General features: G+C 60.6%; 58 protein-coding genes. 28 read left to right on the top strand and 30 right to left on the bottom strand.

The window, feature by feature from the left end; all coding sequences use genetic code 11:
• Positions 1-158 precede the first annotated feature (158 nt).
• From VJ651_RS23050 to VJ651_RS23065, 4 genes are read right to left on the bottom strand one after another with little or no spacing between them, the layout of a single operon-like run.
• The gene (locus VJ651_RS23050; protein WP_324109672.1) at positions 159-608 is read right to left on the bottom strand and encodes a DUF411 domain-containing protein; all 450 of its coding nucleotides are present in this window, start codon (positions 606-608) and stop codon (positions 159-161) included.
• A 3-nt stretch (positions 609-611) separates the two neighbouring features.
• Positions 612-1115, bottom strand: a complete 504-nt coding sequence (locus tag VJ651_RS23055) for a cupredoxin family protein (protein WP_324109673.1) — start codon at positions 1113-1115, stop codon at positions 612-614.
• 10 nt (positions 1116-1125) lie between these two features.
• Positions 1126-2403: a copper oxidase gene (locus VJ651_RS23060; RefSeq protein ID WP_324109674.1), complete on the bottom strand. Its 1278-nt coding sequence runs from the start codon at positions 2401-2403 to the stop codon at positions 1126-1128.
• Between the two features lie 25 nt (positions 2404-2428).
• On the bottom strand, positions 2429-3859 hold the full coding sequence (locus VJ651_RS23065) for a TolC family protein (RefSeq protein ID WP_324109675.1): 1431 nt from the start codon (positions 3857-3859) through the stop codon (positions 2429-2431).
• A 358-nt stretch (positions 3860-4217) separates the two neighbouring features.
• Between VJ651_RS23065 and VJ651_RS23070 the strand changes: the two genes are divergently transcribed.
• On the top strand, positions 4218-4481 hold the full coding sequence (locus VJ651_RS23070; RefSeq protein WP_324109676.1) for a hypothetical protein: 264 nt from the start codon (positions 4218-4220) through the stop codon (positions 4479-4481).
• Positions 4482-4519: 38 nt separating this feature from the next.
• On the opposite strand, the gene VJ651_RS23075 is transcribed toward VJ651_RS23070, so the two are convergent.
• Positions 4520-5335 carry a nucleotidyltransferase domain-containing protein gene (locus tag VJ651_RS23075; protein ID WP_324109677.1) on the bottom strand — a complete coding sequence of 272 codons (816 nt, stop codon included), beginning with the start codon at positions 5333-5335 and terminating at the stop codon, positions 4520-4522.
• A gap of 183 nt (positions 5336-5518) precedes the next feature.
• On the opposite strand from VJ651_RS23075, the gene VJ651_RS23080 reads away from it, so the two are divergent.
• Positions 5519-6268, top strand: a complete 750-nt coding sequence (locus tag VJ651_RS23080; protein ID WP_324109678.1) for a metallophosphoesterase family protein — start codon at positions 5519-5521, stop codon at positions 6266-6268.
• Positions 6269-6280: 12 nt separating this feature from the next.
• Here VJ651_RS23080 and VJ651_RS23085 read toward each other — a convergent pair whose 3' ends face one another.
• Both VJ651_RS23085 and VJ651_RS23090 read right to left on the bottom strand, forming a co-directional pair.
• On the bottom strand, positions 6281-6772 hold the full coding sequence (locus tag VJ651_RS23085) for a hypothetical protein (RefSeq protein ID WP_324109679.1): 492 nt from the start codon (positions 6770-6772) through the stop codon (positions 6281-6283).
• Positions 6773-6942: 170 nt separating this feature from the next.
• Positions 6943-7827 carry a phosphoribulokinase gene (locus VJ651_RS23090; RefSeq protein ID WP_324109680.1) on the bottom strand — a complete coding sequence of 295 codons (885 nt, stop codon included), beginning with the start codon at positions 7825-7827 and terminating at the stop codon, positions 6943-6945.
• A gap of 1150 nt (positions 7828-8977) precedes the next feature.
• Here VJ651_RS23090 and VJ651_RS23095 point away from each other — a divergent pair.
• The 3 genes from VJ651_RS23095 (at position 8978) to VJ651_RS23105 (ending at position 11729) form a co-directional block, all read left to right on the top strand.
• Positions 8978-9637, top strand: coding sequence for a response regulator transcription factor (locus tag VJ651_RS23095; protein WP_324109681.1), 660 nt, complete (start codon positions 8978-8980; stop codon positions 9635-9637).
• Positions 9637-10980: an ATP-binding protein gene (locus VJ651_RS23100; RefSeq protein ID WP_324109682.1), complete on the top strand. Its 1344-nt coding sequence runs from the start codon at positions 9637-9639 to the stop codon at positions 10978-10980. The genes VJ651_RS23095 and VJ651_RS23100 overlap by 1 nt, the downstream gene beginning before the upstream one ends.
• 362 nt (positions 10981-11342) lie before the next feature.
• Positions 11343-11729, top strand: a complete 387-nt coding sequence (locus VJ651_RS23105) for a hypothetical protein (protein WP_324109683.1) — start codon at positions 11343-11345, stop codon at positions 11727-11729.
• A 122-nt stretch (positions 11730-11851) separates the two neighbouring features.
• Here the strand turns inward: VJ651_RS23105 and VJ651_RS23110 are convergent, their stop codons facing one another.
• On the bottom strand, positions 11852-11992 hold the full coding sequence (locus VJ651_RS23110) for a hypothetical protein (RefSeq protein WP_324109684.1): 141 nt from the start codon (positions 11990-11992) through the stop codon (positions 11852-11854).
• 51 nt (positions 11993-12043) lie between these two features.
• On the opposite strand from VJ651_RS23110, the gene VJ651_RS23115 reads away from it, so the two are divergent.
• A complete protein-coding gene (locus VJ651_RS23115; protein WP_324109685.1) occupies positions 12044-13258 on the top strand; it encodes a cation:proton antiporter in 1215 nt (404 codons plus the stop codon).
• Between the two features lie 2 nt (positions 13259-13260).
• Entirely contained in the window at positions 13261-14397 is a 1137-nt protein-coding gene (locus VJ651_RS23120; protein WP_324109686.1) for a YbdK family carboxylate-amine ligase, read from the top strand.
• A gap of 1 nt (position 14398) precedes the next feature.
• Here VJ651_RS23120 and VJ651_RS23125 read toward each other — a convergent pair whose 3' ends face one another.
• Positions 14399-15457, bottom strand: a complete 1059-nt coding sequence (locus VJ651_RS23125) for a YeeE/YedE family protein (RefSeq protein WP_324109687.1) — start codon at positions 15455-15457, stop codon at positions 14399-14401.
• Positions 15454-15603 carry a hypothetical protein gene (locus tag VJ651_RS23130; RefSeq protein ID WP_324109688.1) on the bottom strand — a complete coding sequence of 50 codons (150 nt, stop codon included), beginning with the start codon at positions 15601-15603 and terminating at the stop codon, positions 15454-15456. The genes VJ651_RS23125 and VJ651_RS23130 overlap by 4 nt, the downstream gene beginning before the upstream one ends.
• Before the next feature lie 83 nt (positions 15604-15686).
• Between VJ651_RS23130 and VJ651_RS23135 the strand changes: the two genes are divergently transcribed.
• The 4 genes from VJ651_RS23135 to VJ651_RS23150 all read left to right on the top strand — a co-directional run bounded on the left by VJ651_RS23135 (position 15687) and on the right by VJ651_RS23150 (position 19039).
• Positions 15687-16667, top strand: coding sequence for an MBL fold metallo-hydrolase (locus VJ651_RS23135; RefSeq protein ID WP_324109689.1), 981 nt, complete (start codon positions 15687-15689; stop codon positions 16665-16667).
• 35 nt (positions 16668-16702) lie between these two features.
• Positions 16703-17131 (top strand): DsrE family protein, encoded by a 429-nt coding sequence (locus VJ651_RS23140; protein WP_324109690.1) that lies wholly within the window; start codon positions 16703-16705, stop codon positions 17129-17131.
• 223 nt (positions 17132-17354) lie between these two features.
• Positions 17355-18281: an ABC transporter ATP-binding protein gene (locus VJ651_RS23145; protein ID WP_324109691.1), complete on the top strand. Its 927-nt coding sequence runs from the start codon at positions 17355-17357 to the stop codon at positions 18279-18281.
• The gene (locus tag VJ651_RS23150) at positions 18278-19039 is read left to right on the top strand and encodes an ABC transporter permease (protein WP_324109692.1); all 762 of its coding nucleotides are present in this window, start codon (positions 18278-18280) and stop codon (positions 19037-19039) included. Before VJ651_RS23145 ends, VJ651_RS23150 begins: the two co-directional genes overlap by 4 nt.
• A gap of 148 nt (positions 19040-19187) precedes the next feature.
• On the opposite strand, the gene VJ651_RS23155 is transcribed toward VJ651_RS23150, so the two are convergent.
• Positions 19188-19994: a helix-turn-helix transcriptional regulator gene (locus VJ651_RS23155; RefSeq protein WP_324109693.1), complete on the bottom strand. Its 807-nt coding sequence runs from the start codon at positions 19992-19994 to the stop codon at positions 19188-19190.
• An 83-nt stretch (positions 19995-20077) separates the two neighbouring features.
• Here VJ651_RS23155 and VJ651_RS23160 point away from each other — a divergent pair, with 83 nt between their 5' ends.
• A complete protein-coding gene (locus VJ651_RS23160; protein WP_324109694.1) occupies positions 20078-20791 on the top strand; it encodes a universal stress protein in 714 nt (237 codons plus the stop codon).
• A gap of 315 nt (positions 20792-21106) precedes the next feature.
• On the opposite strand, the gene VJ651_RS23165 is transcribed toward VJ651_RS23160, so the two are convergent.
• The 11 genes from VJ651_RS23165 to VJ651_RS23215 form a co-directional block, all read right to left on the bottom strand.
• A complete protein-coding gene (locus tag VJ651_RS23165; RefSeq protein WP_324109695.1) occupies positions 21107-21916 on the bottom strand; it encodes an HAD family hydrolase in 810 nt (269 codons plus the stop codon).
• Between the two features lie 74 nt (positions 21917-21990).
• Positions 21991-23055 (bottom strand): class II fructose-bisphosphate aldolase, encoded by a 1065-nt coding sequence (fba, locus tag VJ651_RS23170; RefSeq protein WP_324109696.1) that lies wholly within the window; start codon positions 23053-23055, stop codon positions 21991-21993.
• A gap of 33 nt (positions 23056-23088) precedes the next feature.
• Complete coding sequence (gap, locus tag VJ651_RS23175; RefSeq protein WP_324109697.1) at positions 23089-24099, bottom strand: type I glyceraldehyde-3-phosphate dehydrogenase; 1011 nt, start codon at positions 24097-24099, stop codon at positions 23089-23091.
• A gap of 29 nt (positions 24100-24128) precedes the next feature.
• Positions 24129-24845 carry a phosphoglycolate phosphatase gene (gene gph, locus VJ651_RS23180; RefSeq protein WP_324109698.1) on the bottom strand — a complete coding sequence of 239 codons (717 nt, stop codon included), beginning with the start codon at positions 24843-24845 and terminating at the stop codon, positions 24129-24131.
• Between the two features lie 3 nt (positions 24846-24848).
• Positions 24849-26849, bottom strand: coding sequence for a transketolase (gene tkt, locus VJ651_RS23185; RefSeq protein ID WP_324109699.1), 2001 nt, complete (start codon positions 26847-26849; stop codon positions 24849-24851).
• 89 nt (positions 26850-26938) lie between these two features.
• Complete coding sequence (locus VJ651_RS23190) at positions 26939-27808, bottom strand: phosphoribulokinase (RefSeq protein ID WP_324109700.1); 870 nt, start codon at positions 27806-27808, stop codon at positions 26939-26941.
• Between the two features lie 20 nt (positions 27809-27828).
• On the bottom strand, positions 27829-28908 hold the full coding sequence (locus tag VJ651_RS23195) for a class 1 fructose-bisphosphatase (RefSeq protein ID WP_324109701.1): 1080 nt from the start codon (positions 28906-28908) through the stop codon (positions 27829-27831).
• Between the two features lie 153 nt (positions 28909-29061).
• On the bottom strand, positions 29062-31377 hold the full coding sequence (locus VJ651_RS23200; protein WP_324109702.1) for a nitric oxide reductase activation protein NorD: 2316 nt from the start codon (positions 31375-31377) through the stop codon (positions 29062-29064).
• Positions 31378-31386: 9 nt separating this feature from the next.
• Positions 31387-32190: a CbbQ/NirQ/NorQ/GpvN family protein gene (locus VJ651_RS23205; RefSeq protein ID WP_324109703.1), complete on the bottom strand. Its 804-nt coding sequence runs from the start codon at positions 32188-32190 to the stop codon at positions 31387-31389.
• A gap of 114 nt (positions 32191-32304) precedes the next feature.
• A complete protein-coding gene (locus VJ651_RS23210) occupies positions 32305-32661 on the bottom strand; it encodes a ribulose bisphosphate carboxylase small subunit (protein ID WP_324109704.1) in 357 nt (118 codons plus the stop codon).
• Positions 32662-32713: 52 nt separating this feature from the next.
• Positions 32714-34135, bottom strand: coding sequence for a form I ribulose bisphosphate carboxylase large subunit (locus VJ651_RS23215; RefSeq protein ID WP_324109705.1), 1422 nt, complete (start codon positions 34133-34135; stop codon positions 32714-32716).
• Between the two features lie 147 nt (positions 34136-34282).
• Between VJ651_RS23215 and VJ651_RS23220 the strand changes: the two genes are divergently transcribed.
• From VJ651_RS23220 to VJ651_RS23280, 13 genes are all read left to right on the top strand, one after another.
• Positions 34283-35278, top strand: coding sequence for a LysR family transcriptional regulator (locus tag VJ651_RS23220; protein WP_324109706.1), 996 nt, complete (start codon positions 34283-34285; stop codon positions 35276-35278).
• A 121-nt stretch (positions 35279-35399) separates the two neighbouring features.
• Positions 35400-35768 carry a metalloregulator ArsR/SmtB family transcription factor gene (locus tag VJ651_RS23225; protein WP_324109707.1) on the top strand — a complete coding sequence of 123 codons (369 nt, stop codon included), beginning with the start codon at positions 35400-35402 and terminating at the stop codon, positions 35766-35768.
• A 113-nt stretch (positions 35769-35881) separates the two neighbouring features.
• The gene (gene soxC / locus VJ651_RS23230; RefSeq protein WP_324109708.1) at positions 35882-37243 is read left to right on the top strand and encodes a sulfite dehydrogenase; all 1362 of its coding nucleotides are present in this window, start codon (positions 35882-35884) and stop codon (positions 37241-37243) included.
• 124 nt (positions 37244-37367) lie between these two features.
• Positions 37368-38450 carry a c-type cytochrome gene (locus VJ651_RS23235; protein ID WP_324109765.1) on the top strand — a complete coding sequence of 361 codons (1083 nt, stop codon included), beginning with the start codon at positions 37368-37370 and terminating at the stop codon, positions 38448-38450.
• Between the two features lie 105 nt (positions 38451-38555).
• Complete coding sequence (gene soxY / locus VJ651_RS23240; protein ID WP_324109709.1) at positions 38556-39017, top strand: thiosulfate oxidation carrier protein SoxY; 462 nt, start codon at positions 38556-38558, stop codon at positions 39015-39017.
• A 50-nt stretch (positions 39018-39067) separates the two neighbouring features.
• Positions 39068-39379 carry a thiosulfate oxidation carrier complex protein SoxZ gene (soxZ, locus tag VJ651_RS23245; RefSeq protein ID WP_324109710.1) on the top strand — a complete coding sequence of 104 codons (312 nt, stop codon included), beginning with the start codon at positions 39068-39070 and terminating at the stop codon, positions 39377-39379.
• A gap of 75 nt (positions 39380-39454) precedes the next feature.
• Positions 39455-40261: a sulfur oxidation c-type cytochrome SoxA gene (soxA, locus tag VJ651_RS23250; RefSeq protein WP_324109711.1), complete on the top strand. Its 807-nt coding sequence runs from the start codon at positions 39455-39457 to the stop codon at positions 40259-40261.
• Positions 40262-40272: 11 nt separating this feature from the next.
• The gene (gene soxX / locus VJ651_RS23255) at positions 40273-40887 is read left to right on the top strand and encodes a sulfur oxidation c-type cytochrome SoxX (RefSeq protein WP_324109712.1); all 615 of its coding nucleotides are present in this window, start codon (positions 40273-40275) and stop codon (positions 40885-40887) included.
• Positions 40888-40965: 78 nt separating this feature from the next.
• Positions 40966-42678: a thiosulfohydrolase SoxB gene (gene soxB, locus VJ651_RS23260; RefSeq protein ID WP_324109766.1), complete on the top strand. Its 1713-nt coding sequence runs from the start codon at positions 40966-40968 to the stop codon at positions 42676-42678.
• A 16-nt stretch (positions 42679-42694) separates the two neighbouring features.
• Positions 42695-43297, top strand: coding sequence for a rhodanese-like domain-containing protein (locus VJ651_RS23265; protein ID WP_324109713.1), 603 nt, complete (start codon positions 42695-42697; stop codon positions 43295-43297).
• 3 nt (positions 43298-43300) lie between these two features.
• Complete coding sequence (locus tag VJ651_RS23270; protein WP_324109714.1) at positions 43301-43801, top strand: TlpA disulfide reductase family protein; 501 nt, start codon at positions 43301-43303, stop codon at positions 43799-43801.
• Between the two features lie 7 nt (positions 43802-43808).
• Positions 43809-44330, top strand: a complete 522-nt coding sequence (locus tag VJ651_RS23275; protein WP_324109715.1) for a thioredoxin — start codon at positions 43809-43811, stop codon at positions 44328-44330.
• The gene (locus tag VJ651_RS23280) at positions 44327-44824 is read left to right on the top strand and encodes a heme-binding protein (RefSeq protein WP_324109716.1); all 498 of its coding nucleotides are present in this window, start codon (positions 44327-44329) and stop codon (positions 44822-44824) included. The genes VJ651_RS23275 and VJ651_RS23280 overlap by 4 nt, the downstream gene beginning before the upstream one ends.
• A 73-nt stretch (positions 44825-44897) precedes the next feature.
• Here the strand turns inward: VJ651_RS23280 and arsB are convergent, their stop codons facing one another.
• Genes arsB through VJ651_RS23305 form a run of 5 tightly spaced genes read right to left on the bottom strand, consistent with a single transcriptional unit; the run spans position 44898 to position 49023 of the window.
• Entirely contained in the window at positions 44898-45983 is a 1086-nt protein-coding gene (gene arsB / locus VJ651_RS23285) for an ACR3 family arsenite efflux transporter (RefSeq protein WP_324109717.1), read from the bottom strand.
• An 11-nt stretch (positions 45984-45994) separates the two neighbouring features.
• Positions 45995-47773 (bottom strand): arsenical pump-driving ATPase, encoded by a 1779-nt coding sequence (gene arsA, locus VJ651_RS23290; protein WP_324109718.1) that lies wholly within the window; start codon positions 47771-47773, stop codon positions 45995-45997.
• A 13-nt stretch (positions 47774-47786) separates the two neighbouring features.
• Positions 47787-48149, bottom strand: a complete 363-nt coding sequence (gene arsD / locus VJ651_RS23295; protein ID WP_324109719.1) for an arsenite efflux transporter metallochaperone ArsD — start codon at positions 48147-48149, stop codon at positions 47787-47789.
• 12 nt (positions 48150-48161) lie between these two features.
• Complete coding sequence (locus VJ651_RS23300; protein ID WP_324109720.1) at positions 48162-48638, bottom strand: arsenate reductase ArsC; 477 nt, start codon at positions 48636-48638, stop codon at positions 48162-48164.
• Between the two features lie 31 nt (positions 48639-48669).
• A complete protein-coding gene (locus tag VJ651_RS23305; protein ID WP_324109721.1) occupies positions 48670-49023 on the bottom strand; it encodes a metalloregulator ArsR/SmtB family transcription factor in 354 nt (117 codons plus the stop codon).
• 262 nt (positions 49024-49285) lie between these two features.
• Between VJ651_RS23305 and VJ651_RS23310 the strand changes: the two genes are divergently transcribed.
• The gene (locus VJ651_RS23310) at positions 49286-49699 is read left to right on the top strand and encodes a VOC family protein (protein WP_324109722.1); all 414 of its coding nucleotides are present in this window, start codon (positions 49286-49288) and stop codon (positions 49697-49699) included.
• A 181-nt stretch (positions 49700-49880) separates the two neighbouring features.
• Here VJ651_RS23310 and VJ651_RS23315 read toward each other — a convergent pair whose 3' ends face one another.
• Complete coding sequence (locus VJ651_RS23315) at positions 49881-50081, bottom strand: hypothetical protein (protein ID WP_136419014.1); 201 nt, start codon at positions 50079-50081, stop codon at positions 49881-49883.
• Between the two features lie 244 nt (positions 50082-50325).
• Between VJ651_RS23315 and VJ651_RS23320 the strand changes: the two genes are divergently transcribed.
• Entirely contained in the window at positions 50326-52437 is a 2112-nt protein-coding gene (locus VJ651_RS23320; RefSeq protein WP_324109723.1) for a hypothetical protein, read from the top strand.
• Positions 52438-52476: 39 nt separating this feature from the next.
• Here the strand turns inward: VJ651_RS23320 and VJ651_RS23325 are convergent, their stop codons facing one another.
• Both VJ651_RS23325 and VJ651_RS23330 read right to left on the bottom strand, forming a co-directional pair.
• A complete protein-coding gene (locus VJ651_RS23325; RefSeq protein WP_324109724.1) occupies positions 52477-52755 on the bottom strand; it encodes a hypothetical protein in 279 nt (92 codons plus the stop codon).
• A 29-nt stretch (positions 52756-52784) separates the two neighbouring features.
• Positions 52785-53072 (bottom strand): hypothetical protein, encoded by a 288-nt coding sequence (locus VJ651_RS23330; protein WP_324109725.1) that lies wholly within the window; start codon positions 53070-53072, stop codon positions 52785-52787.
• 469 nt (positions 53073-53541) lie between these two features.
• On the opposite strand from VJ651_RS23330, the gene VJ651_RS23335 reads away from it, so the two are divergent.
• A complete protein-coding gene (locus tag VJ651_RS23335) occupies positions 53542-54663 on the top strand; it encodes a GNAT family N-acetyltransferase (RefSeq protein WP_324109726.1) in 1122 nt (373 codons plus the stop codon).
• Positions 54664-54695: the final 32 nt, after the last annotated feature.

The following is a 54695-nucleotide window of genomic DNA, read 5'->3' on the forward strand; positions in this document are numbered from 1 at the left end:
TGGTGGCCGTCGTGGCCGCCACGGTCATCATCGCGCCGTGGTCGTGTTCATGTCCATGATTATGCGAATCGGCGGCGAACGCGGGGGAGGCGAAGGCGAGTGCACATGCGGACAGCAAGGCAAGTTGAGATAGTTGTTTCATGAGAATTTCCTTTCTGTTATTTCCCGTTGTAGTGATGATAGGTTGAGTAGCTGCCGTCCGTCTTCACCAGAAGGACGTCATAGGGATCGCTGCGATTGCCTTCCATGCCCGGCGACCCGAGCGGCATGGAGGGGACGGCGAGTCCTTTCACTTTTCTGTGTTCCGCCAGCAGTCGCTTGATATCGCTTGCCGGCACATGGCCTTCGATCGCGTAGCCCTGCACGATGGCGGTATGGCAGGAGCCGAGCGTGTTGGGGATGCCGAATTTTGCCCGATAGTCGGACGGATTCGCAACTTCTTGAACTTTCACGGTGAATCCGTTTTGTTCGAGATGCTTGACCCATCCGGTGCAGCATCCGCAGGAAGGGTTCTTGTATACCTCGACCACGGGCAGGGCTGCCGCGGCATACAGATGGACGCCGAGGGTGCCTGCAAGGATGGCCTGTAAAAGAATGCGACGTTTCATGATTTACCTTTCGACGACAGAAATCTTTCCGGACATGCCGGCTTCGAAATGACCAGGAATCAGGCAAGCGAATTCGAATTCGCCGGGCCGGTTGAAGGTCCACACCAGGTCTTCGCTTTTGCCCGCCTTGACGTGCGCCATATGCGCTTCGTCATGCTCCATGTCGGGGAATTTTTTCATCAGCGCTGCATGCTCCTGAATTTCTTCCGGCGTACCGATGACCAGCTCGTGCAGCATCTTGCCCTTGTTCGTGACGACAAATCTGACTGTCTCGCCACGCCTGACCTTGATGCGGTTCGGCGTAAAACGCATGGCGTCGCTCATGGTCAGCTTGATGGTCCTTGTCGCTTTTGCGGGATCGCCTGCAATGCCGAAATCCTTTTGCTCTGCGCTCGCCGCGTCGAATGCCTTTTTCGCATGATGATTGTCGCCGTGCGCATGCGCCAGCGGGGCTGCGAGTGACAGGGCGAGGGTAGCGGCGAATGAGGCTGCTGCGACTAGTTTCATTTGTGTTCCTTTACTTGAGTTCATAGGCATTGGTTCCGGCCGGATGTTGGTACCAGCCCGGATCCTTGTAATCGCCCGGTTGCTGATTCTTGCGTATCTTGACTGTGGTGAACATGCCGCCCATCTCGATCGCGCCGAACGGGCCGGTGCCGGTCATCATCGGCAAGGTGTTGTCCGGCAGCGGCATTTCCATCGCGCCCATGTCGGCCATGCCGCGATCGCCCATCGTCATGTAGTCGGGAATGAGCCTGATGATCTTCTCGGCTGCCTTGCGCTGGTCGACGCCGATCATGGTCGGCACGTTGTGCCCCATCGCGTTCATGGTGTGGTGCGCCTTGTGGCAGTGAAACGCCCAGTCACCGGGTTCGGTCGCGTCGAATTCGATCGCGCGCATCTGGCCGACGCCGATATCGGTCGTGACCTCGGGCCAGCGCGCCGCTTTCGGTATCCAGCCGCCGTCGGTTCCGGTCACCTCGAACTCATGGCCGTGCAAATGCATGGGATGGTTTGTCATGGTGAGATTGCCGATGCGGATGCGCACCCGATCGCCCTGGCGACATACGAGCGGATCGATGCCGGGAAAGGCGCGGCTGTTCCATGTCCACAGATTGAAATCGAGCATGGTATTGACCTTCGGCGTGGAGCTGCCGGGGTCGATGTCGTAGGCATTGAGCAGGAAAGCGAAGTCGCGGTCCACGCGATGCTGGGCCGGATTCTTCGGATGCGTGATCCACAGGCCCATCATGCCCATTGCCATTTGCGTCATCTCATCCGCATGCGGGTGATACATGAAGGTGCCGGCGCGGCGCGCTTCAAATTCGTAGACATAGGTCTTTCCGACCGGGATCTGCGGCTGCGTCAGTCCGCCTACGCCGTCCATGCCGTTCGGCAGGCGCTGGCCGTGCCAATGGATGGTGGTGTGCTCCGGCAGTTTGTTGGTGACGAAGATGCGCACCTTGTCGCCTTCGACCACTTCGATCGTCGGGCCGGGGCTGGAGCCGTTGTAGCCCCATAAGGTGGCTTTCATGCCGGGCGCGATTTCGCGGATCACCGGTTCTGCGATCAGGTGGAATTCCTTCCAGCCGTCTTTCATGCGCCAGGGCGCGCTCCAGCCGTTCAGTGTCACGACGGGATGGAAAGGGCGGCCATTGGGCGGCGCGGCAGGCGGGAGCGTCTGCGCATTCCGCACGACCGCTGCTTCCGGAATGGACGCCGCGCCGGCCCTGCTGACCAGCCCGGTGCCCAGCATGGTGGCGGCGCCTGCCAGAAATCCTCTGCGGGATACCATCGATGTTTCCTTTCACATGATCTTTTTATTCAGTCGGGCCTGTCGACCCGCGCAACTCGCGGCTCGCTCCGCTGCTGCCATGTATCGCCTGCTGCAAGTCGGTGTCGGCCAGCCAGAAATCGCGCTGCGCTTCGATCGCTGCATTGACGCTGCCGATCTGCGCACGGGCATCGGCAAGCAGGTCGAATACGCTGACCAGCATGCCGTTGTAGCGCAACTGCATTTCCTCGGAAATCTTTTTGCGCAGGGGCACGACTTCATCCCGATAGTGCCTGGCGAGATCGTAGCTGGTGCGGTAGGCGGAATACGCTTCGCGCGCCTCGGAACGCGCGCGGACAGCGATGTCGGCGGTGCGATGCACGGCTTGCATGTACACGGCTTCCGCCCCGGCTGTTTTCGCGCCGCTCCAGTCGAACAGCGGCAATTCCAGTTCGATCTGGTAGCCATTGCTGCGCGGCGCGCCGGTCTGACTCTTGGTCCGGTATCCGGCGTCAAAGACATTGATGAAGCCGGTGGTCCTGGTCAAGCCAAGCGCGCTGGCGGTGGCCTCCGCGTCACGTCTTGCCATTTGCACATCGAGCCGCTGCTGCAAGGCTTGCGCCTCGATGTTGCCGACTTCGGCGGGCGCGGACGGCAAGTCGGGCAGGCGGCCCGGCAATTTGTACGCGGTGTGCTTGGCCGACAGTCCCATGGCGCGTGTCAATCGTTCACGCGCGGCGACGGCGTTTTGCCGGGCGCGGGCGAGCTGCGCGGTCGCGTCGGCATGAAAGGCCTGCTCCCGTGCCTGATCGAGCTTGCTCCAGTTGCCGGCCTTCGCCATTCCCTGCGCGAGTTCGGCGCCGGCTTCCGCCGCATCCTTGACTTGCTCCATGTACTGCGCGGTTTGTTGCGCGGCGACCGCATTGAAATAGGCGCGGCGTGTATCTGCCGCCAGTTTCACCGCGTGCTCGGCGGCTTGCAGTTTGGCTTGCTCGAAGCGTCGGCTCTCGATGTCGCGCCGCAGCGGCAGGGTGAGCAGACCGGCAAGATCGAACATGATGCTGCGCTCGATTTCGATATCGTCGCCGCCCCGCAGGCGGCCGAAGGAAACGGACGGATTGCGCAGGCGTCCGGCCTGCACGAAGTCCGCTTCCACCACGCCCAGTTCGGACAGGGACGCCTGCAAGCCGCGGTTGTTGGTCAGCGCGATCCGGACTGCCGTATCGGCGCTCAAGGGTTGCACGAGCAGCACGTCGATACTTGCATCCAGCGCAGCGGCATCGCTTGCAGCCGGAATACGTTCAACGGCCTGGCCGGTCCGCTCGCGGGTCATCGCGGACACGGCATCCATTCCGCCATGCGGGGAAAAGCTGGCGCAACCGGTCAGCAGCATCGCGGAAACGGCAAGTGCAACGGATTTCGGTGTCGGAAGGCGCGGCGCACTGCGTGCGATTCCGAATCGATAAAAAAAAGACATGACTTCCTCGTATTCCTAATACGCACGTGTGGCTGCGGTGCAGGACATGCGTGCCAAGACCTGAGCCGAAAGGGCGCAAACACCCGAAGCTAGCGGATGTGCGCCATTGCGGCGAGACGAATCAGGCGAAGAAGTATTTTGGAGGTCGTTTCATGCGCTCCGGGAAATAGCCGGAGTAGGGAGGTGATGAAGGTGCCACGAGGGCAATGCTGCTCGCATGCACCGGCGCCCAGTTCAACGCGGCAGGCAGTATGAAAGCACCCGCGCAGCAGGCAGTGCAGTCGCTGCATGTCGACGCCGAAAGCCGATGGTCGAGAGGGCTGGAATCGGTGCCCGAGGATGCCTGTGTGGCGTGTTCGTGCTGAAGCTGCTGTTGGTGGTCGCCTTGCTGCTGGTGATCGCCGAATACGGACGGATGCGAATGTGCGTGATGCACCGCGAGCGCAGCAAAGCCATGATGATGCGTCGTGCCGCACGATTGTCTGACGGTCGCGGCGAATCCCTGCACAAGGAGGGCGAGCACAAGCAGCCACAACAGAAAAATACGGATCGCGCGGTTCATGGGGCGAGTTTATCACGGGTGCGGCACACGGTTCCGGCGGGTCGGGAAAGCTTTATCTGAATCAATCGCAAGGATCCTTGGAACCAATTAACAGCTTGTCAATGCTTGTTCTTGATGGCATCTGTCCATGTCACCGTCTCTTGTTCCGTCATGTGGCCGTGCGGGACAAGGCGTGCGTCGCGATAGCCCCATCGTGCGATATCGGGCAGGAATTGTTCGCGTGACAGCAAGGTGCCAAAGCAGATACGGGATTCGTTGGCTGCCGTGTGCGTGTCAATGCGCAGGCGGGCAAGCAGTTCGTCCACCACCCATGCAGGAATCAGTTCCCGCTCATCCGGATAAATGAAGCCGAAGAGGATCACGTGGCATAGCAGAATGCGCCAGTGCGTATCGAAGCGGCCGAGCATGCGCTGCCAATCCAGGTGTTCGGCACGCGTCCTCAGCAGATGGGCAATATCCGCGCCGTCAAAGCGTTCGCGTTCCATGATGAAGGACTTGGACCAGATCATTTCTTCCGCCGGCGACAGCCGGACCGGCACGCCCAGCATGTCGACCTGTGGCGCAAACTCGAACCAGGCGTCGTCCACTTCGGCGACGCCGTTGCCGGAGCTGAAAATCAGATCGATGAAGTCACCGTTGAAGAACAATTTTCCCAGCCAGTGCGGGTACGTCAGTTCGGTGCGGTAACCGGACTTCTGCAAGGCGGCGCTGATCAGGTCGAAGTCCCGCCGCCGGATAAAGAGATCGAGATCCTTGGTATCGCGAATGATGCCCGTGTAGTGGTGAAATGCATAAGCACCGCCGACAAGATACGGCACGCCCGCACTGTTCAATGTCTTCAGAACATGCTGGTAAAACATCGCCGTGCCATGTTCGATTTCATTTGTTGTCGATATGGATGTGGATATTTGCATTCTGAAAATCCGGACAATGGCAACAATGCACTCCGGCTGCATCGCCTGAGCAAGACAATGATCCGCCATAGCCGTCTGCAAAACATGTGCCACACGACGACAGTCTCGATCGGTACAACTTTTGCACGCAAAGCACTGTCAGTAAATCGGATACCCGGTCAATGAAAGCGAGGATGCATGGTGATGTTACAGGAAACAATACGCTTGGCAGCAGTCGGCGATCTTCATTGCACCCAAACATCGACAAGTGAATTGCGGTCGTTTTTTTTGCAGGCTGCCGACAATGCGGACATTCTCTTGCTGTGCGGCGATCTGACGGATTACGGCTTGCCTGAAGAAGCGCACGTACTGGCGGAAGCGCTGTCACCGGCAAGGATTCCGGTCGTGGCGGTGCTTGGCAACCATGATTTCGAGTCCGGCAAGGAGAATGAGGTGCGCCGGATTCTGACAGGAGCGGGCGTGCACATGCTGGACGGCGAGGCATGCGAAATCCATGGCATCGGCATTGCGGGCGTGAAAGGCTTTGCCGGCGGCTACGGCCGGCGATCACTTGGACCGTGGGGCGAGAGTGCGATCAAGCATTTCGTCAACGAAGCGATCCAGGAAACCTTGAAGTTCGAGTCGGCACTTGCCAAGTTGCGAACCAGCCAGCGCATCGGTTTGTTGCACTATTCGCCTATTCAGGCAACAGTGGAAGGAGAGCCGCCGGAAATCTTTGCTTTCCTCGGAACGAGCCGCCTGGAAGAACCCTTGATCCGCTATCCGGTGAACGCGGTTTTTCACGGCCATGCCCATCGTGGACAACCCGAAGGAAAAACAGCGAATAACATTCCGGTCTACAACGTTGCGAAGCCGCTGCTGGAGCGGACCTTTCCGGGCCGCCCCCCATTTCGCATTGTCGAAATTCCAAAATCGGAAACTGTCGCCATGTAATATTGACAGAGGCTACGACCAGGGCGCAGGTCGTTCGAGCTTGCCGTAGATTTCCGCTGCCGCCATCCCGAAGACCAGGTGTGCCGCGAGCGTCGGCCAGCCGCGCATCTCGGCGAACCAGGGAAAGGCACGCTCAAGTCCATAGAAATTAAACAGATAAATGACCAGCCCGTATACCGCTCCCACGAGCAATGCCATGCCGGGGCTGGAATCGAAATGAAACGGGGCAATGATTGCGCCGAGAATCAGGCCCAGCACGATGCCTAGCAGATAATGAATCGCCAGCGCGGTGGCCACGATGCCGGTGCTGAATTCCATCGATCGCAAGGCATCAGGGCCCATGACGATGGCAGCAATCATGTGCGAGGTCGTCCAGGGACCGCCTCCCATGGCCGTTGCCGACCATAACAATTCGAGGACCATCAGAATCGCGCCTGCCGCGAAGCCGGCAACGCCGGCCGCGAGCCAATCCGGCGCACGTTGCTCCCAACGATGGGAGTGCATGTGAAGTTCCATGACAACCTCCGATAAGGTGCAAGGCATCGTTACGCGCAGTTGCGCAACGCGCAATCGAAGCTGCATGCGTGGATATGGACAACAGGAGCCGGCAACGGTTCGGACCGGCATCAACGATTGGATCAAGAAGGATGCGCCCGGAGTTGCCAGCCCGAGAGTTACCAGCGATCGAGCGCGCGTTTCTTCCGCTCTATCATGCGCCAGATGAAGGGCGTGAAAATGAGCTGCATCGCGAGCTCCATCTTCCCGCCGGGAACAACGATGGTGTTGGCGCGCGACATGAAGGAATCGGCAATCATCGCCAGCAGGTACTGGAAGTCGATGCCTTTCGGATTGGCGAAACGTATGACGACAAAGCTTTCATCCGCCGAGGGAATCTCGCGTGCAATGAAGGGATTGGATGTGTCCACGCATGGCACACGCTGGAAATTCACATGCGTGCGCGAGAACTGTGGACAAATGTAATTCACGTAATCCGGCATGCGGCGCAGGATGGTATCGGTCACCGCTTCGGTCGAATAGCCGCGCATCGACTTGTCGCGCCACAGCTTTTGGATCCATTCCAGGTTGATGACCGGTACCACGCCGATCAGCAGGTCGGGATACTGCGCGATGTTGATGTTCTTGTGTACGACGCCACCGTGCAAGCCTTCATAGAACAGCAGGTCGGTGTCGGTCGGAATGTCTTCCCAGGCGGTAAATGTTCCGGGCGGCTGACGATAGGGAGCGGCTTCTTCTTCATCGTGCAGGTATTTGCGCCGCCGCCCGCAAGCCTCCTTGCTGTAATTGCGAAACAGCGATTCGAGTTCCTCGAACAAATTGTTGTCGGGGCCAAAATGGCTGAAATGCTGATCGCCTTGCCGCGCAGCGTCTGCCATTTTTTCTTTCATCTCTTCGCGGTTGTAGCGGTGAAAACTGTCGCCCTCGATGATGACGGAACGCACGCCTTCACGCCGGAATATGTTCTCGAAAGTGCGGGTGACGGAAGTCGTCCCGGCCCCGGATGAGCCGGTAATCGCAATGATCGGATGGCGTTCAGACATGGCAGGCGTCCTGACAGTAAAGGTCGGGCGGAGTGTTATCAATCCGCTATTCGCTTCACTATAAGGGCCTGATTGACATAAGATCAAATGAGTAAATATATGGATAGCATAAGTTAATGCTTATGTATTTCCGCGACGACCCGAAATGCTCTCCGCAAGGAAATGGGAACCGTGCGAGATCTTCTGTTCAGGAGTGCAGGGGAGACAAACAAGCCGCGGATGCGGCAGCGGATGGCGAGAACAGAGTGGAAGACATGCGAATACTTCTTACGCAAGCAAGCGGACCTGTGATTCAATCCTGTTTGCCGCGCAGACAGGATAATCGGTCATTGGAAGGAGGAGGGAGCGAACAATGCGTGGCCGTACGGACCACGCATTCAACTGACAAGGACCACGCGTTTATCTGCGGCCGAATCTGCCGTATCTGTCCAGTCGTTCCTGCTCGGCGCGTTGCAGCTTGAATGGGCTGCGGGCTTGCGGGCGAAGCGCATTGTGTGCGCCACTACCAGCTTTTCCGGCGGCTTGAGAAACCGACCGATTCGCGAAATGCGTTAGTGTTTTTTCAGGCATCGCCAAGCTCCCTTGAAAATCAGAAATCCGATGAATTTGCTACCCGCCAGGACCCGATAAATGAGTGGCGGCAGGAAATCTTGGCACAGTAAACTTAGGCCACGCTTAAAGTGCTCGACGATGTGAAATTCATGCCGCAAAAGGTGCTGGAACAACACAGATTTGCCTCATAGCATCAATGATCCGTTTTTATTCATCTAAATCAAAAGACTCTTTTCAAAAACGGGAAAAGAGTGCAGAATCCACCCGCAGTGTAAAAAAATCCATCTCGGAGAAGGTGGGAAGAGACAATCAAGTGAGCCCGCGCCCGAAAGGCGCGGGCTTTCTTATTTGTGCTGCCGGCATCGCCGCAGAGCCGGCACTCGAGCACTTGCCTGCTGCGTGCGTCGAGCGCCCGAGGCGCTGCATCCATGTCCGTGAGTCTCGCTTCAGGTTCCGTCAACTCCGTCAACAAGTACTGCCGCGTCGGCGGCCGTTTTCTCCAGCGCTTGCGAGGTCCCGCCTGGCGCGCCTACAATCCCTGAGCTTCGCTCGATCGTGAAGTGACCTTTTTTGCATTGCCCGCGCGCGTGAGCCAAAGATGAAAGTACTGCTGGTGGAAGACGATTTGATGATTGGCGAGAACGTCCAGATTGCACTGGACGGCGAGGGCATTGCGGTCGACTGGGTGAAGGACGGCGCGGCGGCAGAGGCCGCGCTTGCTACCTACGGCTACGATGCGCTGCTGCTCGATCTCGGCCTGCCGCAGAAAGACGGCATCGACGTCCTGCGCGGCTTGCGGGCCAGGGGAAGCAACATGCCGGTCCTCGTGGTCACCGCGAGGGATACGGTGGAGCAGCGCGTGCAGGGACTGAACACCGGCGCTGACGATTACCTGGTCAAGCCCTTCGACCTGGAAGAACTAATCGCGCGCCTGCATGCCTTGATCCGGCGTGCCAGGGGCGGCGGCGATCCGGTCTACCGGAAAGGCGAGGTCGAGATCAATCCGTCGACGCGGCAGGTCATGGTCGCCGACAAGCAACTGGTGCTCTCCTCGCGCGAGTGGGCGATACTCGATACGCTGGTGGCGCGGCCCGGCGCGATCTTCTCGCGCGCCCAACTGGAAGAGCGCCTGTACGGCTGGTCCGGCGAGGTGGAGAGCAACGCGGTGGAGGTCTACATCCACGGCTTGCGCAAGAAACTCGGCCAGCAGTTCATCATCAATGTCCGCGGCCTCGGATACATGGTAGAGAAAGTCTGATGCAGTCGCTTCGCATACGTTTGATCCTGCTGCTGGGCGCCGCGATCCTGATCGCGGCCGGGGTGCAGTTCGCCGCATCTTTCCGGGAAGCGATGCAGAAGGCAAACAGCCTGTTCGACTATCACATGGAACAGATGGCGCTTGCCTTGCAGGACAGCGCGGTGCAGCAGTCCGATTGGTACAAGGCGCCTACCGACGACAACGATTTCGATTTCGTGATCCAGATCTGGACCGACGACGGCGTGCGCGTCTACCAGTCGCGCGCCTATCGCAGTCTGCCCGAGCGGGGCACGCTCGGTTATTCGACGGTCACGCTGGATAACGGCGACTGGCGCATCTACACGGTGCATCGCGAGACGCGGGTGATCCAGGTCGCGCAGAAAATGGATTCGCGCCGCGACCGCTCCATCGCGCTGGCCTGGAATTCCGTATGGCCGGTGCTGCCCGTTTCGCTGCTCCTGTTTGCGGCTGCGTGGTGGGTCGTCACCTCGGCGCTGGCGCCGCTCAATCGCATCGGGCTCGATCTGGCGCACCGCCATGCGGGCTCGCTTGCGCCCGTATCCGACAAGGGGGTGCCGAAGGAAGTGTCGCTGCTGATCGCGGAACTCAATTCCCTGCTGTCGCGCATGGCGCGTGCGATCGATGCGCAGCAGCGCTTCGTGGCGGATGCGGCGCATGAACTCCGTTCGCCCCTGACCGCCTTGAAGCTTCAGGTGCAGACCCTGGCGCGGGCCAAGGACGAAACCGCGCGCAACCAGGCCATTACCCGTCTTCTTGGCGGTGTCGATCGCGCATCGCGCCTGGTCGAGCAGTTGCTGGTGCTGGCGCGGCAGGATCCCTCATCGGAAGCGGAGGAGCTGACGCCGGTTTCGCTGACCGGGTGCATTGCGAATGCGGCCAGCGACGTGGCGCCGCTTGCGCAGTCGCGGCATGTCGAAGTGCGCTACGCCGAACTGCCCGACGTGGAGCTCCTCGGCGATGCGGACAGCTTGCGCATACTCGTGCGCAACCTGCTCGACAATGCGGTGCGTTACACGCCGGAACAGGGCCAGGTGCGCATCGATCTGATAGTGGATGCCACAAGCGCCAGGCTCAGGATCCAGGACTCCGGCGCCGGCATTCTGGAGGAAAACCGGGCGCGCGTGTTCGATCGCTTTTATCGTGTCCCCGGCACCGCGCCCAACGGTAGCGGACTCGGCCTGGCCATTGTCAAGACCATTGCCGACCGGCATGGCGCCAGCGTCGAGCTGGGCACCTCGGAACTCGGCGGGCTTGCGGTTACGGTCGCCTTTCCCCTCATGGACGAGGCGCCGCCGGCAAGCGCGCCCGCCGCTGCGGCATAAACCGGTATCCGAACCTCATTCCGGCGCTTTTTTCGCCGTGTTTAAGTTTCCCCTAAGTTTTGTAATGCATCATTACAAACATTGATTCACAACTTGATCCCCTTGGGCCCGCGCGTTTTCTGACGGGCTGTCTTTTTCCCTGTTCCCGAGTCATGCAGGCATGATTTCCGGGAATCGAGGGCAGGCGTTGATCGTGACGCCTTCGACAAATGAGCAACAGCAGTGGAAAGGTAATTACCGGCCTTTTCTTCGTCCCCCCTTAACCGGGGGGACATTTTTCGTGCGGACCTGATGAAGTGACCTGGCGTTTCGACGCCTTCATGTCGCATGGGTCTGGCACGTGTGAGTGGTGCAGGGAGACTATGAATCGGGAACAGATCCCGGACGAGGTAAGGCGCTTTATTCTCGCGAGTGTTCCATCCGTTCCCTTCCTGGAGGCGATGCTGCTGCTGCGAAGAAATGCGGCTCAGGACTGGGACAGCAAATTGCTGGCGACACGCTTGTATCTCAGCGAAAGATCCGCAAGCGAATTGCTGGGCGCGCTGCATGCCGCTGGCGTTCTTGCGATGGCCGAGGACAACGCGGTGTTCCGTTACCATCCGGTGCCGGACAGCTTGCGGCAAATGATCGACCTCCTCGCCGATAGCTATGCGTACCATCTCGTGGAGATCAGCAGCCTGATCCATTCGAAGACCGGGAAGCGGACGCATCAGTTCGAGGACGTGTTCAAGCGCCGCAAGGATTCATGACAGGGCCGGGCTCATCTGACGCCGGGGAACGTGGATTTGCGGCCGGATTCCATGCCGGAGTTTGTCATAGGCAACCACGGCCACGAAGGTGTGCCGGATCGGGAAGGCCGGACGGGCCTATATCAAATCGTGTGCGCGGAGCGGGAGCGGCAATTGGCGGATTGCGCGATCATTGCTCCGGGAATCTGCATTGAAAACAAGGGCAGTTCATTGACCTGGACGACGTTCACCGGCCGGTTCACGGCCGGTGCGTCGATTTGCATTCGAATCGGGCTGCTTTGCACGCCAGTTCGTGACTCGGGAGAAAAAGGGATATGCCGGAGTTTATTCCAATGTCGTACCAGCTCGCGTGGCCATTCGCCATTGCGATCGCATGGGTCGCCGGAGAGTTCGGATATCGACTGACCGGCTTGCCGCGCATCAGCGTTTACGGGCTGGTCGGTTTTCTGTTCGGCAATCTGCTGGCAGGCGTGTTGCCGCAATCCGAAGTTGATACCTTCATGCTGCTGGCGAACATCGCTTTCGGACTGATGCTGTTCGAAATGGGTTATCGCATCAACCTGCACTGGCTGCGCGCCAATCCCTGGATTGGCGTGATGGGCGTGGTCGAGGCGGTCGCCACCTTTGTGGTTGTGTATTTCGTCGCGCAATGGTTCGGCATGGCGCCGCTGGCGGCATTGCTGCTCGGATCGCTGGCGATGTCGACGTCACCAGCGGGCGTCCTGCGCGTGCTGAACGAGGAGCGGAGTTCCGGCCAGGTCAGCGAACGCATCCTGCATCTGTCCGCGCTCAATTGCGTACTGGCTGTGTTTACCTTCAAGGTGATCGTTGGTATCGGTGTGTTCCAGACTTCCGGCAGTCTGCTGGACGCGGTGTGGAGCAGTCTGGTTGTGCTCGCGGTATCCGCCGGTCTCGGCGCCCTGGTGGGCGTGTCGGTGCCCGCGCTGTTGCGGCGCCTTGGCAATCTGTCGCGCGATGCGACGCTGGCGTTTGCCATCGCCGTGATTCTGCTGGTCGCGGTGACGCATGCCTTCAAGTTCTCGCCGGTGCTGGCAGCCCTGACTTTCGGCCTGGTTGCACGTCACCGTCGCGTGACGCTCAACCAGACGCAGCGCAATTTCGGCGTGATGGGGGATCTTCTGAGCGTCGTGCTGTTCTTCTTCGTTGCCGCCACGCTGGATTGGCGTCAGGTGATTGATGGGATGTCGCTCGGGCTGATCCTGCTTGTCGCCCGGTTCGCGGCGAAGATGATCGGTGTCGGGGTCTTTGCGCGGGTGAGCGGCGTCTCGTGGCGCAAGGGCCTGTTGACCGGGCTGGCGCTGGCGCCGCTGTCGGTATTTGTCATTTTGATGCTGGAGCAGACGCGGCGCGCGGGAGTGGATCTCGTTGACAGCCTGATGCCGCTGGCGGCGATGGCGCTGCTGCTGGAAGTGATCGGGCCGATCATTACGCAGCGTGCGCTGATATGGGCGCAGGAAACACCGGAAACCCCGGACAAGCCGCACAAGCCGGACACGATCAAGGAGTAAGCATGCCGCTCGAACCATTCAAGCAATCGGACCCGCTGACGGTCGGCGTCGAGCTGGAACTGCAGCTCGTCAGCCTGAGCGATTTCGATCTGACCGACGCCAGCCCGGACATGCTGGCCTTGCTGGGCCGCAAGCCGTTCCCTGGCAACGTCACGCCCGAGATCACGGAGAGCATGATCGAGATCAATTCCGACGTGCACACTCGGCACGGCGAACTGCTGGAACAATTGCGGCGCATTCGCGATACGCTGGTACACGCGGGCGACATGCTCAATGTCGGCGTGTGCGGCGGCGGCACGCATCCTTTCCAGAAATGGTCGGAGCGCAAGATTTTTTCCAAGCCGCGCTTCAAGCAGGTGTCCGCGCTGTACGGCTACCTGGCGAAGCAATTCACGGTGTTCGGGCAGCATGTACATGTCGGCTGCGAGTCGGGCGACGATGCGCTCATGTTGCTGCATTCGCTCAATCGCTATGTGCCGCATTTCATTGCCTTGTCGGCGTCGTCGCCGTATTTCCAGGGCAGCGACACGCTGTTCAATTCCGCGCGGCTGAATTCAGTGTTTGCCTTTCCGCTGAGCGGACGTGCGCCTTTCCTGTTGCGCTGGGAGGATTTCGAGCGCGATTATTTCGCGCGCATGGAGCACACCGGGATCGTCAAGAGCATGAAGGACTTTTACTGGGACATCCGCCCCAAGCCCGAATACGGCACCATCGAATTGCGGGTATGCGATACGCCGTTGAACGTGGAGCGGGCTGCGGCGCTTGCGGGCTATCTGCAGGCCCTGTGCAGCTATTTGCTGGAAGGGCATGAACCGGCACCCGCCGAGGACGATTACCTGGTCTACAACTACAACCGCTTCCAGGCGTGCCGCTTCGGACTGGACGGCACCATCGTGCATCCCAAGAGCCATGAATCGCTGTCAGTGCGCGAGGACATTCTGACGACCTTGCGAAGGATCGAATCGCATGCGGTGGAATTGGGCGGCGAGATGGCGCTGGAGCATCTCTACCATGCCGCCCACGCGGGTAGCGACGCCAGTTTTTTGCGCGACCAGTATGTCAGCAGCGGCAGCGTCGAGGGCATGGTGGATGCCGCGATTCAGCGCTTCAGGAGCGACGAAGCAAATCGGAGGATGTGAATCAGGTCGCGAGCGGCGGCCGGTCGATGACATAGTCGGTGAGGGCGGCAGCAATCCAGATGCCGCATAAGGTGACCCACGCCGTCAGGGCGAATACGGCGGCGCCAGACACGCCGGCGCCCACCGCGCAACCGCCGGCAAGGGTACCGCCGAAGCCCATGCAGGTTGCGCCGATGATGTAGCGGCGCATGCTCAGGCCGTCCTTGAAACCCTCCAGCTTGACTTCGCGCCCGATGTAGGCCGACAGGAATGAGCCGATGAAGACACCGGGGACGAGCCCGATATCGAAATTCCACGGGTGCCCCGGCGGCGACAGGACCAGCATGAGGACGTCGGCGGCCGGGCCGGTGAAGCTCAGGCTTTTCACCGCCGTGACTTCGAAGGCCTCGGAGGCAATCTGGTAGGTGAACAGCCAGGCGGCAGCCACCATGGCGCCGACGCCAAAGCCGGTGACCGCGGAGCTCAGGCTGATCCGGCTTCGAACCGCGAAAAACAGTCCGCCGACCAGCCAGATGAGGCCGAACACCAGGCCGCTGGCGTTCCCGACATGGAAAATGTCGAGCACGTTGCGCGCGGTCCCGCCATCGATGGTCCACCAGTTGCTCATGGCAATGCGCAGCGGAGAAAGAATACCGCCCAGCGAGGCCTGCGCGACCACGGCGAACACCAGTCCGGAGAGGAGGGAGCGCAGATTGCCGGTGCCGGCGAGGATCAGGAGGCGGCTTGAACAGCCGCGCGCCAGGATCATGCCGGCGCCGAACAGCAGACCGCCGATAAAGGCGCCCGACAGCGTACCGCGCGCGGCCAGTTGGCGTGCGTTGCTGACGTCGAGGATGCCGCTCAGGATGAAGGATTGCGTCAGGACGATGGCGCCGGAAAAGGCCAGCAGCCAGATGGCCAGTTTGGCACCCAGTTCGCCATGGCAGGTTTCGATCACGGCAGAACGCAGGCAGAAGCGCGATCGCTGTGCGCAAATGCCGAACAACAGTCCGATTGCCAGTCCACCAAGTGCGAGGACTTCGCCTTCGCCAATCGCTTCCATCGGGCCAGCCAGAGTCATTTTCCCATCCCAATCACGCCCATTTCGGACAGCACCCGCGTCCCCAACGCGGCAACGCCGGAACTCGGCTTGTCGAAAATGCAGATCTTTTGCGCTTCTGCATCGCTTGTTTGAAGGTATTTAAGCATATATTCGTCGATCGGCATATACTCATGTGGTGTTATAGTTGTTTGATCGCCGCTCTGTCGTGAAGCGGCAAACGATTGGATGCGCAGGAGTGAAAAACGCGATGTGTCGAAAGTTTGGAGTAGGGCTGGCGCAGCTGCTCGGCATTGCCGGAGCGGCGGCTTCCGGCGTCGCGAAGGCGGCCGGCGAGGAGATTCGGCTGGAGCCGATCAAGGTGTCGCCGCATGTGTATTACTTCCATGGCGGTTCCGGCATGGCCAGCGCGGAAAACAAGGGTTTCATGTCCAACGCCGGCTTCGTCGTCACCGATGAAGGCGTGGTGGTCTTCGATGCCCTCGCCACGCCCGCGCTCGGCGAAGCAATGGTAAAGGCCATCCGCACGATCACGCCCAAGCCCATCCGTTACGTGATCATCAGCCATTACCACGCCGACCATTTCTACGGCCTGCAGGCGCTGAAGGCGGAAGGCGCGGAAATCTGGGCGCACGAGCACGGCAAGATCTACCTGCATTCCGACCTCGCGAAGGTGCGACTGGCCCAGCGGCGGGAAGCCCTCAGTCCCTGGGTCGATGAACGGACCCGGCTGGTGCCAGCCGATCGCTGGCTCAATTTCAAGCAGGCCAGGATCATCCCCTTCGAACTCGGCGGCATCCATTTCCGCGTCATCGACACCAGCGGCGCGCACTCGGACGAAGACATCATGCTGTCGGTCGATGAAGACCGGATGCTGTTCGCCGGCGACCTGTTCTTCACAGGACGCATTCCCTTCGTCGGCAATGCTGACAGCAAGGTCTGGCTGGCGGCGCTCGACCGCATGCTGGAAATCAAGCCGGCGGTGGTCGTGCCCGGTCATGGCGAATCGTCCACCCGCACGCTCGAAGACATGCAGTTCACCCGCGAATACCTGCTTTACCTGCGCAAGCATATCGGCGAAGCGGTGGCGGACATGGTTCCCTTCGAGGAAGCCTATGAAAAGATCGACTGGTCGCGGTTCAAGGACTACCCGGCCTTCGATGCGGCGAACCGCCTGAATGCCTACGGGACCTACATCCTGATGGAAAAGGAAAGCTTGCAGCAAAAATAGCAGCGGAACACTCAATTCAAAAACAGGAGACAACGATGAAGACATTACGTAATGCGGTGGCCGTGCTTTTCCTGGCCTTCCTCGGGCTTGCAGCGGCGGTCGCCGCCGATCGCGAGGAAAAAGTGGTCTATCACATGAATGACGGCACCAATCCCATGGCCGCGCTCAACAATATCCGCAATCACCTGAATGCCAGCCCCAATGCAAAAATCGTCGTCGTCGCCCACGGGCCGGGAATCGATTTCCTGCTCGATGGCGCGAAGGACAAGAACGGCAATCCCTACGATGCGGTGGTGCAGGAGCTGAGTAATCGCAACGTCCAGTTCCGCGTCTGCAACAACACGCTGCAGACGCGCAAGATCGACAAGAGCCGCGTGATTCCGGAGGCGACCATCGTGCCGTCCGGTGTAGCTGAAGTCGCGCGACTGCAGACGCAGGAAGGGTATGCGTACATGAAGCCCTAGCATCGATCTGCAGGCGGCACAGCCGGTTGCCGGCGCGTCGCCTGCATATGTCTTTTTCCGCTCGCCCTGGCCGTGTTCACGGCCAGGGTATCCCGGACATCAGGTCAGATCATCCGCACAATCGGCCTGGCATCATTCCGAAAGCCAAATTGACGACCTGACAGCACGGCCTGCCGATTCACCATACAATCTAGGCCACCTTTATTTGCCATCGTGAGTCAAGATGCAGGCCATCGTTTCAGTTAATCGCCTTACCAAAACCTATGCGTCGGGCCACCTTGCGCTCAAGGCAGTTGACCTCGAGATCCGCCCCGGCGAAATTTTTGCGCTGCTGGGCCCAAACGGCGCCGGCAAGACCACGCTGATCAATATCATCTGCGGCATCGTCCAGCCGACGCAGGGAGTGGTGCTGGCCGGCGGCCACGATGTCGTCCTCGACTACCGTGCTGCGCGGTCGAAGATTGGGCTTGTTCCTCAGGAATTGTCCACCGATGCGTTTGAAAGTGTCTGGGCGACGGTGAATTTCAGCCGCGGAATTTTTGGGAAACCGCGCAATCCGGCTTATGTCGAGAAGGTACTGCGCGACCTTTCGCTTTGGGATAAAAAGGATGCCAAGATCAGAACGCTGTCGGGCGGCATGAAACGCCGGGTGATGATCGCCAAGGCTCTGTCGCACGAACCAGAGATCTTGTTTCTCGACGAGCCTACCGCCGGTGTCGACGTCGAATTGCGGCGTGACATGTGGCAGATGGTGCGTGGTCTGCGCGAAAGCGGCGTGACGATCATCCTGACCACGCACTATATCGAGGAAGCCGAGGAAATGGCGGACCGGATTGGCGTCATCCGAAGCGGGGAAATCATCCTGGTGGAAGACAAAGTCGCCTTGATGGAAAAGCTCGGGAAGAAGCAATTGAGATTGCACCTGCAGCATCCGCTCGCACGAATCCCGGAAGAAGTGGCAGGGCGTCAGCTTGAACTGAGCGAAGACGGCATGACGCTGACCTACACCTTTGACGCCCAGAGCCAGGAAACCGGCATTGCCGACCTGCTGCGACGTCTCGGCGAGCATGGGATAGATTTCAAGGACCTGCAGTCCAGCGAAAGCTCTTTGGAAGAAATTTTCGTGAACCTGGTGAGGGCGCAGCCATGAACATCTATGCCATTCGCGCGATTTACCTATTCGAATTGGCGCGCACCTGGCGCACGCTGATGCAAAGTATCGCGTCGCCGGTCATATCGACCTCGCTCTATTTCGTGGTATTCGGTGCCGCGATCGGATCGCACATGGTCAAGATTGACGGTACCAGTTACGGGGCATTCATCGTCCCAGGACTGATCATGCTGTCGCTGATGACGGAAAGCATCTCCAACGCGTCGTTCGGAATCTACATGCCGAAATTTACCGGCACCATCTACGAAATTCTTTCGGCTCCCATCTCCTACGTTGAAATTGTGATCGGCTATGTCGGCGCGGCCGCAACCAAGTCGGTCATCCTCGGCTTGCTGATCATGGCGACGGCCCGTCTGTTCGTCCCGTTTACCATCGTGCATCCGGCCTGGATGATCGCGTTCCTGATACTGACTGCGGTGACGTTCAGCTTGTTCGGATTTTTAATCGGGATATGGGCGGACGGCTTCGAAAAACTCCAGATTATTCCGATGATGATCGTCACTCCGCTAGCCTTCCTGGGCGGCAGCTTTTATTCGATCAGCATGTTGCCGCCGGTTTGGCAAAAAATTGCGTTATTCAACCCGGTGGTCTACTTGATCAGCGGATTTCGCTGGAGCTTCTACGGTGTGGCTGATGTTCGGGTCGACATCAGCATAGGCATGACCTTGATGTTCCTGGGGCTCTGTCTGGCGGCGGTTTGGTGGATGTTCAAGACTGGCTACAAGCTCAAGAGCTGAGCAGGGTTCGGCGAATTGCCAATTCATGGAGAGGCTGGCACTTGGCCGGTGTGGTGGCATGATTCAGTGATGACTATTGCGCCTTGCGTTGACTGCTTTCGGCCAGAAGCGGACACAACGGATTACCCAGTCGTGAGCGCAACGAACGCTATGCCTGCCGGCGGCTCAGATACTCCCCCGGCGTGACCCCCATTTGGTTTCGGAAGGCCGCAATGAATGACGACATGCTGTCATACCCACATGCAATGGCTACATCTGTTACCCGATCTCCTTGTTCCAACAGCGGTAACGCGCCGAGAAGGCGCAATCGTTGTCGCCAGAGGCGAAACGTAAGCCCCGTCTGCTGAAGAAACAGACGACTGATCGTGCGCTCGGATAGGCCAAGCAATTGCGCACACTCGGTTAGATTCAACCGGCTTTCGAGGTTCGCCTGCATTTCTTCGCAAATTGCGCGCAGGCGTTGATCTTCCGGCCACGGCAGCATGAGTGCCACGTTTGGGGCGCATACCAGCTGATCCAGCAGGACCTTCACCAATCGGCCAGTCGGTCCGTTCTCATCGTATTCAACCGGAGCCTTGCTGAACTCACTGATGAGCTCGCGCAGAAGAGGCGTTACCTCGAGAACCCGGCAATCCGACGGCGGTAGCGGGAGTGCGACGGGATCGACATAGAGGCTGCGCAGGGTCGTATTACCAGAACAGCGTACGCCGTGGAGCGTTCCGGCCGGAATCCAGACGGCAAAAGCCGGAGGCGCCACGTAGTGGGCATCGGGCGCCGAGACTTCGATGACGCCCTCGATTGCGTAAGAAAGCTGTCCCCACACATGGCTGTGACTCTTGCTGATTGGGCGGTTTGGTAATGTGGATGCATGCCCGAACACAGGGCGCGGCAGCGCTTTGAATGCCTGCAATTCCCCTTCAATTGCAAGGGTCATGTCCGGCTGGCGATACTTCATATCCAATTAGCGTTAAACGACATAACCATAGTGCCGTATTGTAGTGCCAATCGCTCGAAAGAGCACGCTCACTTGGAGGAGCTATGGCAGCGGTACGAAAGTTCGAATTGACGCACGGTAACGTAGAGCAAGAGCCGGCGGCGATGCATCATCGATCCCCGGCAGTGAACGACGGTTGCCTGAGCCCTTTGCAGACGGGATCACAGCTCGCAGTGCCTGACGGTGGATTCACTCCTGTCGCATCGGAATGGATTGCGACGAATGGGCGAGGCATCATCGGCAGCATCCTGGCGCGTTCTTCGGTTGCAAGACGCATACAGGAGGCGAACCATCCCCTCATGCTTGCCAGGTCGAAGCCGAAGAACTGTTACTTGCGCATTCTCGTTCCCGTCGACTTTTCTCGCGCCTCAGTCAGTGCCGCGAAAGCTGTTCTCCGTGCCGGCGCAGGGACACAATTGGTCTTCCTTACTTCATTCAGCATGTTTGGCGACACCGCACTGCACGCACGCCCACGTCATACGACGGCTGCGCCGCTGTTGAGCGATGCCTGTCGCGCGGCACACACCCGACTCGCGCGCTTTGTAGAACAGTTGGGCGTCCAGACCAGTCTCGTCTCCGTCGTCGCGCGACATGGAGAGCTTGACGCCGTCACCCGTTCATACGCCGATCTTATGCGAGCCGACCTTGTTGTGATCGGACGCCGTTCGGTGCCACAATCAGAAGCAGTGCTTCTTGGTAGACCGGAATGGCGCCTGAGCCAGGAGATTGAAGGCGATATTCAAGTTGTTCCAAAATAGTCGGCCTCTAATGTCGCACCAATGTCCGCTCACGGAAAAGCTGATCGTCTTCTTCGGATCGTAGGACTAAACCGCTCGCGCGGTAGGGGCGCTCCGGGCCAGCGCCGGCGGATGACCGATTCCAGGTCACTCCAGACCTAGAAAGCCCTCTCCGCCAGTTTCTCCCTGGACCCTGGAGACCGACTGGCCCATGCAGCAACTGTGGCGGCTTGCGTTCAAGCTGGCCGCGCCTCGACTCCTAGGCATGACTGGGCAAGGCAAGGCGGTCTCGATGGGTGTGCCAAGCAGGGGGGACAACGTTCCGCTGCACCTACCTCAGCAAGCCAACGCCGCGGCAACATATCCATGCCACATATCAAGCTGCGCAGTATCAACCGCGCCGCGCAGTGGGCGGCAGCCGCCGAAGTGCGTGCAATGCGAATCGGGCTCGCCCAGATCGGACAGGATGGCAAACGCGTCGCTGAAGTCTTCGCGCGCGGTGTAGACCGTTGGGGTGACGATGGTGCGCAGCCCGGCACCGCTGCTTGCCCGCAAGCCGTTCGCGGAATCCTCGAAGGCGAAGCAGGCGGCGGGCGGGAGGTCGAGCTTTTGCAGGACGTAGCGGTAGATGTCGGGCGACGGTTTCTTGTTCGGCACCGCGTCGCCGGCGCCGATGACCTCGAACCACTTGTGCGCTCCTTCGCCCAGCGTGGCGTGCAGCAGCGCGACCACGTTGGCGTAGGTGGTGGTGGTTGCAATCGCGAGGCGGAAGCCGGCGTTGCGCGCTTCGCGGATCAGGCGCTCGACGCCGGGACGGAGCGCGATTTCGCCTTCGTGCAACAGTTCCAGGTAGAACTCCGTCTTCAGCGCGTGCAGTTCGCGCGTGAGCGCCTCCGGGTTTGGTGGCGCCTGCTGCGGGACGCAGGTGTGTATGTAATGGAGGATGCGTTCCTTGCCGCCTGCCACTTTCAGCAGGCGACCGTAGGTGGCCACGTCCCAGGTCCAGTCGAGACCGGCCTGGCGGAACGCGCTATTGAATGCGACACGGTGAAGGTCGCGCTCGGTGTCGGCCAGCGTGCCGTCGACATCGAAGATCAGGGCCTGCAGCAGGCCCTCGTCAAAGTACGGATCGGCGAGGCTTTTCATTCGACACTCCAATGAGCATGATGCACCACAGTCAGGGCGGCAATGCCTGCTTGCCGCACCGAACGCCACCTGCATTACTTCACGATTGCCTTCAGCTCGCCCTGTTCATAGCGGGTCGCCATGGTATCGAGCGGCACAGCGCGGATCTTGGATGCCTGTCCCGCGCTGCCGAATGCTTCGAAACGCGTCTTGCAGATTCCGCGCGCCGCCTTGGTTGCTTCGGCAAGGAACTTGCGCGGATCGAATTCTTCCGGCTTCTCCGCCATCAGCTTGCGCATCGCGCCCGTCATCGCGAGGCGGATATCGGTGTCGATGTTGACCTTGCGCACGCCGTATTTGATGCCTTGCTGGATTTCTTCCACCGGCACGCCGTAGGTTTCCTTGATGTTGCCGCCGTACTTGCGGATGATCTCCAGCCATTCCTGCGGCACCGAGCTGGAGCCGTGCATGACCAGGTGCGTGTTCGGAATGCGGGCATTGATTTCGCGGATGCGGGCGATGGCGAGGATGTCGCCGGTCGGCTTGCGGCTGAACTTGTAGGCGCCGTGCGAGGTGCCGATGGCGATGGCGAGTGCATCGACGCCGGACTGCGCGACGAAGTCGGCGGCCTGCGCAGGGTCGGTCAGCATCTGTTCGTGCGACAGCATGCCTTCCGCGCCGGAGCCGTCTTCCTCGCCGGCCATGCCGGATTCGAGCGAGCCGAGGCAACCGAGTTCGCCTTCGACGGACACGCCGACCGCATGCGCCATGTCCACCACGTGGCGCGTAACCTCGACGTTGTACTGGAAGGAGGAGGGCGTTTTCATGTCTTCCATCAGCGAGCCGTCCATCATCACCGACGAGAATCCGGAGCGGATCGAGCGCTGGCATACGGCGGGGCTGGCGCCATGGTCCTGGTGCATCACGACCGGGATGTGCGGATATGTCTCGACTGCGGCTTCCACCAGCTTGCGCAGGAAGGCCTCGCCGGCGTACTTGCGCGCGCCGGCCGAGCCTTGCAGGATCACCGGGCTGTCGCAGGCATCGGCGGCCTGCATGATGGCCTGGATCTGCTCCATGTTGTTGACGTTGAAGGCCGGCAGGCCGTAGCCGTGTTCGGCCGCGTGGTCGAGCAATTGTCGAAGTGATACCAGTGCCATTGTTGTCTCCTTGTGTCTGCGTGAGGTTGGGGATCAGCGTGCTTGCATCAGCGCGACGGTGGTGTCGAGCATGCGGTTGGAGAATCCCCATTCGTTGTCATACCAGCTGCTGGCCTTGACCAGGTTGCCGATGACCTTGGTCAGGCTGGCGTCGAAATTCGATGAGGCGGGATGATGGTTGAAATCGACGGATACCAGCGGCTGGTCGCTGTATTCGAGGATGCCCTTGAGGTCGCCGGCGGCAGCGTCGCGCATGATGGCATTCACTTCCTCGACGCTCGTCTCGCGCGCTGCGGTAAAGGTCAGGTCGACCAGCGAAACGTTGATGGTCGGCACGCGCACCGCAAAGCCGTCGAGCTTGCCGTTCAATTCCGGCAGCACCAGGCCGACCGCTGCGGCGGCGCCGGTCTTGGTCGGAATTTGCGACATGGTTGCCGAACGCGCGCGGCGCAAGTCGCTGTGATAGACATCGGTCAGCACCTGGTCGTTGGTATAGGAGTGGATCGTGGTCATCAGGCCTTGCACCACGCCGAGAGAGCGGTGCAGCGGCAGCACCATCGGCGCAAGGCAGTTGGTGGTGCAGGAGGCGTTCGAGATGACGGTGTCCGATGCCTTGAGCACCTGGTGGTTGACGCCGTACACGATGGTCGCATCGACATCCTTGCCGCCGGGAGCGGAAATGATTACCTTCTTCGCGCCGGCAGCGAGGTGCATGCCTGCCTTCTCCTTGGACGTGAAGAATCCGGTGCACTCCAGCACCACATCCACGTCGAGGCGTTTCCACGGCAGCTCGGCAGGATGGCGCGTGGCCGCAACCAGAATCGGGTCGCCGTTGACGGTCATAGTGTCGCCGTCAACCTCAGCCTTGCCGTTGAAGCGGCCGTGGGCGGTGTCGTAGCGCGTCAGATGCGCATTGGTGTTGGCGTCGCCGAGGTCGTTGATGGCAACGATCTCGATATCGTGCTTCTTCCCGCCTTCGTAGTGGGCGCGCAGGATGTTGCGCCCGATGCGGCCGTAGCCATTGATTGCAACGCGTATCGTCATGTTGGTCTCCAGAGAATGTGAAATGCGTGTTATGCGCTTTTCTGCTCGCGCCTGGCGCCGTGGCGGCCGGTGATCATGGTCGGAATGTCGGCCAGCGATTCGATGAATCCGTCGCAGGCGAGCGCCGATAGCGCCTGGCCTTCGCGATAGCCATAGGGCACGCAGAAGACCGGGATGCCGGCGGCTTTCGCCGCTTCCACGTCGATCGGGGAATCACCGATATACAAGGCCTGCGTGACCGGTACGCCGAGGCTGTCGCAGGTGTGCAGGATGGGCAGGGGATTGGGCTTGCGCGCCTCCAGCGTGTCGCCGCCGACGACCAGGTCGAACAGGGACGCCATATGGAACTGGCGCAGCAGACGGATCGCGAAGCGGTGGTACTTGTTGGTCACGACCGCGAGCTTCAGGTCCATGTCGCGCAGACGCTCCAGTGCGTCCACCACGCCGGGATAGGGACGGGCGCAGGTGCCGACGATCTCCTCATAGAACTGCTGGAACAGCTGCAGGGCATCCAGCCGCTCGCCGGGCGACAAGGGCACGTCGTGTACATCGAACACGCGGTCGATCAGGGCCGGGCTGCCGCGCCCGATCAGGTTGGTCACCAGCGCCTCGGGCAGGACGGGCAGGTTGCGGCTCTTGAGCATCATGTTGACCGCGGCCGTGATGTCGGGAGCGGTATGCAGCAGCGTGCCGTCGAGGTCGAACAGCACTGCATTGACGGGGCGGGTCCAGGAGGTGATTGTCATTGCTTATTTCCCCAGCATGTCCTTGACCGCTTCGCACAGGGCTGCGGCGGTCAGTCCGAAATGTTTGTAGAGTTGCGGCGCCGGTGCGGATTCACCGAAACTGTTGATGCCGAGCACGCGGCCCTTGTCGCCGACATACTTGTGCCAAAGATCGGTGACGCCCGCTTCCATCGCAATCTTGGGCACATCCGGCGGCAGCACGCTGCGGCGATAGGTGTCGCCCTGCATGTCGAATTCCGTGGTGGAGGGCATGGAGACCACGCGCACGAAGATGCCTTCCTCGGCCAGATCGCGCTGCGCGTCCATGGCAAACATGACTTCCGAGCCGGTCGCAATCAGGATAGCGGCCGGTTTGCCGCCGGCTGCTTCCGACAGGATGTAGCCGCCGCGGCGAATCGCGATCACTTGTTCCGGCGTGCGTATCTGGAAGGGCAGGTTCTGGCGCGACAGGATCAGCGCGGTCGGGCCGTTCCTGCGCTCGATCGCGGCACTCCAGGCGGCCATGGTTTCGCTGCTGTCGCACGGGCGCCAGACGCTCATGTTGGGAATGATGCGCAGGCTCGTCACATGCTCGACGGGCTGATGCGTAGGGCCGTCTTCGCCGAGGCCGATGGAGTCGTGGGTGAACACGAAGATCGAGCGGATCCGCATCAGTGCGGCCATGCGCAAGGCATTGCGGCTGTAATCCGAGAAGGTGAGGAAAGTGCCTCCGTAGGGAATGTAGCCGCCGTGCAGCGCGATGCCGTTCATGATGGCGCTCATGCCGAATTCGCGCACGCCGTAGTTGATGTGGTTGCCGCGCTTGTCGGCGCGCACCGCGACCGATCCGCTCCAGTTGGTCAGGTTGGAGCTGGTCAGGTCGGCGGAACCGCCCAGCAGTTCCGGCAGTCTGGGCGCGAGGGCTTCGATGGCGTTCTGCGATGCCTTGCGGGTGGCCACGGTCTCGCCCTTGCGGCAGGTCTCATGCTGCGCTTCCAGCGCATGCACCGGCCATCCTTCCGGCAGATGGCCGGCCATGCGGCGCATGAGTTCGATGGCTTCCTGCGGATATTGCGCGGCATAGGCGACGTAACGTTCGTTCCACGCGCGCTCGATCATGGCGCCGCGCTCGCGGTTGTCCCATTCGGCGCGGATGCGGTCGGGAATCTCGAAGGGCGCGTAGGGCCAGTCGAGGGCCGCGCGTGTCGCCGCGATTTCCTTTTCGCCCAGTGCCGCGCCGTGCACGTCGTTCGTGCCGGCCTTGTTGGGGCTGCCCTTGCCGATCACGGTCCTGCAGCAGATCAGCGTCGGCTTGCCGGACTCGTTGCGTGCCTGCTGGATTGCCTTGTCGATCGCCTCATGGTCGTGTCCGTCGACGTTCGGAATCACCTGCCATCCATAGGCTGCGAAGCGTCGCGGCGTGTCGTCGGCAAACCAGTGCTCGACATGGCCGTCGATGGAAATGCCATTGTCGTCATAGAAGCAGATCAGCTTGCCGAGCTTGAGCGTGCCGGCCAGCGAGCAGGCTTCGTGCGAAATGCCTTCCATCAGACAGCCGTCGCCGAGGAAGACGTAGGTGAAGTGATCGACGACGACATGTCCGGGGCGATTGAACTCATCCGCCAGCAGCCGCTCGGCCAGTGCCATGCCAACGGCGTTCGTGATCCCTTGGCCGAGCGGACCGGTGGTGGTTTCGACGCCGGGCGTGATGCCGTATTCCGGGTGTCCGGGCGTCTTCGAATGCAGCTGGCGGAATCGTTTCAATTCCTCCATCGGCAGATCGTAGCCGCTCAGGTGGAGCAGGGCATACAGCAGCATCGAACCGTGGCCGTTGGAGACGACGAAGCGGTCGCGGTCGATCCAGCGCCGGTTCGACGGATTGTGGCGCAGATGGCGTCGCCACAGCACCTCGGCGATGTCGGCCATGCCCATGGGCATGCCGGGGTGGCCGGAATTGGCGGCCTGCACGGCGTCGATGGCAAGAAAGCGCAGGGCATTGGACAGTTGCTGGCTGGTGATGGTCATGTGTTTTCCTGTTAAGTCGGATATTGCAGGCGAAAGCGAGCCCCACGGGCACGACGTCGTGCCCGCTCAGCGTTGGCGCTTTCCCGGCCTTACTTTTTCTTCATCTCCGTCAGCCGCAGAATCATCGGCGTGAAGATCAACTGCATCGCCAGACTCATCTTTCCGCCGGGGACGACGATGATGTTGGGCCGTGACATCCATGAGTCGTGCAGCATGGACAGCAGGTAGGGGAAGTCGATGCCCTTCGGATTGGCGAAGCGGATCACGACCATGCTCTCATCCGCGGTCGGGATGTCGCGCGTGATGAACGGATTGGAGGTGTCCACCATCGGCACGCGCTGGAAATTGACGTGCGTGCGCGAGAATTGCGGGCAGATGTATTTCACGTAATCCGGCATGCGGCGCAGGATGGTGTCGACCACCGCTTCCTGCGAGTAGCCGCGCTGGCTCTTGTCGCGAATCAGCTTTTGCGTCCATTCGAGGTTGATGGTCGGGACCACGCCGACCAGCAGATCCGCGTGGCGGCCCACATCGATGTTGCCGTCGACCGCTGCGCCATGCAGCCCTTCGTAGAACAGCAGGTCGGTGCCGGTCGGGATTTCTTCCCACGGCGTGAAGGTGCCGGGTTCCTGATGGTAGGGTGCGGCTTCCTCTTCGTTGTGCAGGTACTTGCGCACCATGCCGCTGCCGGTTTCGCCATAGCGGCGGAACAGGTTTTCGAGTTCTTCGAACAGGTTGGCCTGCGGGCCGAAGTGGCTGAAGTGCTGGTTGCCGGCGGCGAGCTCTTCCGCCATGCGGACTTTCATCGTCTGTCGATCGAAACGATGGAAGGAGTCGCCCTCGACGAGGGCGGCGGTCAGGCCTTCGCGACGGAAGATGTGTTCGAAGGTCTTGGTGACCGTCGATGTGCCGGCGCCGGAGGAACCGGTGATGGCGATGATGGGATGTTTCTTTGACATGGCGAAATCCAGTGATTGGCTTAGACGGGCTGCATGAACAGGCTGCGTGTATTGAACAGCGGCGATTCGAACGGTTTGTCCGTACCCGCCGCGTGATCGGCGTGATATTGATCGAGACGCCGGACTTCATTGCACGAACCCAGGATCACTGGAATGCGCTGATGCAGATTGGATGGTTGGACTTCGAGTATGCGTTCGTAGCCGGTGGAGGCGAGCCCGCCTGCCTGTTCGACGATCATGCTCATCGGATTGGCTTCGTACAGCAGGCGCAGGCGGCCGGCCTTGACCGGATCCTTGCTGTCGCGCGGGTACATGAACAGGCCGCCGCGCATCAGGATGCGATGGATTTCGGCCACCATCGATGCGATCCAGCGCATGTTGAAGTCGGCTTCGCGCGGGCCGGTCCGCCCTGCCACGCATTCCTCCACGTAGCGGCGCACCGGCGGTTCCCAGAAGCGCGCATTGGAAGTGTTGATCGCGAACTCGCAGGTGTCCGACGGAATGCGCAGGTTCGGATGTGTGAGGATGAAGGCGCCGATCTCGCGGTCGAGCGTGAAGCCGTTCACGCCGTCGCCCATGGTCAGCACGATCATCGACACCGGGCCATAGATTGCGTAGCCGGCCGCGACCTGCTGCGTGCCTGGCTGGAGAAAGTCGTCGGCGGCGACGGTCGCCTTGCCCTCGGGAGCGCGCAGGATGGAGAAGATCGAGCCGACGGACACGTTGACGTCGATATTGGAGGAACCGTCGAGCGGATCGAACAACAGCAGGAAGCGCCCGCGCTTGGACGGATTGGTCACCGGATAGACATCCTCCATTTCCTCCGACGCCATGCCCGCGAGCTGGCCGCCGAGCGCGCAGCTTTCGATGAAGATTTCATTCGAAACGATATCGAGTTCCTTCTGCGTCTCGCCCTGAACATTGAGCTGGGCGGTGCTGCCCAGCCTGCCGTTCAGTGCGCCGCGCGAGATGGCTGATGCGATGTACTTGCATGCAGTCTGTACATCGTTGAGCAATGCCGTCAGGTCGGTATCGGCGGTCTCGAGCCGGTTCTGCTGCTCGATGATGAACTTGCTGAAGGTGGTGCGTCCGTTGGGCATGGTGTCTCCAATTATTATGCTATCTATCTCAATATAACTAATTAGGTAATTAATATACAGTCAGATGTTTTTAAGGTGAATATAAATTCCGCTTATCGAACGCCAGCCTTGTCGGTGCCGGAGTCACATTCCTTGCCATAGCAAAAAGGCAGCTCATTTTGTTAACGCCGCATAGAGCGCCGGCAACTTTTCGGGCAGGCGCGCGATGTTATCCAGAACCATCGCATGGCTTCTGCCGAAAATCCGCTCGACATAATCGTCCGCCTGCGGATCGAGACTCAGGCAGAAGGTCGTGACGCCCGCGCGCCGCGCTTCCTCGACGGCCTTCTTCGCGTCCTGGCGCAAGTACTGCGGATCGCGTTCGTCCACATCCGCCGGCGCGCCATCGGTCAGCACCAGGATCAGCTTCTGCCCTTGTGGCTGCTTGTGCATCAGGTGCGTCGCATGCCGCAAGGCTGCTCCCATGCGCGTGGACAGCTCGGCGCGCATGCCGCACAGGCGGCCTTTCGCCTGCGCGTCATAGGCATGCTTGAAATCCTTGAAACGACGGTAGTGCACCGCGTGCCTGCCGTCCGACTGGAAACCATGGATCGCAAACGGATCGCCGATGCGTTCGAGCGTGTCCGCAGTCAGGACGGCCGCCTCCAGCGCGAGGTCGATGATGCGTTGCTCCGAGCCGGCAAGCTTCTCGTTCGCCGATTCCGACAGGTCCAGCAGGATCAGCACCGCGATATCGCGCACCGAACGCTTGTGACGCAGCATGAAGCGGCTGTCGGGCATCTGGCCGCGTCGCAGGTCGGTCCATGCATCGAGTACCGCGTTCAGGTCAATCTCGTCGCCGTCCTCCTGCTTGCGCAGGCGCTGCACGCCTTGCGGCTGCAGGGCTTCGATCAGGCGATGCAGTCGCCCGGTCAAGGGTTTGTGACGTGCAAGAATGGCATCGATGCGCGCGGCATCGCCCTGAGCGGGAAGCGACTCGATGATCTGCGCCCAGGCGGGGCGCTGCATCTGGATGCGGTAGTCCCACTCGGGATAGGGCAGCGGAGCCGCCTGCGCCTGCGCGCCTTCGACGGCGTTATACGAAACGCCGCCATCTTCATAGGGAAAGAGTTCGCTCTTCAGTACCCAGACTTCTTGCGCGTCGTCGCCGGCCGTTTCGGTGTCGATCTCGTTGACGAACTCCATCAGGTTCACATGCCGGCGCTGCTGGTGCGAGAAGCGGTAGCGCTCCTCCAGCGCCGCCCGCGTGTCATAGCCACGGTATTCCCAGGTGTGACGGTTGTCATCGCGATAAGGCGCGGACCGAACGGCATCGGCCGCACGGGCGGTGATGGGGAGGGCGGAGAGTCGTTCGGCCAGCGCGAGTCCGATGTCGTGCGAGACGAGATTGCTGCGCAAGTCCCGGTGCGCTCGTGCAAAGTGTGACCGCGCATCTGCGACGATCGCATCGTCATCGACATACGCCGGATCGAGCAGTGCACGCGCCACACGGTCAAGGTAGTCGCCGAGGGCGGCGCATTGCGCCGGGCTTGCCATGTGCAGTCGCGACCATAGCTGGCGCAGCTTGGGAAAGTGCTGCATGGCGAGTGCTTCGATGCGCGCATCTTCCACCACATTGACGGCCGCAATCTGCAATGGGCTCAGACCTTCCGAAGAAAGCCGGTCGGTGGTGTAGACGACATGCGCCGCAGCATGCACCGACGCAGCACGATAGATGTCGAGTCCGCCGACATTGCCGACGTCATCGTAGGCGTCGGGCAAGTGAATCAGGTATTCATCGATGGAAGGCCGATAGCCGTTGCGCGACTCGAAATCGCCGGCGGTCGGGCGTATGATGAAGTCTCGGCCGAACAGGGCGCGCAGGTACATGCCGATGCGCCGGTGCACATCGACAAACAGTGTGCCGCGCCGCTCCTGCTGCACGATGGCGAGCGATTCCGCGCTGTCGAGGCCGAAGTAGCGCACCTGATCGTCGAAATGCGTGCGGTGCGCATGAATGCCCCATTGTGCCCAGCGCCGCAGTCCGCCGAGCGTGAGTTGGCCGAGCAGGGTATCCAGCTTGTCGAGCATCGGGCGCAGCGCGCGCGGGGCGTTGGCCGCGATGTGATGGATCAGCGACAGATAGCCATGGAACACTTCAGCGTCGCCGAGCCGGGAGGCGGCAAGGGGTGCCGTTTCCAGCAGTCTTTCGATCACGGCTCCGCTGGTTTTTGACGCCAGCCGCAGCGCTTCCTGCACCAGTTCATCGAGCACATCCTCGCCCAGTTCGCGCGCAATCGACGGTGCCGCATTGACGAAGGCGAGAGCAAGGCCGTCTCCACGACCGAGCCGGCACAGCGCGGCAATGCCGGCGTGATACGACAGCAGGCCGTGCGGCGTGAACGCCTTCGCTGCCTGCGCGGCAGACGCATCGATCGCGTCCTGGACCTTGCCCGGTAGCTCGCTGATGTCGGTTTGCGCGGCCAGCATGGTTCGTTGTCAGAAATAGGTGGTGACAGCGGCGTCGAGTGCGTCGCGCATGTCGGGATCGTCAGTCAGGGGGCGCACCAGTGCCATGCGGCAGGCATCGAGCGGCTTGATGCCCTTGGCGATCAGCGAACCGGCGTACACCAGCATGCGGGTGGAAATGCCTTCGTCCAGTCCGTGGCCTTTCAGATTGCGGCCGCGCTCGGCGATGCCGACCAGGCGGTTCGCGATGTCCTCGTCCACGCCGGTTTCATGCACGATCACTTCCAGTTCGACCTGCTTCGTGGGATAGCCGAAATCGAGCGCGCAGAAGCGTTGCTTTGTCGATTGCTTGAGATCCTTCATCAGGCTCTGATAACCCGGGTTGTAGGAAATCACGATCTGGAAATCGGCATGGGCGCGCAACAGTTCGCCCTTCTTGTCGAGCGGCAGCACGCGCCGGCTGTCGGTCAGCGGATGAATGACGACCGTCGTGTCCTGGCGCGCTTCCACCACTTCGTCGAGATAGCAGATCGCGCCATGACGCGCAGCCAATGCCAGCGGGCCATCCTGCCAGTACGTACCTTCGGCACCGAGCAGGAAGCGCCCGACCAGATCGGATGCCGTCATGTCTTCATTGCAGGCGACGGTGATCAGCGGCCGATCCAGGCGCCATGCCATATATTCGACAAAGCGGGTCTTGCCGCAGCCGGTCGGCCCCTTGAGCATCATCGGCATGCGGGCCGAATAGGCGGCCTCGTACAAGGCGATCTCGTCGCCGGTGGCGCGGTAATACGGCTCTTCCTGAAAACGGTATTGTGCGATCGGATCAGTCATGATGCGGTGTCAAAAAAGCTGCGACGGAACGGCATGCCCCGCCGCCCAAAAGAGGCCTGCTGCGACAGAAAAAAGGGACGCAGCGGCCTCGCCCGAAAATGTTGACGTTATCGGTCAGACAGTCTTGCCGCGGTAAACCACCATCGACGCGCCCTGGCTCTGCTTGAAGTTGTCGTAGCCGATCAGGCGCACGTGATGATTCGGATTGGCGCGGTGGCAGGCTTCGGCCTCGGCCAGGATGGCACTGACATCGGTTTCGCCGAACATCGGCAGCTTCCACATGTACCAGTAATGGTCGAAGGCGTTTTCCGGCTCGCTGTGCTCGATGGCCGGATTCCAGCCCTTGCTCACCAGGTAGGCGACCTGCTTGCGGATGCGGTCGTCATCCATCTCCGGCAGGTAGGAAAAGGTTTCGAACTTGCGGCTGGCCGGGTCGGACAGGCGCGATTTGTAGTCTTGCATTTCACTCATTTGATGTCTCCGATGCTGTTTCTCTGCGAGCGATGGCTGCGCTTGCTTGTGCCTACTTGTGCACCACGTCCAGCTTATCCACCGTGTCGAACTCGAACTTGATTTCCTTCCATGTTTCCATCGCCGCTCTCAGTTCGGGAGAATGCTTGGCGGCAGCGATCAGGATGTCCTTGCCTTCCTTCTCGACGTCGCGGCCCTGGTTGCGCGCTTCCACGCAGGCTTCCAGTGCCACGCGATTGGCCGCCGCGCCGGCCGCATTGCCCCATGGATGGCCGAGCGTTCCGCCGCCGAACTGCAGCACCGAGTCGTCGCCGAAGATGGAAACCAGGGCCGGCATGTGCCAGACATGGATGCCGCCGGACGCCACCGGGAAGATGCCCGGCATCGAACCCCAGTCCTGGTCGAAGAAGATGCCGCGGCTGCGGTCTTCTTCCACGAAGCGTTCGCGCATCAGGTCGATCCAGCCCAGCGTCGCCTGGCGGTCGCCTTCGAGCTTGCCGACCACGGTGCCGGAGTGCAGGTGGTCGCCGCCCGACAGACGCAGGATCTTGGTCAGCACGCGGAAGTGGATGCCGTGGTGCGGATTGCGGTCGAGCACGGCGTGCATCGCGCGATGAATGTGCAGCAGCATGCCGTTGTCGCGGCACCAGTTGGCCAGACCCGTGTTGGCGCAGAAGCCGCCGGTGATGTAGTCGTGCATGATGATCGGTGCGCCGAGCGATTTGGCGTACTCGGCGCGCTTGTACATCTCTTCCGGCGTCGGCGCGGTCACGTTCAGGTAGTGGCCCTTGCGTTCGCCGGTTTCCTTCTCGGCCTTGTGGATCGCTTCCATCACGAAGTCGAAACGGTCTCGCCAGCGCATGAAGGGTTGGCTGTTGACGTTCTCGTCATCCTTGGTGAAGTCGAGGCCGCCGCGCAGGCATTCATAGACGGCGCGTCCGTAGTTCTTGGCGGACAGGCCGAGCTTGGGCTTGATGGTGCAGCCGAGCAGCGGACGGCCGTACTTGTTCATCTTGTCGCGTTCCACCTGGATGCCGTTCGGCGGGCCGCCGCAGGTTTTCACATAAGCGATGGGGAAGCGCACGTCTTCCAGGCGCAGCGCACGGATTGCCTTGAAACCGAACACGTTGCCAACCAGCGAGGTAAAGACGTTGACCACCGAACCTTCTTCGAACAGGTCCATCGGGTAAGCAATGAATGCGTAGAAGCAAGTGTCGTCGCCGGGCACATCCTCGATGCGATAGGCGCGCCCCTTGTAGTAGTCGAGGTCGGTCAACAGGTCGGTCCACACCGTGGTCCAGGTGCCGGTCGAGGATTCGGCCGCGACGGCGGCTGCGGCTTCCTCGCGGTCCACGCCGGGCTGCGGGGTGATCTTGAAGCAGGCAAGGATGTCGGTGTCCTTGACGGTGTAGAAAGGCTCCCAATAGGTGCTGCGATATTCCTTCACACCCGCGCTGTACTTCTTGACAGTCATCTGCCACTCCTTGATTGATGGGTTATCGTGAACTGCTGCGATGACTGAAGTGTATGCAGGTGGATGAATAAAGAACATTCAATAATAATTAGGGTATAAATAAGGTTTTATTTAAGTAACGCCACGCGAAACTTTTCCGGAGTGATGATGAGAAATCTGACGATGCGCCAGCTGCAGATTTTCAGTGTTGCGGCAAGGCACCTGAGTTTTGTGCGGGCGTCCGAGGAGCTTTTCCTGACGCAGCCGGCGGTATCGATGCAGATACGCCAGCTGGAAGAATCGGTCGGCATGCCTTTATTCGACAAGATCGGCAAAAAGATGTACCTGACCGAAGCGGGCAGGCAGCTGGAGCGCACCGCGCATGAAGTGCTGGGTGCGATCAAGAACGCGCAGGACAGTCTCGCTGCGCTGACCGGATTGCGCGCCGGCCTGGTGACGGTGGCGCTGGTCAGCACGGCGAAATACTTTGTGCCGAAGCTGATCGCGCTGTTCAGGCAAAGCCATCCCGAGATCGAATTGCGCATCACCGTCAGCAATCGCGAAAACCTGATCCAGCTCCTGCACAACAACGAGATCGATCTCGCGATCATGGGGCGGCCGCCGCAAGAGATGGACGTATTGTCGTTTCCCCTGGCGCGGCATCCGCACGTGATCATTGCATCGCCCGATCATCCCTTGGCCGCGCGGCGCCGGATCAAGGCGGCGGATCTGAGCGAGGAGACATTCCTGATTCGGGAAGAGGGATCGGGTACCCGGCTGGCGATGGAGAGCTTTTTCAGCGAGCAGCAGATACAGCCGAGGCGCGGCATGGTCATGGGCAGCAATGAAACCATCAAGCAGGCGGTGATCGCCGGCCTCGGCCTTGGCTTCATTTCGCTGCATACGCTGGCGCTGGAACTGAAGGCGGGCGAGCTGGCCGTGCTCGACGTGAAGGGTATGCCGATGATGCGTACCTGGTTCGCAGCGCATCTGCGCAACAAGCACCTGTCGCCGGCCACGGCTGCGTTCAAGGAATTCATCATCGCGCAGGCGGGACCTTATCTCGATTCCGCCTTTGCCGAGACCTCGGTCCAGGTGCGCAACAAGCTGACGCGCGTGGAGCGGCAGATGCAAGGCGGAGAAGCGGTGAAGGCGGGGGAGTAGATCGGCGCGGTCCAGGATCGTTTCAGGCTCCGTTGGTGCATCGCACAATAAAAAGGATTTGCAAAGATTCGTAGAATTTGTTTATATGCGCACTTACACATATAAAGAAATTTCTGCGAACATGGACAAGAAACTTGAAAAAGGACAGATGCAGGAGTTGTTTGAGGAGGTCTCGAATTACTTCTTTCTGCTCTCCGAGCCGACGCGGCTCAAGATTCTCCATGCGCTGTGCGGGGGCGAGCGCCCGGTCGGCGAGATCGTCTCGGAAATCGAGTCGACCCAGGCCAACGTATCGCGCCAGCTGAACATGCTGTATCGCTCGAAGATCCTGGCGCGCCGCAAGGACGGCACCCAGGTCTATTACCGCATCGACGATCAGAACACGGTTGACGTGTGCCGCACGGTCTGCGGGAAGATGTCGGCCAAGCTGGCGAACAACAAGACCCTGGACAAGGACGCCGTCGACAGCTTCATGGCCGGCGGCGACTAAGCACCCGATCCGGAATTACTTTCCGGATTTATTTTTGCCTTAAATATTAAGATGTAGTTATATAGTTTTATACAAGATTAAAAGAGCCAACAATTCTACGAGGATGACGCTGCATGTCTCATGAAATCAAAAAAACGGGCCGGATACTTCGAGCGCCCGAAAATTTCGTCGACAGCCGGCTTGCGGAGGAGATCAGCAAGGACGGCATGAACAAGGAACGGCGCGGCTTCTTGCGCCGCAGCTTTCTGGCCGCCAGCGCCGCGATGGCGAGCGGCACGGCTCTGGCCCAGGCCGCGGCGAGCAGTTTCGAAGGGGACAGCAATATCCTGACCTTGCCCGAGCATGCGAAGACTCTCGGCAAGCCGGTCGCGACCAATGCCTACGGCATGCCTTCGAAGTTTGAAACCAATCTCCTGCGTCGCGAATCGCCGGGCCTGACCCGCGTGTCGGCAGCCTCGGTGGCATTCACTCCGCTGCAGGGCCTGTTCGGCATCATCACGCCGAGCGGACTGCATTTCGAGCGTCATCATCAAGGCTGGTATGACGTCGACCCGAGCAAGCATCGCTTCATGATCAACGGCATGGTGAAGAACCCCAAGGTCTACACCATGGACGACCTGATGCGCATGCCTTCCGTGTCGCGCATGCACTTCATCGAATGCGGCGCCAATACCGCGATGGAGTGGGGCAACGTCGCGGTGCCGACGGTGCAGTATTCGCACGGCATGCTGAGCTGCAGCGAGTTCACCGGCGTGCCGCTGTCCTATCTGCTGGAAGACTGCGGTTACGACAAGAAGAACGCCAGGGTAGTGCTGGCCGAAGGTTCGGACGGCTCGGCCATGACACGCACCATCTCGATCGACCGCGCGCTGGATGACGTGCTGGTCGTGTGGGGAATGAACGGCGAAATGCTGCGCCCTGAAAACGGCTATCCCTTGCGCCTCGTCGTGCCCGGCGTGCAGGGCGTGTCCTGGGTGAAGTGGTTGCGCCGCATCGAAGTCGGCGACAAGCCTTATGCCACCAAGGACGAAGCGATCCATTACATCGACGCGATGCCCGACGGGACCTTCCGCCAGTACACCTCGATCCAGGAAACGAAATCCGTCATCACCACGCCCTCCGCGGGGCAGACGCTGCTCGACAAGGGTTTCTACAACATCACCGGCCTCGCATGGTCGGGCCGCGGCAAGATCAAGCGCGTCGATGTGTCGGTCGACGGCGGCCGCAACTGGCGCACCGCGCGCCTGGAGACGCCTGTGCTGTCGAAGTGCCTCACGCGTTTCAACATCGACTGGGTATGGGACGGCTCGCCGGCCGTGCTGCAGTCGCGTGCAATCGACGAAACCGGCTATGTGCAGCCGAAGATCAACGAGCTGCGCGCGGTTCGCGGAACGAAATCCATCTATCACAACAATGCGATCCAGTCGTGGAAAGTCGCCGAATCCGGAGAGGTGTCGAATGTCCAGGTTTATTAAGGCTATGCTGAATAAGTTTCGCGATGGCGCGGGCCTGAGTTCGGGATGGGCCGCAAGGCGCAAACCGCAGACATGGCGGGACCATGGCGAGGATTTGCAACGCCGCGGACCGCCCGAAATCAGGATGCGGGGCACGCGAAGACTTGTTCAGCATAGCCTGACATTCATCGCCGCCGTGGCGCTGGCGGTAACGAGCGGCCTGGCGTTCGCCGAGAAGTTCCCCAATATCGGCCGCAGCGCGACCGAGAAGGAAATCGCGGCATGGGATATCGACGTGCGTCCCGACTTCAAGGGCCTGCCGAAAGGATCGGGCACGGTCGCGAAAGGCCAGCAGATATGGGAAGGCAAGTGCGCCAGCTGCCACGGCACCTTCGGCGAATCCAATGAAGTCTTCACGCCCATCATCGGCGGCACCACGCCAGACGACATCAAGACCGGGCGCGTCGCCTCGCTGACCAACGGCCGCCAGCCGCAGAAGACCACGATCATGAAGGTCGCAACCGTCTCGACCCTGTGGGACTACATCAACCGTGCCATGCCCTGGACCGCACCGAAATCGCTGTCGACGGAAGAGGTCTATTCGGTGCTCGCCTACATTCTCAACATGGCGGAAATCGTTCCCGATGATTTCACGCTGTCGAACGAGAACATCGCCGACGTGCAGAAGCGCATGCCGAACCGCAACGGCATGACGACCAATCACGGCATGTGGGACATCCATGGCAAGCCGGACGTCAAGAGCGTCGCCTGCATGAAGAATTGCCCGGTCGACGAGAAGATTCATTCGACTTTGCCCGACGTATCGCGCAATGCGCATGGCAACGTGGCGCAGCAGAACCGCGCCTTCGGTCCGGTTCGCGGCGTCGACACGACCAAGCCGGCGCCGACCGGACCGTTGTCGGCTGCAAAGGCCGCGACCGCGAGCGCCGCCGGCGCAAGCACTGCTGCCGAACCGGAAGGCCTTGCGATGGCGAAGAAGAACGCGTGCGTCGCCTGCCACGGCGTGGAGAACAAGATCGTCGGGCCCGGTTTCAACGAAATTGCCGCGAAATACAAAGGCAATGCAACGGCCGAGTCCGCCTTGATCGGCAAGGTCAAGAGCGGCACCAGCGGCGTGTGGGGAGCGGTTCCCATGCCGTCGCAGGCGCATGTCAAGGAAGACGAAATCAAGACCATCGTGTCCTGGATTCTCGCGGGCGCGAAGTAAGACAGAAAAAGTTGAGCGCCGTACGGAATGCGGCACGGCATTCCGGCGAACGCTTTTTGCATCAGGGCTAACTAGACACGCCTTGTTATTTGATAGGAGAGAGAGATGAATCAAAATCGACGCGACATGTTGCGGATTTCCGCCGTTCTCGGCATGGCGTTCACCGCGGGCCTGCTCAAGGCAAGCGATGTATTTGCAGCGGACTGGAACCAGACGGCATTCGACGCGAAAAGCATCGATGACGTGGTCAAGGCGCTCGGCGGCGACAAGTTCGCGGTCAGCGGCGACGTCGCCATCACCGGCCCGGATATTGCCGAAAACGGCGCCGTGGTCCCGGTATCCGTGAGCAGCAAGGTTCCCAACACGGAATACATGGCCATCCTGGTGGAGAAGAACCCGAGCGCGATGTCGGCCGGCTTCAACATTCCCGCAGGCACCGAAGCTGTCATCAGTACCCGCGTCAAGATGGGCGCCACGTCGAACGTGCATGCGCTGGTCAAGGCCGACGGCAAATGGCTGGTCGCCAGCAAGGAAATCAAGGTCACGCTCGGCGGCTGCGGCGGCTGATCGACACCCGACATCGAATCCATTTTTACGAATTTTCGAAGGAAATCATCATGGCAGATCCAATGCGTATTCGCGCCAGTGCAAACGGCGATGTAGTCGAAGTCAAGATTCTCATGCGTCACGACATGGAAACAGGTCAGCGCAAGGATGCGGCGGGCAAGGTCATCCCGGCGCATTACATCAAGACGCTGACCGCCAAGTGCAAGGACAAGCTTGTGCTGGACGCGCAGTTCGGCCCGTCCGTCTCGAAGGACCCGTTCCTGTCGTTCAAGTTCAAGGGCGGCGCCAAGGGCGACAAGGTCGCCGTGACCTGGGTCGATACCAAGGGCGACACGCGCACCGACGAAGGCACGATTTCCTGATTGGATATAGCTGCTGTTCGCACGTCATACCACCGGCAAGAGTGGTTTCTAATCAATTTGTACCAAGGAGACAGCATGAACTGGAAAGGCCTCATTTTGGTCGCCATCGCGACATCCGCGACGGCGGCGTCCGCATCGGCCCAGACTTCCGCAACGGACGAAATCGCGAAATATCGCCAGATGCTCGCCGATGGCAATCCCGCCGAGTTGTGGGAAATGCGCGGCGAGGAATTGTGGAAAAAGAATGCGGGCCCGAAGAACGTCTCGCTTGAGCAATGCGATCTGGGCAAGGGGCCGGGCGTCGTCAAGGGCGCCTACGTCGAATTGCCGCGCTACTTCAAGGATGCCGGCAAGGTGATGGACCTGGAGCAGCGGCTGATCCATTGCCGCATGAACCTGCAGGGACTGAGCCGAGAAGAAGCGACGAAGCAGCCGTTCGCCGCGCAAGGCAAGCCGTCCGACATCGAGGCGATCGTGTCGTATATCACGGCCGAATCGCGCGGCATGAAGATGGCGACCCCGACCGATCATCCGGCGGAAAAGGCAGCCTACGAGGCGGGCAAGAAGATCTTCTTCTACCGTGCCGGTGCACATGACTTTTCCTGCGCCACCTGCCACGGCACCGACGGCCAACGCATCCGTCTGCAGGAACTGCCCAACATCCTAAACAAGGCCAACGCACAGGCCGCCTACACCACCTGGCCGGCCTACCGCGTTTCGCAGGGCGAAGTCCGTACCATGCAACATCGTCTGAACGATTGTTTCCGCCAGCAGCGTTTCCCCGAGCCGGGCTATGCATCGGACGCCATCACGGCGCTAACGATGTTCCTGGCAAAGAATGCGGAAGGCGGCGTGTATAACGCCCCGGCGCTCAAGCGATAAGGAGAAACGACATGAAACGTATGAGCATCATGATGGCAGGCGTGCTGGCGATCGCGGGCTGCGCCACGGTGGCGACGGACACCGATTACGGCAAGGCAGCGCTGGCGTTGCTGAAGAACGACTTCAAGTCGAAGGGGCCGGCGACGATGGAGCGCATGCTGAACCAGGACGAGGCGCAGCGCCTGTGCAGCGAATATCCGTCCGAGCGCCCGAAGGACGTGGCCGCGCAGATCGAGGCGAACCAGATGAAGACGATCAAGTATCCGTCCGACGGCAAGTATCTCGGCAAGTGGCAGGACGGTGAAAAGATCGCGCAGAATGGCCGTGGCATGCAATCGTCCGACAAGGTCGGCGATGCCAACGGCGGCAACTGCTATGCCTGCCACCAGATCACGAAGGAAGAAATCTCCTTCGGCAACATCGGACCTTCGCTGTACAACTACGGCAAGCTGCGCGGAAACAGCGACGAGATCATGAAGTACACCTGGGGCAAGATCTACAACTCGCAGGCGTACTCCGCATGTTCCAACATGCCGCGCTTCGGTCACTCCGGCATCTTGACGGAGGCGCAGATCAAGGACGTCATGGCCTTGCTGCTGGACCCCGCCTCGCCCGCCAACAAATAAACGACAGTCAAACGGGCAGGGCAGCGGGTGCCCGCGCTCGGATCAACCAATTCAGAATTTCGAGGAACAGCAATGGGAATGAATCGGCGTGAATTCATGCATGTCATGGGGATAGCCGCGGCCGGCGGAATGACGCTGAACGCGGGCAGCGCGTTCGCCGCGCCATCCGCTGGAAAGATGTATGACGTGCCGCGCTTCGGCAACGTCCACTTTCTGCATTTTACCGACTGCCATGCGCAGCTCCTGCCGATCTATTTCCGCGAGCCGAACGTCAACCTCGGCATCGGCGAAGCGATCGGACGCATGCCGCATCTCGTCGGCGAGAAACTGCTCAAGCAGGTCGGAGCGCGACCGAATACGGCGGAGGCTTATGCTTTCTCCTATCTCGATTTCGAAAAGGCCGCGCAATCCTACGGCAAGGTCGGCGGCTTTGCGCATCTTGCCACGCTGGTCAAGCGCATGAAGGCGTCGCGTCCGGGCGCATTGCTGCTCGACGGCGGCGACACCTGGCAAGGTTCCGGCACGGCGCTCTGGACGAACGGGCAGGACATGGTCGATGCCTGTCTCGCACTCGGCGTCGATGTGATGACGGCGCACTGGGAAATGACCCTGGGCGACAAGCGCGTCAAGGAAATCGTCGAGAAGGATTTCAAGGGCAAGGTCGACTTCGTTGCGCAGAACATCAAGACCACCGACTTCGGCGACCAGGTGTTCGAGCCCTATGTGATGAAGGAAATGAACGGCGTGCAGGTCGCCATCATCGGCCAGGCATTCCCGTACACGCCGATCGCCAATCCGCGCTACATGGTGCCGGAATGGAGCTTCGGCATCCAGGACGAGAACATGCAGAAGATGGTCGACGAGGCGCGCGGCAAGGGTGCCAAGGTGGTCGTCGTTCTGTCGCACAACGGCATGGACGTGGATATCAAGATGGCCTCGCGCATGCGCGGCATCGACGCCATCCTCGGCGGCCATACGCATGACGGCATGCCGCAACCGGTAGTTGTCAGCAATGCCGGCGGCAAGACGCTGGTCACCAATGCGGGCAGCAACAGCAAATTCCTCGGCGTGCTCGACTTCGATGTGCGCGGCGGAAAAATCCAGGACTTCCGTTATCGCCTGATGCCGGTATTCTCCAATTTCCTGCCGGCCGACAAGGAGATGGATGCGCTGATCAAGAAGATTCGCGCGCCGTACGAATCGAAGCTGAACGAAAAGCTCGCGATGACCGAAGGGACGCTCTACCGTCGCGGCAATTTCAACGGCACCTTCGACCAGCTGATCGTCGATGCATTGATCGACATGAAGGGCGCCGATCTCGCCTTCTCGCCGGGATTCCGCTGGGGCACCTCGCTGCTGCCCAACAGCCCGATCCTGATGGAGCATCTGATGGACCAGACCGCAACGACCTATTCGTACAGCACGCTGACCGAGATGACGGGCGCGACCATCAAGAACGTGATGGAAGACGTCGCCGACAATCTGTTCAATCCGGATCCGTACTATCAGCAGGGCGGCGACATGGTGCGCGTGGGCGGCATGAGCTACGCCATCGATCCGCGCGCGAAGATGGGTTCACGCATTCAGGACATGCGGCTGAACGGCAATCCGATCGACGCCGGCAAGACCTACAAGGTGGCGGGCTGGGCGCCTGTCGCGGAAGGTGCAAGCGGCGAGCCTGTGTGGGAAGTCGTGGCGACATGGCTGCGCGACAAGAAGACCGTCGCGCCGCGCAAGCTCAACACCCCGCGCATCATCGGCATGGAAGGCAATCCGGGCATTGCGATCTGAAATCTGGAGAAAAATCATGAGAACAAAACGCGTTGCAGGCGCACTGATCTTTCTGACGGTCTTTTCATTGGGCGGGGCGAATGCATGGGCCGCAGACGCTGCGCAAGTGCCCGAGGTCAAGCGCACCAAACAAGCCTTGTATCTTGATGCGCCGGAAGCCTACGCGCTCAAGCAGAAGCTCGGCGACAAGGCGTTCCTGGTGGACGTCCGCACGCGGGCGGAAGTGTCCTACCTCGGCATGCCGACCGTGGCCGATGCCAACATCCCCTACGTCGAGCATCCCGACGATGCACCCTGGGACGACAAGGCGGGGCGATTCAAGCTGGAGCCGAACAATGATTTCGCGCCGGAGCTGGGACGCCGTCTCGCGGACAAGGGCCTCGGCAGGAACGACACCATCATTCTCCTGTGTCGCTCGGGAGACCGCAGCGCCCGTGCGGCGAATCTGCTCAACGATCTCGGCTATCGCAAGGTCTACACCGTCGTCGATGGTTATGAGGGCGATCTCGCGAAGGATGGCGCGAAGGCTGGACAGCGGGTCGTGAACGGCTGGAAGAATGTCGGCCTTCCGTGGAGCTACAAGCTGGACAAGAACAAGCTGTATTTTCCGAAGTTCTGAAGCGTGAAGCCGAGTCTGCGGAAATTCATGGTGGGCGCTTGCCTGTGCTTTCTTGCCGGCGCGCTCAACGCGGCCGAGCTGCACGTCGGCGACACGCCCGTATTGCCGGCGGTTCGTTCCATCGACGGCAAGACCATCGATGCCGCCGCATTGCGTGGCAAGGTGCTGGTGGTCAGCTATTTTTCATCCGGCTGCCCGTTCTGCATGAATGAAGCGCCCAAGCTGCAGAAACTCTACCGCGAAAACCGGGACAAGCTGACCGTCATCGGCGTCAACATCGAGCGCAACGATCCTGAGCAGCGGGCGAAGACGGAGCGCTGGATCGCGAAGTACAAGCTTTCCTATCCGGTAACCACCGACTTCAGCGCATTCGAAAATGCCTTTGGCAGGCTGAAAGGCTTGCCGGTCAACCAGGTATTCGACAAGAACGGCAAGGCGCTCAGAATCGACATTGGTGAGATTTTTGACGAAGACTTCGATGATATCGCGCGCCTGGCTCGTTAGATTAGGCATGGGCGCGGCCATCCTGCCGGCGCTTTCCGCACTGCTTTTCCTGTTGTTCAGCGCACATGCAGCGACGGCATCCGACGCTTCCGCCGAACTTCCGGCGCCGACCGACTTGAGTCAGGACGGCCGCGTGGCAAAGCTGCGCGCCAAGCCGGTGGTGATCCTGTTCTCGCTCCCGGGATGCTCCTTCTGTAACGTCGTGCGGCACAACTATCTCGCGCCGCTGCTGCGCGATCTGCCGGAGCAACAGCGCCCCGTCATCCGCGAAGTGCAGGTCAATGGCCACGGTACGCTCATCGGCTTTCACCAGGAGCGGATCAGCCAGCGCGCGCTGGCGAGCAGCTACGGAATTCGATTCGCACCGACCGTGCTGATGCTCGATGCCGACGGTAGGCTTCTGACAGCGCCGATCGTCGGTGGCGACACGGTGGGACTCTACGGCGGATATCTGGACAATGCCTTCGCCGAAGCCGCACGCAAGCTGGCGCAAGCCGGATACACCGCAACAACGGGAGGAAGACCATGAAAGACCAGCACAAGCTCGCCATTGCGCTCGCAATTTTCGCAAGCGCCGGTGTTCACGCAGCGGAAGCTACCTACGCGATCAAATTGATGACGCCGGAAACGGCGCTCAAGGCAGCGCAGGCCGGCTTGAAAAAATGCCGCGACGGCGGCTATCAGGTGGCGATCGCGGTGGTCGATCGGGCAGGGCAGACGCAGGTCGTCCTGCGCGATCGCTTCGCCGGCATGCATACGCCGGAAGCCGCCGTCAACAAGGCGTGGACCGCGGTCAGTTTCAAGTCCAACACCAGCCAGTTCGCGGAATCGACGCAGAGCGGCAAGGAATCCAGCGGTATCCGCAGCATCCCGCGCGTGCTTGCCATCGGTGGCGGCCTGATGATCGAAGCAGGCGGCACCTTGTATGGAGGCATCGGCGTGTCCGGCGCGCCGAACGGCAGTGCGGATGACGCATGCGCCAAGGCCGGCATCGACGCGATCGCGGAAGAGCTGGAGTTCTAGCCGGGCGTTATGCGCTTTTTCAGCGGCCGCGTGCCGGTCCGCACGAATTCGGACTGGATGCCTCGTCAGCTGTTCACATCGACGCGGAATGCGCTCCCGCTTCATACCAGGTCTTGCTGCCATTGACCACCTTCACGACCAGCAGCATCACCGGCACTTCGATCAGCACGCCGACCACCGTCGCGAGCGCAGCGCCGGACTCGAATCCGAACAGGCTGATCGCTGCGGCAACCGCCAGCTCGAAGAAGTTCGACGCGCCGATCAAGGCGGAAGGGCATGCCACCGAATGCTTTTCGCCGAGCTTGCGATTCAGCCAGTACGCAAGCGCCGAGTTGAAGAAGACCTGGATCAGGATCGGCACAGCCAGCAACGCGATCACGAGCGGCTGCTTGATGATGGCGTCACCCTGAAACGCGAACAGCAGCACCAGCGTCAGCAGCAGCGCGCCAATCGACCACGGCTGGATTCTCGCCATCACCGCATCGAACACCGCTTGCCCCCTGGCCAGCAGCATGCGGCGCAGCGCCTGCGCGATCAGCACGGGAATGACGATGTACAGGATGACCGAGGTGATCAGCGTATCCCACGGCACCGTAATGCTCGACACGCCCAGCAGCAGGCCGACCACCGGGGCAAATGCAAACACCATGATGAGGTCGTTGACCGCCACCTGCGACAGGGTGAAATACGGATCGCCGTCGGTCAGGCGGCTCCAGACGAAAACCATCGCGGTGCAGGGCGCGGCCGCCAGCAGGATCAGGCCGGCGATATAGCTGTCGATCTGCGCGGCAGGCAGCAGCGGCGCGAACAGAACGCGGATGAAGAGCCAGCCCAGCAGCGCCATCGAAAACGGCTTGACCAGCCAGTTGACGAAGAGTGTCACGCCTATCCCTTTGACATGCGCGCGCACCTGGTTCAGGGCGCCGAAGTCAATTTTCAGGAGCATCGGGATGATCATCACCCAGATCAGCAAGCCCACCGGTATGTTCACCTTCGCGACTTCCATCGCGCCGACAGCCTTGAAGATGTCGGGCAAACCTTGCCCGAGGAGGATGCCGGTGACGATGCACAAGGCTACCCACGCAGTCAGATAGCGTTCGAAAAAACTAAGCGGCGCCTTGGCGGCGCGCTTGCCGGTGACTTCACATTGTGCGGACATGATGCTCTCGTTCAGGAGTGGGCGGAAATATCGCTTGCGTGGCGCGCCAGCATGCGCAGACGGTCGACGCCGACCGGTTCCTGCGCCTGCAAGGGGACGATCGCCCAGCGCTGCGCATGGCGCAAAGCAACGGCTTCGATCTGCGCCATTTCATTGGCGGCGCGCTCGCGCAACAAGGGCGATCGCGGGTTGGCGTAAGCGAGGCTGTTGTTGATGATCCATGCCCAGGGCTCAATCCCGGCCCGGCGCAAGTCATCCTGCAGATTCGCCGCCTCCAGCACGGGCGTGGTTTCTGCCAGGGTCACGATCATGATTTTGGTTTGCTTCGGGTCCTGCAGTTGCATCATCGGCGTGGTGAAATGCATGCCGGTCTGCCCCATCTGACGCACGATTTCGCGATGGTGGGCGCCGGTCGCATCGAGCAGGAGCAAGGTGTGGCCGGTCGGCGCGGTGTCCATCACAACGAATTTCTTGCCGGCTTCACGAATCACCCGCGAAAACGCCTGGAAGACGGCGATTTCCTCGGTGCAGGGCGAGCGCAGGTCTTCTTCCAGCAGCGCGCGTCCCTGTGCATCCAGGTCCTTGCCTTTCGTGTCCAGCACATGCTGTCGGTAGCGTTCGGTTTCCGCGTGCGGATCGATGCGACTGACGGTCAGATTCTCAAGCGAGCCGGCCAAAGTCTCGGAAAGATGCGCCGCCGGGTCGGAGGTCGTTAGATGAACCGGGTAGCCCCGGCTCGCTAGTTCGACCGCAATGGCTGCGGCCACCGTGGTCTTGCCGACACCGCCTTTGCCCATCAGCATGAGCAGACCATGACCGTCGCCGCACATGGCATCGACCAGCGATGCGAGGTCCGGCGCTGCGGGCGGTCGGGAAGAAGATGTACCTGACGTCGATGCTGCTGTCTCGTCGCTCAGAAGCTTCTTCAATGCCGGCAAGCCGACGAGATTGAAAGGCTTCAAGGCAACGTAGTCCACGGGTAGTGCGGAAAGCGCTGCCGGCAACTCGGCCAGCGCTGCCTGCTCGCGCGCGTAAATGGCATTGGCCAGCGGATCGCTTGCGGTTTCAGCAGCGGGCAGCACGCCGTTGATGACAAGGTAATGCTGCGCCAAGCCGATTGCGGTCAGTTCCTCATGCGTGCGCGCCACTTCCAGCAGTGCCGAGCGCTGTGCCCGCGCGACCAGGATGAGCCGGGTGCGCCGCGCATCGGACAGCGCGTCGACAGCGGCCTTGTATTGGCTGCGCTGCTTCTCCAGCCCGGCGAGCGGCCCGAGACAGGACGCGTCGCCCTTGCCGGCGTCCAGGAAACCGGTCCAGGCGCCGGGCAATTGCAGCATGCGAATGGTATGCCCGGTGGGCGCGGTGTCGAACACGATGGTGTCGTACTGCTGCAGCAGAGCCGGGTCGGTCAGGAGCGCGGTGAACTCGTCGAATGCCGCGATTTCCGTCGTGCATGCGCCGGACAATTGTTCCTCGATGCTCTTGACGATGGCCTCGGGGAGCACGCCGCGCACCGGCCCGACAATCCGGTCGCGGTATTGCTGCGCCGCCGCTTGCGGGTCAATCTCCAGTGCAGCCAGGCGCGGTACCGCATCGATCGTCGTCACCTTGTTGCCGATTGCAATTCCGAAAACTTGCCCGACGTTCGATGCAGGGTCGGTGCTGACCAGCAGGACACGCTTGCCCTGGTCCGCGAGCCGGATCGCCGAGGCGCAGGCGAGGGAGGTTTTCCCGACACCGCCCTTGCCGGTAAAGAAGAGGAAGGTGGGCGGGGTATCGAGGAATCGCATGGCAGGACCTTTCTTAACAGCAGTTCGATCCGCTGCAGCATCCGCCCGCCGCCTTGACCTCGATGGCCGGTTTGGCAAGGCCTGCCCAGCGCTCGAGTTCGGCGCGGCGCGGATAACGGCCGGTCAAGGCGATCTGGCCATCGACCAGGATCAAGGGCAGGCCCTCTTGGCCCGAGCGCTCCAGGAATCCCCTGACGGTCGCGTTTTCTGCGAAGGCCATCGGCTGCTGCGCGAGATTGAAGCGTTCCACTTGAATACCTTGCTCCTTGAGCCAGCTGACGTCGGCCGCGAAGGTCACGAGTTGCTGGTCGACGTCGACGCCGCAGACGCCGCTGCTGCAGCACAATGCCGGGTCGAATACCTGAATGCTTGCCATGATGGATGCTCCTTAAATCAGTTGGCCGATCTTGTCGAGTTCAAGCTTGAGTGCGGCCTTGTCGCGTTCAAGCGTTTCCAGCGGCAAGGCGAGAAACGCCTCGATGCGCGTGCGCAGGATGCGATACGCCTTGCGGAAGGCGGCATCGATCTCTTCATCGGTGCCCGTCGCGTGTGCCGGATCTTCCACGCCCCAGTGCGTTCGCAACACGGGACCAAGATACGCCGGGCAGGTTTCACCGGCGGCGCTGGCACAGACGGTAATCACGATGTCGGGTGTGGCCGGCAAGTTATCCCACGACTTGCTGCAATAACCGTCGGTGGCGATGCCTTCCCTGGACAGCAGCGCGAGCGAGCGTGGATGCACCTGGCCGGTCGGCTTGCTGCCGGCGCTCATGGCGCGCCAGCCTGGCGGGGCGAGATGGTTAAAGGTCGCTTCGCCCAGGATCGAGCGGCAGGAATTGCCGGTGCATAGAAAGAGAACGTTCATGTGCTGGTCGCGTTGGTCGGAAAGAGGGGTCTCAATCTGCGGAGGATATGTCTGCGGCCTTTTGGCAGTCGGGTGTGCACTGCGGGACCGGCATGCATGGATTGCCGCCGCAGCAGTTGTCACTCAGGAATGCCATCAATGCGTTCATCGTCGGGAACGCGGCGGCATAGATGATGTAGCGACCGTCCTGGCGCGGGGTGATCAGGCGAGCGTGTGTCAGCTCTTTCAGATGGAAAGACAGCGAGGAGGGCGGAATGTCGAGCTTCTCGCCGATCTTGCTGGCGGCCATGCCTTCCGGACCGGCCTGCACCAGCAGTCGGAATACCGACAGGCGGGACTCATGGGCGAGTGCGGAAAGGGCGGAGACGGCGGCGGGAGTGTCCATGTTGGGAGCCGGTCGGCTAGCGTTATTCGATATTTCAAGGATAGTCGAAATATGAAGATGGCGCAATGCGAAATGCACGAAGGATGCCTCGCAACCCGTGCAGCCGTGAATACGGATCGGACAGAAAAGCTGACGATCATGCTTGACAAGAATTCTCCATGCGCCATCCTGCAAATCCACAGGGAGCTATTTCAAACCCGGGAACAAGAAACAGCGCGACGCACGCGAAGCGCAGCCGTACTCAACCAAATTGGAGAAACACATGGATCCAGTCGTTCACTTCGAAATGCCGTACGAGAACCAGGACCGGATGGCGTCGTTTTACGAGTCGGCCTTCGGCTGGCAAACGAAAAACCTCGGCCAGGAGATGGGCAATTACGTCATCGCCACAACGACCGAGACGGACGAAGCAGGACCGAAGCGCCCCGGCGCGATCAACGGCGGTTTCTATCCGAAGAATCCGGAGTGGCCGGCGCAGCATCCCTCCGTCGTCATCGCTGTAACCGACATCAAGGAATCCTCGAGGAAAGTAAGCGAATCCGGCGGCCAGGTGCTCGGCGAGCCGATGGAAATACCCGGGGTCGGGCAGTACGTTTCATTCATCGACACCGAAGGCAATCGCGTAAGCATGCTGCAACCGGTGCCGCAAAACTGGCATGCGCCGGACGCGAAATAAGACAAATCTTGCAGTCGGCCACGCCGCTTTCATACTCAAATAGCGGTCGCTGCGTTGCTGCAGATGAAGAAGATCGAAATTGAAGATTGGCGGCGCGCGTTCATCGAATCGTATCCGTGCGGAATCGAGAGTGAAAAGGCGTCGGCGGCGATGCACGGGATTGTCGCCGGACGCCTCGCTCTCAATCGCTTAATGCCGCTTTCGCCGCTTCCTCGGGTGACAATCCGTCGTAGAACATATCAGTGAACCATTCGACCTGTTCCTCGATATGTTCCTGCGCCTGGGCCAGCGTCGCTCCGCCCGCGACCAGGAATCCTTCCACCTCCGTGCACCACTGAATCAGCGCGGCGGTTTCCGGATCAAGTTTCTCTTTCTTTGCCATCACATTCACCTTGGTATCAGCCGCGTTTGCCGCCGTCAGACCGGAGCATAAACACATTTGCCCGATGCTGCCAGTAACCGGCTTCCGGCAATGTCCGAAGACTCGTTGTGGCCTGCATCGAATGGGGAGCAAATACCGAGAGGAAAGCCGATTTTTTTCTTATGCGATCGGCAATTGATGCCACTCAAGCATATGCAAATCCGCAACTCGTAGACTCGTGGATGTTTCAATGCGGAGAACAACAATGAAAACATCCGGAAGCGTCGCATTCGTGCTCGCCATGCTGCTCATGATCGGACTGAGCGGATGTGGCGGCAATCCAGACGTCTCCGCAGGAGGACAACAATCCAGCGCGACATCCAAGCTGCTCGCCGATACCTATATCGAGACCTGGACAAAATGCGCGGATGAGAACGGTACCTGCGTGTTCTCCGGCACCACGCAAGTGCGCTATGGCGCCAACAGCACTTATGCGACGCTCACGGCAAGTTCCGCGATTGCCTGCAACAACGATGTCTTTGGCGATCCGGTGCCCGGCGCGGACAAGACCTGCGAGTACCGGACGGTCACCGTCGTACCGGACCCCACGCCAGACCCGACCACCTGGACAAAATGCGCCGACGAGAACGGCACCTGTTCCTTCTCCGGCACCGCACAGGTGCGTTATGGACTGAACGGGACCTACGCGACGCTTACCGCCGCCAGCACCATCGGCTGCAACAATGAAGTCTTCGGTGATCCGCTGCCGGGTGCCAACAAAATTTGCGAATACAGTTCATCCGGGTCCACGCCTCCGCCGCCTCCGCCGCCCCCAGATCCCGATCCGACGCCAGGATGGACAAAGTGCGCGGACGAAAACGGGACGTGCTCCTTCACCGGCACCACGCAGGTCCGTTACGGCCTGAACGGCACCTATGCGACGCTCACCGCCACGAATACGATCGGCTGCAACAACGAAGTGTTTGGCGATCCGCTGCCCGGCGCGAACAAGATCTGTGAATACGCTTCGACGTCCACCGATCCCAATCCCACCCCGACACCGGGACTGCCCGTGCCTGTGCCGGAGGGCGTGCAGATGACCATGTCCTGCGTCGAGGGCGCGAATACGCAGTGCAGCGGCCGAAGCATCATCCGCACCGAGAACGGCGTCACCCTGACGAGCTCCGGCGTGCAGGCCTACGGCAAATCCACCAACGACCTGGCGACACCCATTGTCGATGCCACCGCGGCCTGGGGCCTTGCGCCTGCCAGCGGCGGGCTGGCCGAGGTGCGCGTGTTCAAGGCGAGCGACGGACTGGTGTCGAACCCGGTGCTGCTGCTGTCCAATCTGGGCATTTCGTGGGATGGCAAGGTCGAGCGTCCGATCATCGTCGAGACCTTCCGCACCACGCAAGGCCGCGTCCAGATCGATTCCTCTGGCATGATCAGTTCAGGCGCGCTGCCGCCGAGTTCCAACCTGGCCTTCTATGACGTCGCCAGCAAGGGGACCTCGGCCACGCAGCTCAACTACGCGAACAACAGCTACTTCCCGCGCAGCGATCCCTCGCGCTGTCCGCCCGAGATGGTGCCTTGCCCGACGATTGAGTCATCCGGTATCCAGCATCACACGGGCGACTGGCAGAGCGGCGGCATCATGCCGGATACGACGAGTGCCAGCCGCCTGCACGGCGACGGCGATGTGCATGCCGGAAATGGTTTGCCGGATGCGAACGGCAACCCGACCATTCTGCCAGGCGGGAATGGCTTCGGCGTGCCGTTCCCCGGCTCGAAGGGCTATCGCCAGTTGAGCAACTGGAGCTACCAGTATGCGAACCTCGGTGCCTGGCTCACGCAGGACACCGTCCGCATCGTCGAATGGACCGCCGGCGCCGGCTCCGATGAGCATAATCAGGCACGCACCGGCATGGTCGCCTTCGGGCAGGTATCCGATCCGGCCAGCGTACCGGCAGCAGGCAAGGCGACCTATTCCGGCATCGTATTCGGCTGGTACGCTGCCTCGGCTACCAAAGATGCAGCATTCTTCCGAGGTTCGGCGCTCATTACCGTCGACTTTGCCACCCGTTCGGTCAGCGTCGCGATCCAGAACACGCATACCGACGACGATGCCGCGTTGGCTGTGCCTGTTACCATGAACGCCTCCACCGCGATGGGCGCCGCGGGCAGCAATGTCGCCAACTACCTGACCGGTGCGGTCAACAATGGCACGCTGAATGGCGGATTGAGCGGCCGGTTCTTCGGCCCGGTGCTTGCAGGAGGCAGCGGCGCAGGACCTGCAGAAATCGGCGGCAGCTTCTCGCTGTCGAACGCAACGACAGGGGCTGCTTCGGTAGGCGGTTTCATCGCACGCAAGCAGTAAAGGTGAAGGGCGGATATCCGCCCTTCACCGTGTCACTTCTTAACCGAAGTTGATCTTGTTGGTGCCGGTCTGGCTCGGATTTACCGTGGAGGTAATCCCCGACACAAAGGCAGCGTTGTTGCCGTTGTTCACCAGCGTGTCCTGCTTCTGGCCGAGCATTTGCGTAGCATCGAACGAGAAGTCGTTCTTGTCGATGCTCACGCTCGGACCCCAGTAGTAGGGCGTCAATCCTTTGCTGGTGCCGCCGCGTACTGCGCCCATGGCTTTGCGGTCGAGTTCTTCGGTGGCAGCGATGTCTTTGATGATCAGTGTGGTCATGTCGGTTCTCCAATAGGTTTTCAATTTGATTACAGAAAGTCGATCTTGTTGGTGCCGGTCTGCGTCGGTTTGACGTTGGCAGTGATGTTGCTTGCGAAGGCGACGTTGTTGCCGTTGTTGACTTCGGTGTTCTGGCTTTGCGACATCAGCTGGCTGGCGTCGAAGGAAAAGTCGTTCTTGTTGAGGCTGAACGACGGGCCGCCGAAGTAAGAGGGCATCATGCCTTTGCCCATGCCGGTGCCGCCGTGTACGGCAGCCATGGCATCGCGGTCGAGTTCTTCGGTGCGGGACAGGTCTTTGATGGTCAGGGTTTTCATGGTCATGTTCCTTTAAAAAATGAATGATTTGGGTTTGCTTGGTGAGCGTTTTGTTGCACTCGAGGGGGATATCGCAGGGACTGTGCCAGCTCTCGCCGCAGCTCGCGAATCATCTTTCAAGTCATTGAATTAAAAGGAAAAATCCTTTATTCGTGATACGTCTTGCTACTGCTTTTCACAAGATGCTGATCGAAGGCATGGTGGTTGCCGCCAGACAGATTGGCGCACTTCTGTTCGTTCACATCAGACACCTGCGAAAGCGCCCCACGGTCTGCTTGCGCCGGTTCAAGGTCCTCCATGCAGGAAACGCAAAAGCCGGAACTTCCCCTTGCATGCTCACTCGCAGTCTTAACAGTCCGTCACACGCCGACGCCTGGACAAATGGCAGAGCGCAAAAGTGCTCGCCGACAAGAAAAATCTTCCGGAGAGGACGGCCACGCCACAGCGCGCGATGCCCGTCCGCAGAGACATGACAGCTTTCGATATAGAGCCGAATTTCGCGGCCGAGGCCGATATTGTTGTGCATGAAGATGAGGTGCCGCCCGATGTCGGGCCGGAACTGGATCGACTGTACGGAAGCTTGTATTCCTCGCTGACTTACTTTCAGACCTGTGCGAGCCTGGCGGGTGTCAGCACTTATATCGCGCGACGGAATGGCATCCCGACCGCGGTCTTTCTTTTCCGGCGCGAAGGGACAAGGCTGTACGTGGTCAACGAGGGAATGCGACTTGCGGCGGCGGAGGTGGAACGCTTCGCGCGGCACATGTTTGCCGGCTCCGATCCGGTTGACATGATCATCTTGCATGCAGTGCAAATGGACTCGTGCGGCATCCCGCTCCCGCAGCAGCGTTTTTTTTGCGCCGAAGACTTCATTGTGGCGCTGCCGTCGACATCGCAAGATTATCTTGCGCGCCTGGGTTCCTCCACGCGCAAGAATCTCAAGCGTCACCGCAACCGCGTGGAACGCGATTTCCCCTCATTCAGCTATCGCATCATCGAGCGCGGCGACGTGGACGAACGACTCATCCGCGAGATCATCGAACTGAGCCGCGAGCGCATTGCAAGCAAGGGCGTCTCCTTCGGCATCGACGAAGATGAAACGCGCAACATCATCAAGCTGGTTCAGCGCAGCGGCGCCGTGCTGCTTGCCACCATCGATGGGCGCGTGTGTGGCGGCGCGATCATGTACCGCATCGGGACGAGCTGGATATCGCGGGTGAACGCGCATGATCCGGCCTACGACGATTACCGCCTCGGCATGCTGTGCTGCTACCTGGCGATATGCCATGCCATTGAATCGGGCGCGGAACATTTTCATCTCGGCCACAGTTGGTACGAGTACAAGACGGCTTTGCTCGGCGAATTTCGGCAGTTCGACCACATCACCTTGTACCGCTCCCGGGGCGCGCTTCTGCGGCATGCCGGAACAGCGATGAGAACCGCGTGCAAAGGATATGCGCTGCAGGCCAATCGATGGGCCGTTCACCATGCGGAAACGGACAAGCGGCTTCAGTGGCGAATGGTCGGAAAAATGCTGGCGGCATGGCGAGCGGCAAAAAGCCAGCGCGCGAGCGCGTTGCGCATTCCTTGATTGAACTGCGAACTTCTGTGCAGGCATTGAAT

The sequence above is a fragment of the Noviherbaspirillum sp. genome (assembly GCF_035254865.1).
GTDB lineage: Bacteria > Pseudomonadota > Gammaproteobacteria > Burkholderiales > Burkholderiaceae_D > Noviherbaspirillum.

What these genes read in the sequence shown, in the direction of transcription:
- VJ651_RS23050 (WP_324109672.1), bottom strand. Translation starts at nt 608, where the DNA reads ATGAAACGTCGCATTCTTTTACAGGCCATCCTTGCAGGCACCCTCGGC.
- VJ651_RS23055 (WP_324109673.1), bottom strand. Translation starts at nt 1,115, where the DNA reads ATGAAACTAGTCGCAGCAGCCTCATTCGCCGCTACCCTCGCCCTGTCA.
- VJ651_RS23060 (WP_324109674.1), bottom strand. Translation starts at nt 2,403, where the DNA reads ATGGTATCCCGCAGAGGATTTCTGGCAGGCGCCGCCACCATGCTGGGC.
- VJ651_RS23065 (WP_324109675.1), bottom strand. Translation starts at nt 3,859, where the DNA reads ATGTCTTTTTTTTATCGATTCGGAATCGCACGCAGTGCGCCGCGCCTT.
- VJ651_RS23075 (WP_324109677.1), bottom strand. Translation starts at nt 5,335, where the DNA reads ATGCAAATATCCACATCCATATCGACAACAAATGAAATCGAACATGGC.
- VJ651_RS23080 (WP_324109678.1), top strand. Translation starts at nt 5,519, where the DNA reads ATGTTACAGGAAACAATACGCTTGGCAGCAGTCGGCGATCTTCATTGC.
- VJ651_RS23085 (WP_324109679.1), bottom strand. Translation starts at nt 6,772, where the DNA reads ATGCACTCCCATCGTTGGGAGCAACGTGCGCCGGATTGGCTCGCGGCC.
- VJ651_RS23090 (WP_324109680.1), bottom strand. Translation starts at nt 7,827, where the DNA reads ATGTCTGAACGCCATCCGATCATTGCGATTACCGGCTCATCCGGGGCC.
- VJ651_RS23095 (WP_324109681.1), top strand. Translation starts at nt 8,978, where the DNA reads ATGAAAGTACTGCTGGTGGAAGACGATTTGATGATTGGCGAGAACGTC.
- VJ651_RS23100 (WP_324109682.1), top strand. Translation starts at nt 9,637, where the DNA reads ATGCAGTCGCTTCGCATACGTTTGATCCTGCTGCTGGGCGCCGCGATC.
- VJ651_RS23105 (WP_324109683.1), top strand. Translation starts at nt 11,343, where the DNA reads ATGAATCGGGAACAGATCCCGGACGAGGTAAGGCGCTTTATTCTCGCG.
- VJ651_RS23110 (WP_324109684.1), bottom strand. Translation starts at nt 11,992, where the DNA reads ATGCAAATCGACGCACCGGCCGTGAACCGGCCGGTGAACGTCGTCCAG.
- VJ651_RS23115 (WP_324109685.1), top strand. Translation starts at nt 12,044, where the DNA reads ATGCCGGAGTTTATTCCAATGTCGTACCAGCTCGCGTGGCCATTCGCC.
- VJ651_RS23120 (WP_324109686.1), top strand. Translation starts at nt 13,261, where the DNA reads ATGCCGCTCGAACCATTCAAGCAATCGGACCCGCTGACGGTCGGCGTC.
- VJ651_RS23125 (WP_324109687.1), bottom strand. Translation starts at nt 15,457, where the DNA reads ATGACTCTGGCTGGCCCGATGGAAGCGATTGGCGAAGGCGAAGTCCTC.
- VJ651_RS23130 (WP_324109688.1), bottom strand. Translation starts at nt 15,603, where the DNA reads ATGCCGATCGACGAATATATGCTTAAATACCTTCAAACAAGCGATGCA.
- VJ651_RS23135 (WP_324109689.1), top strand. Translation starts at nt 15,687, where the DNA reads ATGTGTCGAAAGTTTGGAGTAGGGCTGGCGCAGCTGCTCGGCATTGCC.
- VJ651_RS23140 (WP_324109690.1), top strand. Translation starts at nt 16,703, where the DNA reads ATGAAGACATTACGTAATGCGGTGGCCGTGCTTTTCCTGGCCTTCCTC.
- VJ651_RS23145 (WP_324109691.1), top strand. Translation starts at nt 17,355, where the DNA reads ATGCAGGCCATCGTTTCAGTTAATCGCCTTACCAAAACCTATGCGTCG.
- VJ651_RS23150 (WP_324109692.1), top strand. Translation starts at nt 18,278, where the DNA reads ATGAACATCTATGCCATTCGCGCGATTTACCTATTCGAATTGGCGCGC.
- VJ651_RS23155 (WP_324109693.1), bottom strand. Translation starts at nt 19,994, where the DNA reads ATGAAGTATCGCCAGCCGGACATGACCCTTGCAATTGAAGGGGAATTG.
- VJ651_RS23160 (WP_324109694.1), top strand. Translation starts at nt 20,078, where the DNA reads ATGGCAGCGGTACGAAAGTTCGAATTGACGCACGGTAACGTAGAGCAA.
- VJ651_RS23165 (WP_324109695.1), bottom strand. Translation starts at nt 21,916, where the DNA reads ATGAAAAGCCTCGCCGATCCGTACTTTGACGAGGGCCTGCTGCAGGCC.
- fba (WP_324109696.1), bottom strand. Translation starts at nt 23,055, where the DNA reads ATGGCACTGGTATCACTTCGACAATTGCTCGACCACGCGGCCGAACAC.
- gap (WP_324109697.1), bottom strand. Translation starts at nt 24,099, where the DNA reads ATGACGATACGCGTTGCAATCAATGGCTACGGCCGCATCGGGCGCAAC.
- gph (WP_324109698.1), bottom strand. Translation starts at nt 24,845, where the DNA reads ATGACAATCACCTCCTGGACCCGCCCCGTCAATGCAGTGCTGTTCGAC.
- tkt (WP_324109699.1), bottom strand. Translation starts at nt 26,849, where the DNA reads ATGACCATCACCAGCCAGCAACTGTCCAATGCCCTGCGCTTTCTTGCC.
- VJ651_RS23190 (WP_324109700.1), bottom strand. Translation starts at nt 27,808, where the DNA reads ATGTCAAAGAAACATCCCATCATCGCCATCACCGGTTCCTCCGGCGCC.
- VJ651_RS23195 (WP_324109701.1), bottom strand. Translation starts at nt 28,908, where the DNA reads ATGCCCAACGGACGCACCACCTTCAGCAAGTTCATCATCGAGCAGCAG.
- VJ651_RS23200 (WP_324109702.1), bottom strand. Translation starts at nt 31,377, where the DNA reads ATGCTGGCCGCGCAAACCGACATCAGCGAGCTACCGGGCAAGGTCCAG.
- VJ651_RS23205 (WP_324109703.1), bottom strand. Translation starts at nt 32,190, where the DNA reads ATGACTGATCCGATCGCACAATACCGTTTTCAGGAAGAGCCGTATTAC.
- VJ651_RS23210 (WP_324109704.1), bottom strand. Translation starts at nt 32,661, where the DNA reads ATGAGTGAAATGCAAGACTACAAATCGCGCCTGTCCGACCCGGCCAGC.
- VJ651_RS23215 (WP_324109705.1), bottom strand. Translation starts at nt 34,135, where the DNA reads ATGACTGTCAAGAAGTACAGCGCGGGTGTGAAGGAATATCGCAGCACC.
- VJ651_RS23220 (WP_324109706.1), top strand. Translation starts at nt 34,283, where the DNA reads ATGAGAAATCTGACGATGCGCCAGCTGCAGATTTTCAGTGTTGCGGCA.
- VJ651_RS23225 (WP_324109707.1), top strand. Translation starts at nt 35,400, where the DNA reads ATGGACAAGAAACTTGAAAAAGGACAGATGCAGGAGTTGTTTGAGGAG.
- soxC (WP_324109708.1), top strand. Translation starts at nt 35,882, where the DNA reads ATGTCTCATGAAATCAAAAAAACGGGCCGGATACTTCGAGCGCCCGAA.
- VJ651_RS23235 (WP_324109765.1), top strand. Translation starts at nt 37,368, where the DNA reads ATGCGGGGCACGCGAAGACTTGTTCAGCATAGCCTGACATTCATCGCC.
- soxY (WP_324109709.1), top strand. Translation starts at nt 38,556, where the DNA reads ATGAATCAAAATCGACGCGACATGTTGCGGATTTCCGCCGTTCTCGGC.
- soxZ (WP_324109710.1), top strand. Translation starts at nt 39,068, where the DNA reads ATGGCAGATCCAATGCGTATTCGCGCCAGTGCAAACGGCGATGTAGTC.
- soxA (WP_324109711.1), top strand. Translation starts at nt 39,455, where the DNA reads ATGAACTGGAAAGGCCTCATTTTGGTCGCCATCGCGACATCCGCGACG.
- soxX (WP_324109712.1), top strand. Translation starts at nt 40,273, where the DNA reads ATGAAACGTATGAGCATCATGATGGCAGGCGTGCTGGCGATCGCGGGC.
- soxB (WP_324109766.1), top strand. Translation starts at nt 40,966, where the DNA reads ATGAATCGGCGTGAATTCATGCATGTCATGGGGATAGCCGCGGCCGGC.
- VJ651_RS23265 (WP_324109713.1), top strand. Translation starts at nt 42,695, where the DNA reads ATGAGAACAAAACGCGTTGCAGGCGCACTGATCTTTCTGACGGTCTTT.
- VJ651_RS23275 (WP_324109715.1), top strand. Translation starts at nt 43,809, where the DNA reads ATGGGCGCGGCCATCCTGCCGGCGCTTTCCGCACTGCTTTTCCTGTTG.
- VJ651_RS23280 (WP_324109716.1), top strand. Translation starts at nt 44,327, where the DNA reads ATGAAAGACCAGCACAAGCTCGCCATTGCGCTCGCAATTTTCGCAAGC.
- arsB (WP_324109717.1), bottom strand. Translation starts at nt 45,983, where the DNA reads ATGTCCGCACAATGTGAAGTCACCGGCAAGCGCGCCGCCAAGGCGCCG.
- arsA (WP_324109718.1), bottom strand. Translation starts at nt 47,773, where the DNA reads ATGCGATTCCTCGATACCCCGCCCACCTTCCTCTTCTTTACCGGCAAG.
- arsD (WP_324109719.1), bottom strand. Translation starts at nt 48,149, where the DNA reads ATGGCAAGCATTCAGGTATTCGACCCGGCATTGTGCTGCAGCAGCGGC.
- VJ651_RS23300 (WP_324109720.1), bottom strand. Translation starts at nt 48,638, where the DNA reads ATGAACGTTCTCTTTCTATGCACCGGCAATTCCTGCCGCTCGATCCTG.
- VJ651_RS23305 (WP_324109721.1), bottom strand. Translation starts at nt 49,023, where the DNA reads ATGGACACTCCCGCCGCCGTCTCCGCCCTTTCCGCACTCGCCCATGAG.
- VJ651_RS23310 (WP_324109722.1), top strand. Translation starts at nt 49,286, where the DNA reads ATGGATCCAGTCGTTCACTTCGAAATGCCGTACGAGAACCAGGACCGG.
- VJ651_RS23315 (WP_136419014.1), bottom strand. Translation starts at nt 50,081, where the DNA reads ATGGCAAAGAAAGAGAAACTTGATCCGGAAACCGCCGCGCTGATTCAG.
- VJ651_RS23320 (WP_324109723.1), top strand. Translation starts at nt 50,326, where the DNA reads ATGAAAACATCCGGAAGCGTCGCATTCGTGCTCGCCATGCTGCTCATG.
- VJ651_RS23325 (WP_324109724.1), bottom strand. Translation starts at nt 52,755, where the DNA reads ATGACCACACTGATCATCAAAGACATCGCTGCCACCGAAGAACTCGAC.
- VJ651_RS23330 (WP_324109725.1), bottom strand. Translation starts at nt 53,072, where the DNA reads ATGAAAACCCTGACCATCAAAGACCTGTCCCGCACCGAAGAACTCGAC.
- VJ651_RS23335 (WP_324109726.1), top strand. Translation starts at nt 53,542, where the DNA reads ATGACAGCTTTCGATATAGAGCCGAATTTCGCGGCCGAGGCCGATATT.